The following is a 55,311-nucleotide window of genomic DNA, read 5'->3' on the forward strand; positions in this document are numbered from 1 at the left end:
GGCCTGAGTGGTGCCACGCCGCTCGCCGAGGAGCTGACCCGGCGCACGATCGGCATCGAGTACTTCGGGACGGCATTCACGTTGCTCGCCGTCGCCGAATGCGTCATCGGCGTGCTCTTCCTGATTCCGGGAACGGTCCGCATCGCACTCGGGATGATGCTCGGCCATCTGGCGATCGTCTGTTCGCCTCTGCTGCTCGTACCGGACGCCGCCTGGATCGCGCCTCTCGTGCCCAACCTCGAGGGCCAGTACATCATCAAGAACGTGCTGCTCCTGGCGCTCGCGCTCGGGATCGGCAACGCCATCTGGCCCGCGCGTCGGTCAGCGGGCGGCTGATCCACCCGCCGCCGCGAGGTCGGAAGGGTGTGCGGCGAGCGGGGTGATGCTGATGGTCATGTGCGGGAACAGCGGGAGGCCCCAGAGGATCTCGTGGAGCTGCTGGTTGCCGTCGACGGCGAAGACGCTGAGGTTGGCGTACTGGCCTGCGCAGCGCCAGATGTGGCGCCAGTGCCCGGAGCGCTGCCACCGCTGGGAGTAGGCCTTCTCGCGGGCGAGGAGGTCGGCGCGCTCCACCGGGTCCATGTCCGGCGGGAGCGCGACGTCCATCCGCACCGCGTAGAGGTCGGTCACGCCGGGTCCAGCCGGAAGTCGTAGGTGACCTCGACGCCGTTGCCGGACGCGGCCGGGGTGGGTCGCAGGATCAGCTCGGGCTTGACCGCCTGTGCCACGTCGTCGGCGATGTGCTCGCCGCCGTCGAAGTACAGCTGGGTGGTGACGGGGAGGGTGCCGGAGGCGGTGACCTTGAGGTGCAGGTGGGCGGGCCGCCAGGCGTGCCAGCCGGCCGCGGTGATGAGCGCGCCGGTGGCTCCGTCGGTGGGGATCTGGTACGGCGCCGGGGCGATGGTGTGGAAGGTGTAGCGGCCGTCGGCGCCGGTGCGGATGGTGCCGCGCAGGTTCCACTCGGGGATGCCCGGGGCGAACCGGGAGTAGTAGCCGTCGGCGTCGGCCTGCCACAGGTCGACGACCGCGCCGTCGACCGGGGTACCGTCGAGGTCGGTCACGGTGCCCTGGAACGTCAGCGGCGTGCCCGGCTCGCCATCCCGCATCGGGAGGGTCGCCTCGCCGGCGAACTCCGGGGAGCCGGGGACGTAGTAGGGGCCCTCGATCGTGCCGACCGCGCCGCGGCGGTCGGCGTGGACGACCTCCTCGACGACGTGCTCGACGAACACGTCGAGGAACAGCGGCCATTCGCCGTCATCGCCGACGCGGATCAGCCACGCCTTGAGCGCGTCGTACTCGGCGTAGGTGAGCTGGTGCTCGCGGATGACCTCGTGCAGGGCGGCGAGCGCGGCCCGGGCGACCGTGCTGACCCGGGCGCTGTCGACGGGTGCCGCGTCGCGCTCCTTCTGCGCGAACGTCGCAGTGGCGGACCGGCCGGAGTCGGCAGCGGTGGGGTTCAGGTCGGACGTGGTGGTCGGGGTGGTCATGTGGGGGTCTCCCTTACGCGTCGGTGCGGTAGTGGGCGAGCTTGTCCGGGTCGATCTCGATGCCGAGGCCGGGACCGGGGCGCACGGCGAGCTCGCCGCCGACGATCTCCAGCGGTTCGGTGAGCAGGTCGTCGGCCATGCCGAGGAAGTTGGACAGCTCACCGGCCCGGTGCGAGCTGTGCCGGTGCGCGGCGCCGAACGCGACCGCGCAGGCGGTGCCGATCTGGCCGTCGACCTGGTTGCCCATGACGACCTCGACGCCGAGCCCCTCGGCCTGGTGCAGGATGCGCTGCGACGTGCCGAAACCGGTCCGGGCGGTCTTAATGCTGATCATGGTCGCGGAGCCGCCGAGCAGCTCCCGGGTGACCTCGCCGGGCGTGGTGGCGCTCTCGTCGGCGACGGTCGGCACGGTGGTCTGCGTGACGAGCCAGCGGCGGCCGAGCACGTCGTCGGCGGGGCAGAGCTCCTCGGCGAGGGTCAGGTCGAGGTCGGCCATGGCGTGCAGGGCGCGGGCGGCTTCCGAGGGCGTCCAGCCGCGGTTGCCGTCGACGTAGAGCTCGACGTCGGGCCCGAGGGCCGTGCGCAGGGCGTGGCAGGCGGCGACGTCGAGGGCCACCGGTCGGCGCCCGACCTTGACCTTGAACGTGGTGACGCCGTGCTCGTCGCGGACGCGCTCGGCCTCGGCCACCATCTCGTCGTCGGGCGCGAACCCGACCATGTGCGCGACCCGCATGCGGTCGGTGAAGCCGCCGAGCAGCTGCGTCACCGGCAGCGCGAGGGTGTGGCCCAGCGCGTCCCACACCGCCATGTCCAGCGCCGCCTTCGCCGCCGGGTTGCCGACGGTGCGGTCCAGTCGGGCACGGGCGATCTCGCGGTCGAGCAGGGTCAGGCCGAGCAGTTGCGGGGCGAACAGCTGCTCGATCACGGCGACGATCGAGGCCTGCGTCTCGCCGTAGGTGTACGGGCGGGGCGGTGCCTCGGCGACCCCGACCACGCCGTCGTCGGTGTGCACGCGGACGAGCACGTGGTCGGCGGTGTGCACCTCGCCGCTGGCGAACCGCATGGGCGTGCGGTACGGGATCGCGAACGGGATCGCCTCGATCCTGACGATCTTCATGCCGAGGCACCGATGCGGTCGTACACCTTCCGGCCGGCGAACCAGGTCTGCTCCGTCACGGTCCCGCCGAGCTGGTCCACCGGAACCGCGAGCGGGTCGCGGTCGAGCACGACGAAGTCGGCGGACTTGCCCACCTCCAGCGACCCCGTGACGTCGTCGGTGCCCATCGCCCGCGCCCCACCGAGCGTGTAGGCGTGGAGCGCCTCGGCGACCGTGATGCTCTGCTCCGGCCAGAGCCGGCCGGGGAACGTGCCGGTGGGGTCGGCCCGGCTCACCAGCCCCTGGATGCCGTACCAGGGGTTGGGTGACGGCATGACCGGCCAGTCGGAGCCTCCGGCCAGCAGGGCACCCGCGTCCAGCAGGTCGCGGTTGGGGTGCAGCCGCTCGGCCCGCTCGCGCGGTACGCACGCGCAGATCGCCTCGGGGATGACGCCGGGGAACCACAGGGGTGGCGAGAGGTCGGCGACCACGTCGAGCTCGGCGAGGCGCGGCACGTCCGCCGGGTCGACGTACTGGCCGTGCGCGATGTGGAAGCGCGTGCCGGTGTGGCCGGAGGCGCGGACGTGCGCGACGGCGTCGAGCGTCATCCGCACCGAGCTGTCGCCGGTGCAGTGGACCTTGGCGCCGAGGCCCTGCTCGGCGACCCGCAGCAGCCACCCGGTCAGCTCGTCGCCGCTCATCGTCGGCTCGCCGCGCCACTCGCTGCCGTGCACGTCGTCGGGCAGGTAGGGCTGCAGGAACGCGGCGGTCTTCGAGGTCGGGACGCCGTCGAGGAAGATCTTGACGAAGTCCGGGCGGTGGTGGGTGCTGCGGTAGGACTCCCGCTGGTCGAGCAGCTCCTGCCCGATCGGGTGCGTGCCGAAGATCTTGTCGTTGATCTGCATCGAGGTGACGACCCACGCGTCGAGGCGCCCGCTGTCGTCGAGGTGCTTGAGCGCGGCGAGCATGGGCAGCGAGGCCGCGGCGTCCTGGAACGTGGTGATGCCGAACGAGTGCAGGATCTCGATGCCCCGCCGACTCGCCGCTGCGTCCCGCTCCACCGAAGCACCGGTGGACGCCGCGTAGGCCCGCTCCACGGGGATCAGGGCGGACTCGATGAGCAGCCCAGGGTTGCGGACGGCGGTGCCGTCGGGCGGGGCGGGGATCGCCGCGTCGATCCCGGCGATGGCGAGAGCGGCCGAGCTGACCCAGCGGTTGTGGCAGCTGTCGTCACGGAGCAGGACCGGTCGCCCGCCGGCGGCGCGGTCGAGGGCCGCCAGGGCAGCGGCGTCCGACAGCACGGGGATCAGGTTGCTGCCCCAGCCGCCGCCGACCACCCACGCGTCGGGTGGGAGCCCGGTCGACCAGGCGCGCACGGCGTCGAGCAGGCCGGTGAGGTCGGCCTGGCCGTCGAGGGTGAGCTCGTAGAGGTCCGCGCGTCCGGCGAGCAGGTGGTGGTTGTGGACGTCGGAGAGACCGGGCATGAGGACGGCCCCGTCGTGGTCGACGACCTCGGGGTCTCCGTCGACCTGGTCGAGCAGGGCGGCGTCGCCCACGGCCGCCACCCGGCCGTCGGCGACCAGCAGCACCGACGCCGACGGCCGGGCCGGATCGAAGGTGTGGATGCGGGCGTTGCGGTGGACGCGATCGACCGTGGTCACCGATCTCCTCCTGACAGGACGAGGCCCGCGAGGAACGCCGCGGCGACCACGGCGAGCAGGGTCGCGGCGAGCACGGCCGAGCCGCTGATCAGCGTCGTGAAGTTGGTGAGCACCAGCGCGGTCACGACCGCGATCCCGAGCAGGCCGAGCACCGGCGCGACCCGCGTGTTCCACACGCGGTCGTCCACGCGGTGGCGGGCGAAGAAGACCAGGATCGCCACCGCGGTGAGCATCATCAGGAGCAGCACGCTGACCGTCGCGACGCCGGACATCCAGGTGAAGAGCGTCTTCACCGGGTCCGCGCCGGCGACGGCGAAGAGGGCGAGGAGCACCGCGGCGGACGCGCTCTGGGTCAGCGACCCCACGGAGGGCGAGCCGTGCCGCTCGTGCGTGCGGGAGAGCGCCTCCGGCCCGATGCCCTGGCGGCCGAGCGCGTAGAGGTAGCGGGAGATCGCGTTGTGGAACGCGAGCAGCGCGGCGAAGAGGCTGGTGAGCAGCAGGATCGCCATCACGTCGGCGAAGACCGGCGCCACGTACTGGGCCGCGGCGGCGAAGACCAGCCCGGCGGTGTCGGCCTGCGCGGCGGCCTGGACCTGGTCGGGTCCGTAGGCCACGACGATCGTCCAGCTGGCGATCGCGTAGAACACCCCGATCAGGATCACCGCGATGTAGGTGGCGCGCGGGATCGTGCGCCGGGGCTCGCGCGCCTCCTCACCGTAGATCGCGGTCGCCTCGAACCCGACGAAGCTCGCGACCGCGAACATCACCGCGATGCCGGTCCCGTCCCCCTGGAAGAACGTCGAGAAGGAGAACGAGGTGGCGGCGTAGCCCGCCGGGCCGCCCGTGGCCAGGATGGCGACCGCGAGCACGACGACGACGGCGATCTCGACGACCAGCAGGACCCCGAGCACCTTGGCCCCGAGGTCGATGCTGCGGTAGCCGAGCACCCCGACGACGGCGATCAGCACCGCGGCGAGGACCCACCACGGGATCTCCGGGCCGCCGTACTTGGTGATCAGGCCCTGCAGCGTCGTCGTGGCCAGCCCGTAGATCGCGGCCTGGATGGCGGTGTAGGCGAGCAGCGCGAGCCCGGCCGCGCCGAGCCCGAGCCGCGCACCCAGCCCGCGGGTGACGTAGGCGTAGAAGGCGCCGGCGTCGACGACGTGGTGGCTCATCGCCGCGTAGCCGACGCTGAAGACCAGCAGGACGACGGCGACGACGAGGAACGCCATCGGCACCCCGGGCCCGTTGCCGATGGCCAGCATGACGGGCAGCGCACCGCCGATCGCGGTGAGCGGGGCCGCGCCGGCGACGACGAGGAAGACGATCCCGGCGACGCCGATCGAGCCGCGCAGCGTGTGCGCGCGGTCGGTTGCCTGTTCAGTCATGGTGCGCTCCAGGGGCGGCCGAGCAGTGGGCGCTGCGGGTGCGGGGGACGTCGAGCGCGGGGTTGCGGTCGAAGAAGCCGACCGGTTTGAGCGTGAAGCCCGTCGAGTCGACGGGCATGATCGGCCAGTCCTCGGGCCGCGGGAAGTGGGTGAGGCCGAAGGTGTGCCAGACGACGACGTCCTGGCCGTCGATGTCGCGATCACCGGCGACGTAGGCGGGCAGCCCGGCACCGCCGGCGTGCTGGTTGACGAAGTCGCCGGCCGCGTAGCGCTGCGCGGCGTCGAAGCGGGTGACCCACAGGTGCTTGCTCGCGAAGGTGGCGCGCTGGTGGATCGAGGACGCCTCGTCGGCGAGCAGCTCGGGGTTGCCCTCGGGCATCAGGGCGTAGGCGACCGGGTCGCCGAGCCGGTTGCGCGAGCCGGGGTTGGTGATGTGCCAGACGCGACCCTGGCGGGGGTCGGCCAGGCGCTGGGCCTCGGACTCGCGCCGCAGCGGTGTCCGCCGCTGGGTGAAGGCGTTGCCCCGCTCGTTGCCGCGCCCCATCGGGACGCGCTGGACCTCGACCTCCTCGACGAGGTTGGCCGCGCCGTCGACCGCCATGTCGAGCCGGGCGCTGAACAGGTGCTGGTGGTAGGGGGCGCCGAGGCCGGGCGCCAGCTGGGAGGCGTACGGGTTGCCGCCCGCCGGCTTGCCGTCGTAGTCGGGGCCGGGGTAGGCCGAGGTGAACACGACGCCCGTGGCCTTGACCTCGCACGCGATGGTGCCGTCGAGGTAGAGGTACCAGTAGAAGCCGTAGTCGTAGTTGCCGATCGTGGTGAAGAACGAGATCACCATGCGGCGCTGCCGGCGGGTCTCGGCCGATCCCGCCCACAGGTCGGTGTGCTTCCAGAGGATCCCGGCGTCCTCCTCGTGCAGGCAGATCGCGTTCGGCAGTACCCGCGGGTGGCCGAACTCGTCGGCGAGGACGGCGTCGAGGTAGGTGATGTCGCCGACGCAGTCGCAGCCGAGCTCGAGCGCGTTGGCGTAGCGCCCGATCATGTACTCGCCGGTGTCGAAGTAGTTCTGCCAGCTGCGGATGGGGGAGGGGTCGGCGTAGGGGACCACCATCTCCGAGATCGACGCGCGGTGGACGATCGGCCGCTGCCGCCCGCCGTCGCGGAACGCGATCTGGTGCAGAACCAGCCCTTCCCGGGCGTCGAACCCGATGCGGAGCGACCAGTTCTCCCACTCCAGGAGGTTGTCGCTCATCGTGAACGACGGCCCCTCGGGCTGGCTGATCTCGATCGGCTTCTGCGAGGTGCGCAGCGGCCCGGTCACGGCGACGTCGTCGTAGTTGGCGGGCTCGGCGGGGACCGGCACGGCCCCGATGTCGATCACCTGGGTCGCCGTGCGCGCGACCACGTCGACGTAGCCGACGAGGCCGTCGACGGGGCGTCCCCAGGCGTGGTCGCGCGGGTGCTCCTGGACGAACGCGAGCCCGCGCAGGATCCGCCGTCCCGTCTCCTCGGGGTAGCCGAAGACCCCGGCCGAGAGCGGGGCGACCCGCACCTGCGCGACGTCCAGCCCGCGCGCCGCGAGCGCGGCGAGCCAGCGCTCGTCGCGGGCCAGCACCTCCTCGACCAGCCCGAACTCCTCGTCGAGCACCGGCAGCTGCCCGTCCGCGACGGGATCGAGGAGGCGCTCGTCGAGCACCGAGCCCCCGGTGATGCCGACGCGGACGTCGCGCCCTTCGGCGCTCGCCGTGTCGTGCAGGAGGACGCGGACCACGCGCTCGGCTCCGTCCAGGGCGTCCTTGGCGGGTTCTTCCAGCCCCAGGTAGACCACGCGCGCGGTGTCGGGCAGCAGGCCGGCGTCGACGAGGATCCGTCGGGCCCGGATGATCTCGTCGGCCGTCAGGAGGGCGAGCGGGTGGGTGGTCGGTGCATCGGCGGTCTGCGTCATCGGGGCGACTCCTTGGTGGTGGTGCGGTCGGGACGCAGGAAGAGCAGCGTCGCCAGTGCGGCCAGCGCGAGGACGCCGCCGGTGAGCAGGAAGCCGTGGTCGAGACCGGCGGCCATGGTCGCGACCATGTCGGGGGTGCGGGGCTGCCCGGCGGCCGGCGCCCGGTAGCCCGCCGCGTCCATCAGCACGCCGATCACGAACGGCGAGCAGATCGCGCCGATCGACGCGATCCCACCCAGCACCGCCATGACCAGTCCGCGCTGCTGCGGCGCGACGGCGAAGGCCAGCGCGCTCGGCAGCATCGGGTAGATGAGGCTGCAGCCGGCCGCGACCGTCAGCAGCGCGACGGCGAGCGCCCCGCTCGTCGCCGGGAGCAGCAGGAACGCCGCGGCCGCGACCGCGGCGGCCACGCCGAACGGCACGGCAATGGCCGCGCGCACGCTCCCGCCGCCGAGCATCCGCCGCCGGCCCAGCACCCCGAGCCCGAGCAGCAGGCCGGCGCCGAACAACCACGGCAGCGTGGAGACGACGCCCACCTGGGCGAGCGACAGCCCGACCACGCCGGTGAGGTACTGCGGGGACCACGTCGTGAGGAAGCCCTGGGTCCAGAAGTTGCCGAACCCGCCGATCACGGCCGCGGCGAACGTGCTGCTCAGCAGGAGGGTCCGCACCGGGACGACCGTCGTCTCCGCCGGTCGCTCGGCTGGTCGGTGCCCCGCGAACGGCCCGTCCGACCCGAGGAGCAGCCAGGCGAGCGACCACACGAGCCCGACGATCCCGAGCACGCCGAACGCCCAGCGCCAGCCGAACTCGACGATGACCCACGCGAGCGCCGGCGCGGCGACCACCGGGCCGAGCGCCGACCCGGCGGCGACGACGTTGCTGGGCAGCGCCCGGTCGGCCGGGGCGAACCAGCCGTGCACCGACGTCAACGACATCGCGGTCGCCGGTCCCTCGGCGCCGCCGAGCAGGATCCGGGTGACCAGCAGGATCGCGGCACCGCCGCCGAGCAGCATCGGGAACTGCGCGAGGGCCCAGAACACCCCCATCGCGAGCAGGATCCAGGTCGACCGGACCCGCCGCGACAGGATCCCCACCCCGAACGACACCACGGAGTACAGGAAGAAGAACGCGCTGCCGATGAACCCGAACTGGACCGCCGAGAGGCCCAGCTCGGGCATTGCCAGCCCGGCGACCAGGCCCAGCACCGCCTTGTCGGCGAACGCGATGATCTGGAAGGCCACGAGCAGCGCCGTCACGATCCAGGCCCTGCGGTTCATCCGCCCGTCCTGGACGGCGGCGGTGAGCGTCCCGGGGTCCGGTACGGCATCGGTGGACGAGCTCATCGCACTCCCTCAGTAGAGTTCGATCACGAGGCGGGGGCTGCGGGCGCGCGAGACGCACAGCGCCATCTGGTTGCCGGCGGCCCGGTCGGCCGCGGACAGGCAGCTGTCGCGGTGGTCCGGCACGCCGTCGAGCACGCCCGACACGCACGAGCCGCAGACGCCCTCCTGGCAGGAGGTGAAGACCTCGATCCCGTTCTCCTCGAGGACGGACAGGATCGAGCGGTCGGCGGGGACGTCGAACTCCTCGCCCGTGTCGAGCTCGACGACGAAGGGCTGGTCGGCCGAGGTGTCGACCTGTGCTGCGACGAAGTGCTCGACGTGCACGTTGTCCGCGCCGACGACCGGCGCGAGCGTGGCGACGACCTGGTCCATGAACCCGTCCGGGCCGCAGGTGTACACGCGGCTGGCCGGACCCAGCCCGGCGGCGTGCGTCCGCAGCAGTGCGGGCTGGTCGGCGCGCGGCACCCCGTAGTGCAGGTGGACCCGGTCCCGGAAGTCCGCGCGGTGCTCCAGGAGGTCGGCGAAGGCCGCCTCCGCGCGGGAGCGGGCGAAGTAGTGCAGGGCGAAGTCCGCGCCGCGGCGGTGCAGCTCGTAGGCCATGCTCAGCAGGGGCGTGACCCCGATGCCGCCGGCGACGAGCAGGTGCCGGTCGGCGTCCGCGGCCACGGTGAGCAGGTTGCGCGGCGGCCCGATCCGCAGGGTGTCGCCGACCTGCACCTCGTGCAGCGCGGCCGAACCGCCGCGGGAGCCCGCCTCCTTCTTGACGGCGATCAGCAGCGATGCGGCGTCGTCCGGCGGGCTGCACAGCGAGTACTGGCGCAGCACCCCCGTCGGGCCGACGACGTCGACGTGCGCGCCGGCCTCGTACGGGCCGAGCGGCGACCCGTCGGGGGTGACGAGCCGCAGGCTGCGGATCCCGGCCGCCTCCTCGACGACCTCGCTGACGCGGACCGCGACGGTTGCCGAACTGGTCATCGCATCCTCCTCAGCGCAGGTAGAGGCCGCCGTTGGCGTCCCAGCAGGCGCCGGTGACGGAGGCGGCGTCGGGGGAGGCCAGCAGGGCGACCATCCGCGCGATGAACGCCGGGTCGCCCAGGCGGCCGACCGGGATGCCGGCGCGCAGCTGCTCCATCCGTTCCTCGCCGAGGAGCGTGCGGACGGTCTCGCCCTCCTGCGGTCCGGGCGACACGGCGTTGACGGTGACCCCGCGGGCGGCGAGGTCGCGGGCGAACACCTTCGTCGCGGTGAGGACCGCGCCCTTCGACGCCGCGTAGTGCGCGCCGGTGGCGGTGCCGCCGTTCTGCCCGGCCAGCGAGGCCATGTTGACGATCCGGCCGTAGCCCTGCTCGGCGAGGTGGGCGCCGAAGACCTGGCAGGCCCGGAACGTGCCGCCGAAGTTGACGTCCATGACGGCGTCGAGCTCGTCCGGGCCGATCTCCATCACCGGCGTGGCCTGGGTGCGGGCGGCGTTGTTGACCAGCACGTGCACCGCGCCGAACGCCGCGAGCACGTCGCGCAGCAGCACGGCCGGCGCGGCCCGGTCGGCGATGTCGACGGTGAACGCGCGGGCGCCGTCCAGCTCTTTCGCGAGTGCCGCGGCCGCGGCGCCGTCGAGGTCGGCGATCGCGACCCGGTAGCCGTCGGCGTGCAGCCTGCGGACGATCGCCTCGCCCAGCCCGCGCGCGCCGCCGGTGACCACGGCGACCTGCGGGGCGCTCACAGCAGGAACCCGGCGGCGGGCACCGCCGACTCGCTGTCGACGAGCCGGACGACCTTCTGCACGATCCGGTCCCCGTCGGGAGAGAGGCGGATGCGGTGCACGAGGTCGGCGGCCCACAGGTCGTGGCGCTCGCGCTTGTAGGCGACGAGGATCTGGGCGGACCGGACGACGACCTCGTCACCAGACACCGACTCGGGGACGAACCGCGACACCGTGCGGACGGTGCGGGCGGCGTCGACCGCGGCGATGGCGTGCCCCTCGGTCATGCGGGTCACGCGCATGCGGCGCATCCGGGCGTCGTCGTAGACCATGTTGAGGATGTCGTCGAACCGCTCGGCCGCGGGATCGATCGGGATCACGTAGAACCCGTCGTCGGTGTAGAGCGCGTTCCACGCCGCGTAGGCCTTGCGGTCGAGCAGCTCGGCCTCGCGCCAGATCAGCTCGATCGCGCGGGTGACCAGCGGATCGGTGAGCACCCCGAAGATCGCTTCAGTCATCGCGCATCATCGCCTTCCACTGCGCGTACGCGGCGCGCATGCCGGTCTCGTCGGTGACGTGCGAGGTGGGCCAGCCCTCGGGGCTCGGCTTCTCGCGGGCCAGGCCGCGGTTGACCAGGATCGGCATCGCCGGGGCGGCCGCGGCGCCGCGCTGAACGCGGTCCCAGCCTTCGGCGTCGTCCGGTGTGCCGAAGCCGAACGGGCCCTGGAAGTGCTCGTGGATCCGCAGCCGCGCGCGGTTGACGGCGTCGAGCTCGGGCGGGCCGTCCGGCCCGATGGCCACGTGCTCGATGCGCGTCTCGTTCACCGAGACGGGGCGCAGCACCCGGAAGAACGCCGCGGACATCGACACGTTCGGGAAGAGGTTGAGGTTGAACCCGGTGCCGTGCATGGCGCGCACGACCTTGCGGACCTGCGCCTCGTCGAGGCTGCCCGACAGGTGGTCGACGAGGTCGGCGAAGCGGGCCTGCAGCGGCTCGGAACCGTCGTCGGCGTCCAGGTCGGAGTGCGCGGGGACCATCTGCATGACGCTGTTGCCGTGCCCGAGGTCGTGCGTGGTGCACGTCGGGTCGGTCATGAACGACATCATGTTGGCGGTCTCGGCGTCGACCGACGCCATCCACGAGCGGTGCACGATCGGGAAGTGGTAGCCGTCGGTGGTGTTCTCGAGCTGGATCTTCCAGTTACCGCGGAAGGTGAACCGGTGGCGGCCCAGCACCTTGATCGGGTAGCCGCCGCCCTGCTTCATGAAGCGGTCGATCCACAGGCGGGCGTCGCCGAGGAAGTCCGCCAGCGGCTCGGCGGCCTCGTCCAGGGTCGCGAAGATCATCCCGCCGTACGACTCGGTGCGCAGCTTGCGCAGCGACAGGTCGCCCTTCTCCATGACGCCCTCGTAGCCGTCCGGGTAGGGGATGCCGCGCAACGCACCGTCGAGGCCGTAGGACCAGGCGTGGTAGGGGCAGGTGAAGCCGTTGACCTGCCCGCTGGGCTTCTCGCAGAGGCTCGCACCGCGGTGCCGGCACCGGTTCAGCAGCGTGCGCACGACGCCCTTGCGGTCCTTGGTGACGATCACCGGCTGGCGACCCACGAACGTCGAGAGGAACGAACCGGGCTTCGGCAGCTCGCTCTCGTGCGCGACCCAGATCCAGGCCCGCTCGAAGATGCGCGACATCTCCAGCTCGAACAGCTCGGGATCGGTGTAGAGGCGGGCGGCCACGCGGTCGGTGCGGACCAGGTCGGCGGGCGCGGCGCCCAGCACGTCGTCGATCATCGCTGCGCCCCGCCCTCGGGCAGCGCGACGTCCTCGCGCACGGTCAGGGCGCGGCCGATCCGGGCCTCGATCTTGGCGAACCGCCAGAGCTTCGCGTCGCCGTCGCCGACGGGAGTGGTGCGCAGCAGGTTGCAGGCGGCCTTGACGGTCTCCTGGGTGTCGACGTCGGCGAGGATGTAGCAGGTCCACGGCCAGCCGTCGGACGGGCCGACCATGTGCGCGTCGTCGTCGATGTCGCCGATGAAGTCGACCCCGGGCAGGGCCTTGACGCCGTCCATCATCGCCACGAACGCCTGCCAGACGTGGCCGGTCGTGATGCCGTCGGTGGGGAGGTCGAAGAAGTTCTGGTTGATGCCGATGCAGAACAGCACCCGCAGTGGCGCAAGTGGCGCAGCCATGAGGATCTCCTGTCAGCGGAAGCCGGGGGTGGTGGCGGGCAGGCCCATCAGGACCGCGCCGGCCGCGTCGTAGATGGCCGGGCCGAGGAACGCGTGCTGCTTGGGCACGAGCGCGTCGCCGAGGAGCCGCTGCAGCGGGTGGGTGGTCCCGATCGGGGCGGTGCCCGACACCTCGACCAGCCCCGCCACGACGTCCGACGCGGTCTTCGCGAGGTGGGCCGAGGCGAGCCGCAGCTCGGCGTTCTGCTCGTCGGTGACCTGGTCGCCGGCGAGCACGCTCTCCCACGCCTGGCCCGTCGACTCGTAGAAGAAGGCGCGGGCCGACCGCAGCGCTGCCTCGCCGCGGGCGACCTCGGTGCGGTAGTAGGCGCGGTCGGCGAGCTTCGGCGCGCCGGTGACGCCCGCGTACCCGGCGCCGACCTCGCGGGCGTGGTCCAGCGCGGCGCGGGCCACCCCGGCGCCGACGACGGCCAGCACCTGCGCGGCGTAGGCGATCGTCGGGTAGCGGTAGAGCGGCTCGTCGACGGTCGGTTCACCGCCCCGCAGGAACGTCCACTCGCGGGCGACCTCGACCCCGTCGAGGACCAGGTCGAACGACCCGGTGCCCTGCATGCCGACGACGTCCCACTCCTGGACGATCTGCACCTGCTCGGGGCGCAGCACCGCCGTGCGCGGCTTGCCCTCGGACGCGTCGTCGCCCGGCATGCCGACGCCGAGCACGTCGGCGCCCATGCAGCCGCTGGCGAACTTCCAGCGGCCGGTCAGCCGGTAGCCCCGCTCGGTCTCCTCGCCGCGCTGGGGCGGGAACAGCGCCCCGGCGAAGACGACGTCCGGCCCGTCGGCGTAGATCTGCTCCTGCGTCGCGATCGGCAGGGCCGCCAGGTAGATCAGCGCGGAGCCGAAGCTCGCGACCCAGCCCGTCGAGCCGTCGACCTGCGAGATGCGCTCGATCCGGGAGAGGAACTCCGCGGGCGGCAGCGGGTCGCCGCCGAAGCGGGCCGGGGCGGCGGCGCGGTAGATGCCGGCCTGCTTGAGCCGGGCGACGAAGTCCTTCGGCACGTAGCGGAGCTCGCGGAACTCGTCGCGGCGGCGCGCCAGCTCGGCGAGGACGTCCGTGAGCGGGACGGGGGCGGGAATGGTGCGTTCCGCTGATTCCTGGATGCGCAGCATCGCTCCTCCGTCGTCGTCCGTGATGGCCGATCCCGACAGTAGGAACGGCGCGGACCAGCCGGAATCAGAACCATCCGTGCCCGGCGTAGGGGATTTCTTCAGTCCGCGTCCGTCGGTGGCCGTCCTACGCTGGGCCGATGTCGGTCGACCCCAGCGCGCCGGAGATCCGCATCGAGGACGTGCTGACGCTCATGGACGCCTCGCGGACCTGCGTGCTGGTGCACGACGCCGCGACCAAGAACATCCTGTGGGCGAACCCGGCCGCGTGCGAGCTGCTCGGCTGGAGCGTCGAGGAGCTGCGCCCGCTCAAGGCCAACCACATGAGCAGCACCGCCCCGCAGTACCACCGGGTGCTCGGCCGGGCCTGGTTGCAGGAGGCCGTCGAGCGGGGCAGCAGCCGGATCGAGTGGCACTACCGGAGCCGCAGCGGACGGGTGGTGCCCACCGATGCGCTGGCGGTGCGGGTCGAGCTGTCGCAGGGGCCCGCGGTGATGGTCCAGTTCCGCGACATCGAGCGGGAGCAGGCCACCGAGATGGCCCTGCGCCGCACCACGTCGTCCATCGACGCGCTGGCGCGGCACACGTCGACCATCGCCTTGACGCTGGACTCGTCCGGGACCGTCCGGTTCGCCACCGACACCGCGCTCGCGCTGCTCGGGATGGTGCCTGAGCAGATGGGCCGCCAGCTCGACGAGTTCGGCGCCCTCCGCGCGGGCGGCCGGCCCGCGGTCTGGGCCGACCTGGTCGCGCAGGCCGACCCCACGATCGCGGTGCAGTTGCAGGTGCCCCGTGCTGGAGATGATCCTGGGGGCGACGCGGTGTGGCTCGAGGGGACCCTGGAACGGCTCGCCGAACCGGACGGTGACGGCCTGCTGATGATCCTGCACGACGTGTCCGGGCGGGTGATCCGGGAGGCCCTGCGCGAGCGCGAGCTGCAGCGCGAGAACCACCAGGCCCGCTACACCGCCATGGGGGACATGGCGATGGCGATCGCCCACGAGCTGGGGCAGCCGCTCGCCGCGGCCGGCAACTTCCTGGCCGGCACCACCCGCCACGCCGGCGCCCTCGAGGAGGAGGGGGCGCTCGCGGCAGAGTCGGCCGACCGGCTGCGCTTCGGCATCGACAGCGCCGTGCGCCAGATCGACCGGGCCAGCGCGATCGTCGGGGCGCTGCGCGCGTTCGTCGGGCACCTGGAGCACACCCGCCAGGTCGTGGACCTGCATGAGATCGTCGACGAGTGCCTGTACTTCGTCCGCCTGCGCGCCGCCGACCCGCAGGTGCGGGTCGTCGTGCACCGCCACTGCGGGCCGCTCCCCGCGGTCTGCGAACGGGTCCTGACCGGGCAGGTGCTGCTCAACCTGTGCTTCAACGCCATCGACGAGATGGCCTGCTGCGCGCCGGAGAACCGGGAGCTGGTGATCACCACGCAGCTGCGCGACGGCGAGGCCACCCTGACCGTCGACGACCGCGGCCGCGGCCTGCTGCGGGACCCGTTCGCCGCGTCGTTCACGTCGAAGGAGCAAGGCAGCGGCATCGGCCTGGCGCTCAGCCACCGGATCATCACCCGCCAGCACGGCCGGATCTGGGCGCACGCCCGTTCGGGTGGGGGCTCGACGTTCGGTTTCGCGCTGCCCCTCTCGGTCGACCACCGGGTCGGGTAGGGGAAAGCCTCAGCCGGTGCGGAGGAACTCTCGATATCCGCCGCGCCGCGGCGACCCTACGTTTCCTGGTGCAGATGATGATTCGACAGTCCAGGAGGACCAGTGTCCGAACCGACCCGGGCCCAGTCGGACTTCCGCGCCGCCATGGCCAACCTGTCGGCCGCCGTCAACGTGGTCACCACCGACGGCCCCTGCGGACGAGCGGGCATGACGGTGAGCGCCGCGTGCTCGGTCACGGACGCGCCGCCGACCCTGCTCGTCTGCGTCAACCGCGCCAGCCGCTCGCACGCGGTGCTCGTCGGCAACGGCCGGCTGTGCGTGAACGTGCTGGCCGGTGAGCACGAGGACCTGGCGAGGCACTTCGCGGGCGCTGCGAACCTCCCGCCGGCCGAGCGGTTCACCGATGCCCGGTGGGACCTCACCGGCTACGGCGTGCCGGTGCTGCGCGGTGCCGCCGCGGCCGTGCTGGGCCGGATCCGGGGGCGGAGCGAGCTCGGCTCGCACTCGGTGCTGTTCGTCGACGTCGAGCAGGTCCGCACGCAGGACGGCGGCGGGGCGCTGGTCTACTTCCAGCGCCGCTTCCACAGCCTGGGCACCCAGCCGGCCGCATGACCGTCGGCGACCGCATGACCCTGACCTGCTACACCGACACCCACGGGTTCGGCTGGCGGCACGTCGACCTGTTCGTGCACGACGCCGAGGGGCGCGAGCTGAACTGGGTGCACTGGCAGGTCCACGAGGACGGCCCTGAGGCGGCCGACGCCGTCACAGCACGCGTCGAGCCCGGACTGCGCCGCACCTCCGAGTGGCGCCACGGCATCGGACCCAGCGGCATCCACTTCTGGGTCGCCGACGTGGAGTGGGTGGACGCATGAACGAACCGTGGTCGTTGCGCGAGCTGGTGGACGACCTCGCCGCAGGCCGCACCACGCCCGCCGCTGCCCTGGACCGTGCCCGCGAGCGGGTCGCTGCGACGGAGGCACGGCTGCGGGCCTGGGTCGTCCCGCCCAGGGAAGCGCCGATGGAGCCGGGCCCGCTGCGGGGTGTGCAGCTGGGGGTCAAGGACATCATCGACGTCGCGGGCCTGCCGACCCGGTGCGGCTCCGCGCTGCGCGCGTCCGCCGCTCCGGCCTCGGCGGACGCCGCCATCGTCGCCGCCTGGCGGAGGGCCGGTGCCGTCCCGGTCGGGAAGACCGTGACCACGGAGTTCGCCTACTTCGCGCCGGGGCCCACCGACAACCCGGCCGCTCCCGGCCACACCCCCGGCGGCTCGTCGAGCGGTTCGGCCGCGGCCGTCGCCGCCGGCCACGTGCCGCTCGCGCTCGGTTCCCAGACCGCGGGCTCGGTCACCCGGCCCGCGGCGTTCTGCGGGGTCGCGGCCCTGGTGCTGACCCACGGCCGGTTCCCCGTCGACGGGGTGACGGGGCTCGCCCCGAGCCTGGACAGCCACGGGCTGTTCGCCGCGCACGTCGACGACCTGGCGCTCGCGTTCGCGGCGCTGACCGGCGAGCCCGAGGCCGGCCCCACGGCTCCGCCCCGCCTGCTGTTCTGGGCCCCCGACGCAGTCGACCCGGCGATGCGCGCGGCTCTGGACGCGGCGCGGGAGCGCTGGGTCGCGGCCGGCGCGGTCGTGGACGACCTGCCCGCTCCGGAGCTGGTCGACTCGTTGACCAGCGCCCACGCCGTCGTGATGGCGGCGGAGGCCGCGGTCGAGCGGGCCGCGGAGGCGGCCAGGCCCGCCGAGCTGAGCCGGCCGCTGGCCGACCTGCTGCGCCGCGGAGCCGCCACCGACCCCGCCGATCTCGCGCGGGCCCGTCGGGTGGCGGCGGAGGGACGTGCGAGGTTCGGTGAGCTGCTCACCTCCTACGACGCCGTCGTCGGCCCGGCCGCGCTCGGTCCAGCCCCCGTGGGGCTGGCGGCCACCGGCGACCCGGCGATGAGCAGGCCGTGGCAGCTGTTGGGCTTCCCCGCCGTCACGGTGCCGGGGCTCGCTGCCCCGGACGGCCGGCCGCTCGGGGTGCAGCTGATCGGGGCACCGCGTGCGGAGTCCGCGCTGCTGAGGTCGGGCGCCTGGGTGGAGGCCCACCTCCCGCTCGCGCGCCGGGGAGGGTGTTGATCAAGGGCAAAAGGTCGTCAAACGATCGTGCAGAGCGACGTTTTGCCCTTGATCAACGCAATCTCGCCCGGCCGTGCGTCGCCTCGGTGCCCCACTTTGTCGATCATGGGCAAAACGTCGTCAGTTGATCTTCGTCAACGACGTTTTGCCCATGATCGACGCAACCGCCGCCGCCTCGCCCCACTGCGGGCGAGCCTCAGACCTCGACGCCGTAGGACAGGATGTCGCGCACCAGCACCGCGAGGCTGTCCACGCCGGTCTTCGCCTTGATCCGCGCGCGGTGCACGTCGATGGTCTTCACGCTGGTGCCGAGCTTGCGGGCGACGGCCTGGCTCGCCATCCCCTCGATGACCAGCAGCAGCACCTCGCGCTCGCGTTGGGTGAGCGCGGCGATCCGGTGCTCGACGGCGCGCCGCTCGGCGTCGGCGACGAACCGTTGCCGGGCCTGCGCCTGCTGGTGCTGCACGACTTCGAGGATGCGTTGCGGGTCGTACGGCTTCTCCAGGAAGTCGACCGCCCCGCCGGCCATGGCGCGCACCGACATCGGGATGTCGCCGTGCGCGGAGCAGAAGATCATCGGCGCCGGGTAGCCGCGCCGGTCCAGCTCCTCCTGGAGCTGGAACCCGCTCATCCCGGGCATCCGCACGTCGACGATCACCACGGCCGGCTCGGCGGGGTCGAACTCGGCGAGGAAGGTCGGGGCGTCGGGGTAGTCGAGCGCCTCGATCCCCACGCTGGCCAGCAGGTACCGCAGCGACTGCCGGAGGTCGTCATCGTCGTCGACGATGTGCACCACCGCGTCGCCGACCTCGGCGGGCATGCTCACGGCCGCATGAGGACCGAGCCGGCGGGGAAGGCGCCGGCCCAGCCGTTCGGCAGGTTCGCGACGAACACGTTCTCCGTGCGGGTGCGCGCGATCCGCCACTGCCCGTCGACCTTGCGGAAGGCGTTGTTGAGCCTGCTCGACCGCAGCACCGCGGAGCCGTCGGCGAAGAGCCAGGGCTGCACGTGGATCCATTGCCCGGTCGCGGTGTCGCCGTCGACGTGGATCTGCTCCGACGTGAGGTAGTGGGCGTTGAGCACCAGCGCCGGGTCGCGCTCGGCGGACCAGAACCCCTCGAAGTGGGTGCGCACCGCGGCCGCTCCCTCCGCCCGTCCGAACTGGCCGTCGTAGTACTCTCCCACGCCCTCCCAGACGGCGTCGTCCGTGTACAGCGCCATGATCAGGTCGATGCGCTCGGCGTCGTCGGCCACTCCGAACTCCGGCAACGGGGTGTCGCACAGCCACATGTAGCGCGCCTGCAGGCGGCGGATGTCCGCCTCGGCTTCGAGGACCTCGACCCGACGGGTCAGTGCGGCGATCGCGGCGTCGTCGTGCATGTGCGGGGTCAGAGGACGACGGTGACGGTCTTGGACTCGGTGTTGGCGAGGATGCCCTCGTAGCCGAGCTCGCGGCCGATGCCGCTGGCCTTCACCCCGCCCCACGGCAGCTGCGGCCCGAGCGGCGACCAGCCGTTCACCCCGACCGCGCCGGCCTGCAGCGCGGCCGCGACCGCGTGCGCGCGCCGCACGTCGGCGGTCCACACCGTCGCCGCGAGCCCGTAGGAGCTGTCGTTGGCGATGGCGATCGCCTCCGCGTCGTCGTCGAACGGGATGACCGTGCCGACCGGGCCGAAGATCTCCTCACGGGCGATGGCCATGTCGTTGGTGCCGGCGAACACCGTCGGCGCGACGAAGTGGCCAGGGCCGTCCGGTGCGGTGCCGCCGGTGACCAGCGTGGCGCCCTCGTCGCGGCCGCGGCGCACGTAGCCGAGAACGCGTTCGCGCTGCGCCGCGTTGACGAGCGGCCCCATCGTCGTGCCCGCCTCCATCGGGTCGCCGAGCACCTGGGCCCGGGCCGCCTGCTGCAGCCCGTCGAGGACGGCGTCGACGACCGAGCGGTGCGCGAGGATCCGGGTTCCTGCCGCGCAGACCTGGCCCTGGTTGGTGAACAGGCCCATCGCCGCGCCCTGCACCGCCGACGGCAGGTCGGCGTCGGCGAAGACGATCTGCGGGGACTTGCCGCCGAGTTCGAGCGTCGTGCGGGTGAAGTTCGTGGCGGAGTTGCGCAGGATGCGGCGCCCGACCTCGGTCGACCCGGTGAAGCTGATCTTGTGCACGCCCGGGTGGAGGACCAGTGCCTCGCCGGTGACCTCGCCCGGACCGGGGAGGACCGAGACGGTGCCCGCCGGGAAGCCCGCCTCCTCGATCAGTCGGGCGAGGTGCAGGATCGACAGCGACGCGTCCTCCGCCGGCTTGACGATCACGGTGTTGCCGGTCGCCAGCGCGGGCGCCAGCTTCCAGCCCAGGATCATCAGCGGCGCGTTCCACGGGACGATCGCCGCGATGACCCCGATCGGCTCCCGGCGCGTGTAGGAGTGGGTGGGCGCGCCGAAGTAGCCGTCGGTGGCCAGCAGCTCGCCGTTGATCTTGTCGGCCCAGCCGGCGTAGTAGCGCAGGGACGCGACGAGGTTCGGCACAAACAGGGCCTGGGCGATCCCCAGCGGCACCCCCATCTCCTGTGCCTCCAGCGCGGCCAGGTGCGCGGTGTCCCGCTCGACCAGGTCGGCGAGGGCGTGCAGCAGCGCGCCCTTGGCCGAGGGCGGAGTGGCGGCCCAGTCGCCCCGCAGCGCGCGGGTGGCGGCCTCGACCGCCCGGTCGACGTCGTGGGCGTCCGCGGCAGCGATCTCGGCCAGTGCCTCGCCGGTGGCCGGGTTCAGTGCGGTGAACGTGCCCGCCCCGCCCGCCGTCCAGGCGCCGTCGAGGTAGAGCTTCGTGGTCGGGGACAGCGTGCTCGTCATGGACGTGCTCCTCGGTCGGGTGCACCACGGTCGGTCGTCCCGGCGAGGTGGGGCAATTGGAGGAACTACCTATGGCGCTGAACCGGATGAGCGGCAGATCCTGCACGGTCCGCCTGATCCGGCGCGCCACCGCCCCGCGCCGGCGCGGCCGGAACGCCCGGTTGACACCGGCGTTTCTGCAGGTCACCATGTTCGGTATTCAGTTCGAATGTTCGTTTATCGAACTTCTCTCACCTGGAGCACCATGAGCGCCACGCCGAACCCCGCACCGGGGATCGGCTGCGCGTGCCCGTCCAGGATCCCGGACCGGCCGCTCGTGAGCGTGCTGACCGCGTGGTTCGAGGCCCCCGCCGACCTCGGCGGGGCGAACGGACCCCCCTCCCTGTAGCGAACCCGGCGAGGACCGCCTCGACGCGTGTCCTCCCGAGGGGCCCCATGCCTGGGCCTCGCCGTCCTCCGCGGGCCGCGATGGCCTGATCTTCCGCCGCGGCGTCGCGTGCCTGCCCGCACGCCGCTCTGCGCGCAGCACGGTCGTCGAACCGGGATCGGCCGCATCCGAACCAGTCGTGAGCACCCGAAGGAGACCCGCATGCCCGAACGCGCCGAAGTCGTCGCCGCCGGCGAGGTCGAACAGAACGCGAGGACGAACGTCGACGAAGGGACGACAGCGCAGTCCACGCTCGGTCCCCGCAGGCTGGGCCTGCTCCAGGTCGTCGCGCAGTCGCTGGCCACCAACGCGCCGGTGTTCAACGCGCTGACGTTCCTGCCGCTCATCGCCGGCGGAGCGGGCGGCGCCGGGGCGGGTGGTGCCGTCCCGCTGTCGGTGGCGCTCTCGGCCATGGCGGCGTTCGGCATCGCCTGGACGCTGACCCGGTTCTCCCGCCACGTGGACGCCACCGGCTCCGTGTACGTGTTCATCAGCCGCTCGTTCGGCGACCGCACCGGCACCGCGTTCGGCTCGCTGAACTACCTCTCCATCGTCCTCGGCCCGCTCACCCCGCTCATCTTCGGCGGGTACCTCGAGACCTACCTCGCCGACCGGTTCGGCCTGCACGTGCCGTGGTGGCAGCTCAGCCTCGGGCTCATCGCGGTGACCGCCGCGGTGCTCGCGCTCGGGGTGAGCATCTCCACCCGGGCACAGCTGGTCTGGACGCTGCTGGCGATGCTGACGATCACCGTGTTCGCGGTCGTGGTGATCGTGGGTGGTCTCGACGGCGGAGCCGTGCCCCCGCAGGCCCCGTTCGACGCCGGCTCGGCGACCCACGGCTGGCTGGGCATCGGTTGGGGCATGCTCTACGGGCTGTTCATCTTCGCCGGCGTCGAGTCGGCGCAGAACCTGGCCGAGGAGACGCCGAACCCGCGGCGGTCGATCCCGCGCGCGATGCTGATCGTCGTCGGCCTGCTCGCCGTCTACTACCTGCTCGTCGCCTACGCCACGGTGGTCGGGTTCCGCCTGGACGGCGGCGCGATCGCCGGGGACGCCTCCCCGCTGCTGTCGCTGGCCGCGCCCGGGGCCTTCGGCGCGTCCTGGCTGGTCGACCTCCTCACGGCCATGCTCCTGCTCGACATCGTCTCGCTGACGATCGCCACCTGCGTGTACGGCAGCCGCGGCCTGTTCGCGCTGGCCCGCGACGGCCGGTTGCCCGCCGCGCTCACCAGGGTGAGCCGCAAGCGCAGCATCCCGGCCGTCGCGACGGCGGTGCCCGTGGTGTGGATGGTCGTGCTGGTGGTCTTCACGCACGTCACGGGCCCGCTGTTCGCCGAGGAGGGCGCGCCCGAGTACATGCCGGTCTTCAGCTGGATCGGCGGGACGTCGGGCCTGATCACCGCGATCGTGTACGGCACCGTCTGCCTCGGCGCGTTCGGCTGGCTGCGCCGCAGGGAGCGCCGCCCCGCCTTCCTCGTCACGGCCGCCGGCGTCGGCGTGCTCGCCGCCTGCGCGATCCTCTTCTCGAACCTCTACGACGCCCCGGCGGCGATGTACGTCGCGCTCGCGCTCGTCGTCGCCTACCTCGTCTTCTCCTTCGTGCAGAGCACCGTCCAACGCCGTCGTGGACGGTTCGGCCTCTCCACGGCCCGCCTGGCGAAGTCCGACGACGCCTGAACCGGCGCTCCCCTTCTGCTGATCGCACGACAACCGACTGGAGGACGACATGGCACGCACGCTGCTGAGCCGGGATGCCGGCACCGGACCGGCCACCGCCGCGTACCCGGGCGAGGCCGGCGCGGGAAGCGTCGGGGTGGTGGTGGGCCGGGACGGGTCCGCGCGGGAACAGCTCGAAGGGTTGCTGGCCGCCGCGCGGGACCTCCGCCCCCGCCTCCGCGCGGAGCAGGCCGCGACCGAGGAGCGCGGCTTCTACTCGGAGGAGATGCACGACGCCTTCGTCGCGGCCGGGTTCTTCCGCGTGCTGCTGCCCAAGACCCTCGGCGGTCTGGAGCTCGGTGTGGAGGCCTTCTACCAGGTGATCAGCGAGGTCGCGCGGGGTTGCCCGTCCAGCGCGTGGTGCCTGTGCCTGGCCGCGGGGCGCACGCTCACGCTCGCGTCCTACTGGCCGGAGCAGGCGCAGCGGGAGATCTTCGGCGAGCACGGGCACGTGGTCAGCCCGATGAGCACCAAACCGCAGAAGGACGTGGTGATCAGCCGCGCCGAGCAGGACGGCGTGCGCGGCCTGCGCATCTCGGGCACCTGGAAGTACTGCTCCGGCTCCCCGCACTCCACGCACTTCATGGCCGGCTTCGAACTCCCCTCGGACGACGGGGAGCCGGTGTTCCACTGGGCCGTCGTGCCGCGCTCGTCGTACACCGTGCTCGACGACTGGGGCGGCATCATCGGCATGCGGGGGAGCGGGTCGCACGGCGTCCACGTCCAGGACGCGTTCGTGCCGGAGCACCACGTCGTGGCGGCGACCGGGATGTCCGCGGTGTCGGGCGACACCGCCGGGTCACGGCTGCACGGCAACCCGATCTACGGCGCCCCGTTCATGGCGTTCGCCGAGGGGGAGATCGCCGCGATCGTGGCGGGCCTGGGGCTGGCCGCCGTCGACGAGTACGAGCGGATCATCACCACCAGCACGGTGCCGGGAAGTGGCGAGCAACGCAGCGACCATCCGCTGTGGCAGAGCAAGTTCGGGACCGCGCTCGCGCTGGTGGACTCGGCGGTCGCGCTGTCCGCGCGCGGCGGGCAGCTGTACGAGGAGTTCGCCAGGCGCTCGGTCGCCGGGTCGGAGCCGTTCAGCGAGGAGCGGGCACTGCGCCTGAACAACCTGTACCTCGTCGCGGAGAACCAGGTGTGGGAGGCGATCGAGCTGATGCTGCGCTCGGCCGGCTCCCGGCACACCGCCGACGGTGCCCGGCTGCAGCGCTACTTCCGCGACGCGGTCACCGTGCGGACGGTCGCCGACCAGCTCGACCTCTTCGCGGTGTCCACCACCCAGGTGCACCTGGCCTCCGCCGGCGGGTAGCGGGACGGGGTCCTGCGGGGTACCGGGCTGGGAGCAGCGCGGGATCGACGTCCACGGGCGGAGCTCGGTTCCGTCCGCCGCTGATCAACGCCGTTCGCTGCGGTGAGGTTGCCGGTCTCGGTCCTCGCGGAGGGGCGCGCTGGGGGCGCCGAGGATGGGGATCGCGATGCCGCAGACGACCAGCAGCGTCCCGAGGAAGATCACGATGAGCAGTTGGCTCCCCGGATTCCCCGAGGGAACGGCGGTGCCGGCGGGGCCCTGCACGACACTGAGCCGGAAGGGCCCCGCCGCCTCGGCCACCGTCGGTGCGGCGTCCGCGACGATCGCTGCGAGCGCTCGTTCCGCTCCGTCGGGGGACGTGGTCTCCGCCGACAGTCCGATGACGACGTTCGTCTCCGGCCGGACATCGGCGCTGACCCGCAGGTCGCGTGCGGGCAGACCGATGGCGGCTGCCGCGGCACCGGCCCAACGTCGCTGTCTGAGCACCTCGGCTGCGACCTTGCCGCCGCTGGCACTGTTGTAGATCTTGCGGGAGAAGTCCTTGGCGGACAGTTCGTGGGTGGGCTCGATGATCACCACCGACGATGCGGTGAACCGGGGCTTTCCGAACCCGGCGACGAGTGCGGTCGCCAGCACCACAGCAGTGGCGACGACGAGGCCGAAGATCGCCGTACCGATGATCGACCGCCGGGAAAGCCGCATTCGCCGCATCGCTCCTTCACTCCGCGAACCTGGACGCGCGACGTCGCGAAGCCGCTCACGCCGGACATGTGCAGAGTGCAGGCCGGGCGCAGCGCGGTGAACCGGCCGGAGGTCCGGCCGGCCCCCGCCGGTCGGCGGGCACGCCGGCACTCCGCTTGACGGGCACCTCGACCCGCACCGGACGTGGGACACCGCACCGGATCATCTCTGAGGGGAGATTGACCACTTGACCGCTCGTCAAGAGGTCCGCCGCGCGGAGTCGAGCGCGTCGCATTCCACCGCCAGTCGGAAAAGTTGCGCGGTGGTGTTCCTTCATGCGGAAGAAGGCCGTAGCCTCCTCGCATGACGCTGCAGTCGGTCGATCACGCGCTCACCGTTCTCGAGATCCTGCACGCCGAGGACTCGGTCGGAGTCACTGAGCTCGCCGACCGGCTTGGCGTGGCAGCGTCGACGGCGCATCGACTGCTGGCGACGCTCGCTGAGCGTGATTTCGTGGTGCAGGACCGGGACGATCGCAGGTACCGCCTCGGCGACTCCGCCCAGGGCTTGCGGAGGGAGATCGCCGCCGACGAGTGCGCGTTCCTCGCTCGGGAGACTCTCGTCAAGCTGGCGCGTGCGGTCGAGGAGACCGTCAACCTGGCGATGCTCGACGGGCGTGACGCCCTGTACATCGACTGCGTCCCGGCGCGCCACCGGGACGCGATCCCCAGCCGCACCGGAATGCGGACCGCGGCGCACTGCTCGTCGGCCGGCAAGGCGCTGCTGGCGGATTATCCACAAGCCACCGTGGACCGCCTCTTTCCCGGTGATCTGCTGACGGTGCGGACGGGCGCAACGATCGCGACGAAACCCCAGCTCGCACAGGATCTGGGGTCGGTTCGGCGCCGCGGCTACGCCCGTGACATAGAGGAATGGGAAGCCGGCACGGTCGCCGTCGCCGTCCCTGTGCGGCTGCGCGGGGCGCAGCGACTCGCTCTCACGATCGCCGCACGCCGCAGCAGGCTACGGATGGACAGGACGAGCCCGATCCCGGCGCCGCGTGAGCGTGAGTTGGTGCTGCGACTCCGCGCTGCGTCCGCCGAGCTGCATGCCCGCATCTCGCGCTGACGCGCCTCGACCCGCGATCGCCGTCACCGCTCGTCCCCGTCCAGGGCGATTCCGACGTCGGGCCGGTGACCGCCGTGGTCCATGGTTGAGCTGGGTCGATCTGCTGGGCGCCATGTGAATGCCGTGTCCGCGGAGTCCTCGCCGACGAGCGGAAGCTCGCGGATCGGCGAGAACGAGGTCGGGTACATGATCTTGTTGCGCATGTCCCGGATCATGGGTCGGAGCCGTTGCGAACATCGCTGCCACTCGGGCTCCTCCGCGAGTCGCGCCCGGCGGGCCCGCCTGTCCTCCAGGTCCTGGTAGGCCCAGAGGTGGTTGAGCTCGTTCTGGGCCCCGAACTCGGTGACGAAGTACCCCAGGAACCCGCCCAGCACGGCCTTCTGGATCGGCAGGCCGGTCTCGACGTAGGCGGCGAAGTAGTCGTCGACGGTGTAGGCAGCGTGGAGAACGTACGTGCGCTGCTCGACGAGCATGGCTCAGACCTCCGTGGTGACGCCAAGGCGGGGTTGCCCGAACGCGAGCGGCCGGCCCTCCAGAGAACGTCCGGTCGGCAGCCGCGCCACGGTGATCATGGCCAGGACGATCACGCTCACCCAGTAGGCGGCGACCGCGACGACCCCGCCGAGGTCGACCAGCCAGGCGCACAGGAAAGGCGTGGGAGCGGCGAACACGAGGTTCACCCCGGTCAGGCTCAGGGCGGAGCCGGTGTAGCGCAGATGGGTCGGGAACGTCTCGGCGAACAGCGCGGCCTGTGCGGCGTTGCCGAACTGCGCCCCACAGGACGCGACGACGACCACGACCAGCACCACCGTGAAGTCCCTGGTGGCCACTGCGGGGAAGAAGGATCCCGCCGAGACGAGGGTGACGCCGCTCCCGATCAGCAGCACCTGCCGGCGCCCGACCCGGTCGGCCAGCTTGCCGCCCCAGAACGCGGCTCCCGTCGCGAGGACGTTCGCCACCATCAGCATCGTGAAGGTCGCGCTCGAGGTGAAGCCGTTGGCGATGATGTGGCTGATCCCGAACACGGTGACCAGGTAGAACGTGAGGGTGATCGGTGCGAAGCCCAGCATGAGCCGCAGGATCGAGACTCCGTGGAGACGGATGACCGACAGCGGGCCCGGCAGCACGTCGTCTGCGACGTGCTGCCGGAACAGCGGGGTCTCTTCGACCTTCAGGCGGACGTAGATGCCGACCGCGACCAGCACGACACTGAGCAGGAAGGGGACACGCCATCCCCAGGAGAGGAACGCCGACTCGCTGAGCGTGCCGGCGAGTACCGCGAGGATGGAGTTCGCGGCGATCTGGCTGATCGGCGAACCCATCCCGAGGACCGCCCCGTAGAAGGCCCGCCTGTCGGGCGGCGCGTGCTCCATCGTCACCAGCTGGACGCCGGTGGCCTCCCCGCCGAGGGCGAATCCCTGCAGGAAGCGCATCGCCACGAGCAGGGTGGGCGCCACGAACCCGACCGCCGCGTACCCGGGGATCAGGCCGATCGCGGTCGTCGCGAGGCCCATCAGGAGGAAGGTCGCCAGCAGGACGTTCCGGCGCCCCAGCCGGTCGCCGAGGTAGCCGAACACGATGCCGCCGAGCGGGCGGGCGAGGACGCCGACGCCGAAGCTCGCGAAGGAGGCCAGCAGTGCGGTGGAGGGATCCGAGTGTTCGAAGAACACGGTGGGGAAGACCGTCGCCGCCATCGCCCCGTAGATGGCGAAGTCGAAGTACTCGAGGGTCGCGCCGAACGCTCCGCTCGTCAGGGCCCGGCGGGACTGCCGCGTGGGCGTCAGCGGGATCGAAGGTGTCTGCTGGTGCTCGAGCCCGGAGTCCATCGACGTTCCTCTTCTGCCACGGTGCAGGAGGCGCCTCCGAGCACTGGCTCGGCGCAGCCGCGAGGTGGTGCGCCTCGACGCTAGGCCATGTTCCCGCTGGACGGAACGTGCTGGCGCTGACGTTTCTCTATGAGGAGTCAGTACCGCAGATCGGCCTCGACCGCGGCCGCCGCCTTCCTCAGACGGGCGAGCAGGATCGCCTCCCTCTCCGACAGCTCCTCCCCGCGCCCGACCTCGATGCGCGACGCCGGGCCGGCGATCGTCAACGCGCAGATCGGACGGCCTGCGGGCCGTCGGATCGCGACAGCGAGCGCGTACACGCCGTCCTCCGACTCGCCGACGTTGCGAGCGAAGCCGAGCCGCCCGGCCGCTTCGATCTCGGCCTCGAGGGCTGCGCGGGTCGTAATGGTCCGCCCGGTCAGTGGGGCGAGCTCGGCTGTGGGGAACAGGAGGTCGCGCTCGCGCGACGTGAGCGTCGCCATGAGGATCTTGCCCGCGGCTGCCGCGTGCGCCGGCACGGCGGACCCGAGTCTGGTGGACACCTTCAAGGCCCGGTCGGGCTCGACCCCGGCGATGTACTCGGTGTGTCCTCCACTGAGGACACTGACGTGCGCGGTTTCCTGCGTCGCGGCGCACAGTTCGACGAGGTGCGGCTGCGCCACCTCGGCACAGTGCGCCGCCGACTCCGCCTCGGCCGACGTGCTCATGGCCGGCCCGAGCCGGTAGCTCCGCGCCGGAGTCTGGTCGACGTACCGGTCCGTCTTCAGCGTGGCGAGCAGCCGATACGTGGAGGACTTGCCGATTCCCAGCCGCTCCGCGATCTCCGTCAGGGTGAGGTCGTCGTGGCGGCGCAGGAGCGTGAGGATCCGGAGTGCCTGGTGCACCGACTGGAGGGTCTCGGCCACTGCACCACTCTCTCGTTGTACGGAATTCCCGCCCACGACTATCCCACATGGCGGAGTCGTGGTGCCGACCAGAACGGTGTTCGCGCGCGTGCGGGGCCCACATTCCGCATGGAGGAAGACCTTCGACGGTGCACATGTCCGGTGCGACTCTGAGCGCCATGCCCTCCGGGGCGCACGGCCCAGGCTCCTCTCGAGATCGAGGACGATCCATGGACGCATCCACGGAGATCCACGCCCCACCCGGCCCGCAGCGACTCGGGCCCGGACACGGCCTGGCGGTCCTCGTCGTGGGTCTGGGCCCGATCGGGGCAGGTGTCGGCGCTGCGCTGGCCGAGCGCGGAGAGTGTGTGTTCGGCATCGACCCCGACGCCGAGCGAACTTCCGCATGGGCGTCGCAGACAGGGATGCCCGTCGCCGGCAGGCTCGGCGACGGCCCCGACCGCGAGGACGTCGACGTCGTCATCGTCGCCGTCCGACTGGCGACCCAGCTGTGGGACGTCCTCGATGCCCTGCCGGTCGGCGAGGGTCCGGTGTTCGTGCTGTCCACCTTGGGTCTGACCGACGCACGCGCACTGGGGAGCTCGCCACACGACATCGTCGAGGCGCCCGTCTCCGGTGGCCCGCACGGTGCGCGGGACGGGACGTTGACGATGTTCCTGCACGCTCGTGGATCGCTGCGCCCCGCTGCCCAGCGAGTCGTCGAGGACATCACGAGCGAGGTCTTCACGTTCGACGCCTACGGCCTGCCTGCCGTCGCCAAGCTGACGAACAACACTCTCGCTGCGTACCACGCGCTCGCGGTCGCAGGGATGGCCGAGGTGGCGTCCGAGGCAGGACTGGACCGCGCCACCTTCATGGCGGTCGTGGCGGCCTCCTCGGGTCAGAGCTGGATGGGCGACCACTTCACCGAGTTCGCGCAGGACCTGTTGTTCAAGGACGTCGAACTGCTGCAGCAGGACGTCCACGATCTCCCGGTGATCCACATGACCGGCATCCGCGAGCGCGAGGCCGAGATCGACAGCGCTCGCCGGCGAATGCGGAGTCCAGCCGTCGAGTACCCGCTCGCCGTGACGTAGCCCGGTCCCGGCACCCCGTCGTCCGGTCCCCGGCCCACCCACCACCCAACGTTCTGGAGCAACGATGCATCAGAAGGTCCGCAGGGCCGCGCGATCCCGCCGCGGTCTCGCCGCTCTGCTCGCTCTCACCCTTGCCGTGCTGGCTGGTTGTGCGTCGGCGGGCGGCAGCGGCGCGTCGAGCAGCAGCGATCCCGCGTTCGCGGGCGACCCCAAGTGGCAGGAGACCGTCAGGGCGGCCGAGCAGGAGGGAACGGTCGTCTTCTACACCAGTGCGGTTCAGGGCACGATCGACCGGATCGAGAAGGCGTTCGAGGAGAAGTACCCGAACATCGACCTGCAGGCCACCCGGGTGACCGGGGTCGAGCTGGGGACCGCTCTCGAGAACGAGCGCAACGCCGGGGGGAGCGGCGCGGACATCGCGCTGCACGACATGGTTCCCTTCCACTACCGGAATCTGGGGAACTTCGTCCCGCCGACCGGGCCGAACCCGAGGCGTCCCGAGTACCAGGCTGCCGGCGTCACTCTCCAAGGCGTCTCGCAGATGCACCACGTCGTGCCGTACGGCCTCGCCTACAACACGACGTTGATCCCCAACCGCCCGACCGACTTCACCGCTCTGCTCGATCCCGCGCTCAAGGGCCGGATCGGCCTACTGGACGGCCAGATCCCCGCGGCGTCGGATCTCTACGGGTTCCTCGAGCAGCACTACGGCGGCGAGAACTTCCTGAAGAAGCTCGCCACCCAGCAGCCGCAGTTCTTCCCGTCGGTCGCTCCCACACTGCAGGCGCTCACCTCGGGTGAGATCGCGATGACCGACTACGCCAGCAACATCGCGGTCCAGGACCTGGTCGGTCAGGGGGCACCGGTGGCGTTCGCGCCGACTAAGCCACAGTGGGCGATCCAGTTCTACACCTACATCGTCAAGTGGGCGAAGCACCCGAACGCAGCGCAGGTCCTGTACGACTTCATGGCGAGCCCCGAGGGACAGGCGGCGATCAACAAGAACGCCATCAGCGTGCTGCCGGACATTCCCGGAACGATCGGCCACATCGGCGACGTCCAGACGATGAACGTGGAGAACGTGGTCGACGTGGCCAAGGTGGACGCCTACAACGCCCGGTGGCGACAGATCTTCGGCCGATGAGCGCGAGCTACGGCGAGACGCCCGGCTGGCCGGCACTGCCGGACGGTCTGAGCTTCGCCGGCGACGCCGCCGCGGTGGCGGTCGGGCCCGACGAGCGGATCTACGTCTTCAACCGCGGCCCGCAGCGCATGGTGGTCCTCGAACCGGACGGGACGTACGCCGGGGGCTGGGGGAGCGCGCGGGACTACGTCCGCCCCCACGGCGTCACCGCCTGTGCGGACGGCGACCTCCTCCTGGTCGACGCCGGGTCGCACGTCGTCGACAAGGTCCGTCCCGACGGCGAGCGTGTCCTGCGGCTCGGCACGCACGGCCACCCCTCGCCGGTGTACTCCGGCGAGCCGTTCCACATGCCCACCGACGCTGCCGAGCACCCCGTGAGCCGAGAGATCTTCGTCGCCGACGGGTACGGGAACTCCCGCATCCATCGGTACGACGCCACCGGCGAACACATCGCGTCCTGGGGCGTACCGGGCACCGGGCCGGGGCAGCTGTCGAACCCCCACGGTCTCTGCCTGCTCGACGACGACCACCTCGCGGTCTGCGACCGGGAGAACTACCGGATCCAGATCTTCGCTCTCGACGGTGGCCTGGTCGACAGCTGGCACTGGCACCGCCCCTGCGCGATCCGCCGCAGTGGGGACGTGCTGTTCGTCGCCGAACTGGGTCCACCGGCGTACATGCACGGGGTCATCCCGGACATGGGGTGCTGCGTGACTGTCTCGACCCTCGACGGGACGGTCGTCGACCGCCTCGGGGACCACTACCCCGGAGCGAGCGAAGGACGGTTCCTCAGCCCGCACGGCATCGCCGTCGCGCCCGACGGGGTGCTCTACGTCGCCGAGGTGAACGCCATGTACCTCGGGGTCCTCGGACTGCCGGTACCACCCCAGGAGGAACTGCCCTGTCTTCGCCGCTGGAGCCACGGATGACGATGAACACGCCGGCAGAGAACCACGCGGGCACGGGCGGGACCCACCTGGGAAGAGCCGCAGCGCTGACGCTGCCGGTGCTCCGACCCCGCGACGCACTCGGGAGGGAGATCACCCGCGTGCTCCGCAGCGGGCACGATCTCGGCCACGGCCGTGGCCGGGGACAGGACGCTCTGTGCGAGGCCGTCGCCGCTCGACTCGACGCGCGCTCGGGCGGTGCGCTGACCGGCCATGATGTCGTCGTCACAGGGGGCGCGTCAGCCGCGCCGGCGGCCGTGGCGACCGCGCTGCTGGAAGTGGGCGGGGGTGCACGATGAGGATCGCCGCAGCCATGCCGATGACGGAGATCGGCGCCGACACGGCGGCGACGAAGGAGTGGGCGCTCGGAGTCGAGCGGGAAGGGTACGACGCCGTAGTCGTGTACGACCACGTGGTGGGGGCCGAGCACCGCGACCGCACGCCGCCCGTCACACGGGACTACGACGCGGGGACGCCCTTCCGTGAGCCCCTCGTGTTGCTGGGCTACCTCGCGGCGGCGACTCGGACGGTCGAGCTGATGACGGGCGTGCTGGTCCTCCCTCAGCGGCAGACGGCGTTGGTCGCCAAGCAGGCGGCCGAGGTCTCGCTGCTCAGCGGCGGCAGGCTGACGCTCGGCGTGGGCATCGGCTGGAACGTCGTCGAGTACGACGCGCTCGGCGTCGACTTCGGCAGCCGCGGGCGGCGCCTCGACGAGCAGGTCCGCCTGCTGCGCGCGTTGTGGACCGACGAGCTCGTCAGCCTCGATGGGCACTTCCACCGGATCGAGCGGGTCGCCCTGTGCCCCCGCCCGGAGCAGCGGATCCCCCTCGTGTTCGGCGGCGGATCGCAGGTCGCACTCCGGCGTGCGGTGCAGTTCGGGGACGGGTTCCTGTTCGCCACTCCGGCCCCGGAGTCGCTCCACCTCCACACGTCGCTCGTCGAGCGACTGGTCGCCGCGGGCCGGGAGCCGGGTCGCTTTCGGGTACTGGTCCAGGTGCACGCTCTCCGCGGCGAGGAGGACCTGAAGCGCAGCCTCGACCCGTGGCGCGGGAGGGGCGTCGACGGGGTGGTCGTGTCGACCATGCGCAACCGGATGCTCGGCGCGGTCACCGGGAAGTGCCGCGGCACCGACGAGCACCTCGAGCTCCTCGGCCGCACGCGCGAGCTCGTCCTGGAGGTGCTGGGTGAGTAGCGATGTGGAGCCGGCCTCCCGCGCGAGCGTCGCGTGCCTTCGTCGGGGCGTCCGGCTGCGCCGGGTCCCTGAGCTCGCGCCCGACCTCCCTCGGCGCCGGCGTCCGAGGTCCACCGTCACGCCGAGGAGCGCTGCCCTGTGACGTCTCCGCCATCCCTGAGCGTGGCCCCAGGCCCGCGGCGCGAGGAGCGCGCCCCGAACACGCCGAGCCGCCCGGACCGGAAGCGCTGGTACGGCTCATCCACCACCTTGCTCACCGCGGTCCTGGCGGCCGTGCTCGTCTACCTCGTCCTGTTCCCGATCGTCCGCCTGGTGCTCCTGGCCCTGCAGGACGGTGGGGCGAACCTCGCCCGCGCGGTCGGGACACCTGCGCTCGGCCGGACGCTGCTCACGACACTGCTCCTCGCCGTCGTCAGCGTCGTGATGGCGGCCGTCCTCGGGACAGCGCTCGCGTGGCTGGCGATGCGGCTGCCGGTCCGGCACCGGTGGGCCGCGGTCCTACCCCTGCTGCCGATCGTCCTGCCGCCGATCGCGAGCATCAGCGCGTTCGGATTCCTCCTGGCCCCGCGGTCCGGGCTGGTCAACGACCTGCTCCGCAGCCTCCCGATGTTCTCCGGATACACCGCGGCGACCGGCGGCCCGATCAACGTCTACAGCTTCGGCTGGATCGTCGCGATCACCGGCCTGTACCTGACCTCGTTCATGTTCGTGTTCATCCGAGCCGGTCTCGCCCGGGTCGGCCCGCAGGTGGTCGAGGCGGCCCGGTCGAGCGGTGCCACACCGCGGCGGGCGTTCCTGACGGTGGTGCTCCCCCTGCTGCGCCCCTCACTGACCTACGGCGGCGCGATCTGCCTTCTGCTGGGCCTCAGCCAGTTCACCGCGCCCCTGATCCTCGGCGGCAACAACAACGTCCGCGTGCTGACGACCGAGGTCTACTACTTCGTCAACCTGAACGAGTACGGGCTGGCCTCCGCGTTGTCGATGCCGCTGCTGGTCCTCGGCACCGCCCTGGTCCTCGGCCAGCGTGGGCTGCTCGCCAACAGCAAGCGCTTCGCGAGCGATGCCGGCAAGGGCGTGCAGAGCGGTGGACGTGCCTCGGGCTGGGCGCTGCCCGGGCTGGCCGTGTACGGACTGCTGACGGTGGTCGTCCCGATCCTGACGCTGCTGGTCGTCTCGTTGTCGCCCTTCTGGACCGGGCACGTGGACGTCAGCACCTTCACGCTGCGGAACTTCACCGAGACCCTCGGCATGCCCGCCGCGCGCACCGCCGTCCGGACCAGCCTGCTGGCGTCGGTGGCCGGAGTGCTGCTGGCCCTCCCGATCGGATACCTGGCCGCGGAGGTGATCTACCGGCGCCGTGGGGGCCGCGCCCTCTCGGCACTGGTCGACTTCGTCGTCGGGCTGCCCCTGGGCATCCCCGCAGTCGTGTTCGGACTCGGGTTCCTCTACTTCTACTCCCAGCCCGGGTTACAGCTCTACGGGACGCCCTGGATCATCGTGCTGCTGTACGTCACGTTGATGCTGCCGTACTCGGTCCGTCTGCAGCTCACTGCCCGGCTCTCGCTCGGGGACTCGTTCGAGGCGGCGGCGAGGTCGTCGGGTGCGGGCGTCTTCCGCACGCACCTGCGCATCGTCGTGCCGATGATGCGCAGCTCCGTCGCCGGCGCCGCCGCACTGATGTTCGTTCTGCTCAGCCACGAGTTCACAGCGTCGGTGTTCGTCCGCTCCGTCCGCACCCAGGTGATGGGGACACAGCTCTACGACTTCTGGTCCACCGGGACCGCGTCGAAGGTCGCGGTCATGGGAATCGTGATGTGCCTGATCACCGCTGTCGGCGTCGCTCTGGCGGCCCGGGCGGGCTCGGGCACCCTCGAAAAGCTCTGACGGCGGGAGGAGAACCCCCGATGCTGGCGGTGAAGGGTCTGGAGAAGTCGTTCTCGGCGAAGGGAGACGTGGTCCGCGCGGTCGACGACGTCACCTTCGAGGTCGCCGAGGGCGAGATGCTGGTCCTGCTCGGTCCGAGCGGGTGCGGCAAGACCACCGTCCTGAGGTGCATCGCCGGGCACGAGACGGCGCAGGGCGGCAGCATCCGCCTCGGCGGTGAAGCAGTCTTCGACGCCGCCGGGGGAATGGACCAGCCACCGGAACGCCGGAGGATCGGGATGGTCTTCCAGAACTACGCCCTGTGGCCCCACCTCACCGTGCAACGCAATCTCGAGTTCCCCCTGCGGGCCCGGCGGATGAAGGCCGAGCTGGCTGCCGGTGAGGCGGTCCACCAGGCGGCACGCCTGGTGGACTGCGTCCCGTACCTGCAGCGGTTCCCCGGCGAGCTGTCCGGCGGGCAGCAGCAGCGGGTCGCCCTGGCCCGAGGGCTGGTCGCGAAGCCGAGGTTCATGCTGTTCGACGAGCCGCTCAGCAACCTCGACGCGCTGCTGCGCGCGCAGGTCCGCCACGACCTGCACGAGCTCCACCGGACCGTCGGCTTCAGCGGCATATACGTCACCCACGACCAGAGCGAGGCGTTCGCTCTCGGCGACCGGCTCGCGATCATGCGCGCCGGCCGGATCGAGCAGATCGGGACCCCTCAGGAGATCTACGGCCGCCCGCTCACCGAGTACGCCGCGAACTTCGTGGGGTTGAGCAACCGGCTCGTGTTCGACCCCGCCGGAGCCGGACGGTGGTCGCTGCAGGGCGGGTCCGGCCGGGAGGTACCGGTCGTCACCCGCGAAGCCTCCGACTCGCTGACCCTGCGGTTCCGCCCGCACGACGTGGATCTGCTGCCCGCCACGACGACCGCGTACGACGGGCTGGTCCTGGAGGGACGAGTCGTGGACTCGGTGTACGAGGGACGGCACTACGACCTCAGCGTCACGGCCGGCTCGGCCACGCTGAACGTGCACGCGGCGGCGCCCGAGGGTGCCCGGTTCGGCCCCGGTGATCCGGTGCGGATCGGGTTGCGGTGGCACATCGGATCGTGGTTCGGCGACGGTCGGAGGGTGGAGGTGGCGGCCCGTGCGGAGACGACATCGACCTGAGCTGGTGACCGGCCGGTTCCCGCAGGCGTGCTGATCTCGAGGAGGACTCCGCGTGTCGACGCAGGAGCAGAAGTGGAACCCGGACGGCCTACCTGTCGCGGTGATCGTCGGCGCGACGTCGAAGTGGCAGACGAACGGCCCGAACACGGTCTTCGTCCATGGTCAGAGCCTGCTGAGCACGGAGGTGCCGACCGAGGCCCGCTGGGGTCTCGGAGGCGCCCTCGCGATGAGGTTCGCGCAGGAGGGCCAGTTCGTCGTGCTCACGACGCGGACCGCGGCGAACGCGGCCGCGCTTGCGGACACCATCCGGCATCACGGCGGTCAGTGCGCCGCGGTGGAGCTGGACCTGGGCGACCCGGGGTCGATCAGCCGCGCCTTCGGCGAGATCCGGGAGAGCGCGGGCGAGCCCGACGTGCTGGTCTACAACGCGGGCTACATGGCCGGCCGCGAGCTCCCGCCCGAGCAGGAGCTCATGGAGTTCTTCCCGCCAGAGCTGTTCGAGACCGCGATCGACATCGCGTGCCGCGGTCCCTTCCTGGTCGTGCGCGAGGTGCTGCCCGCGATGCGCGAACGCGGCCGTGGCGCGATCTTCTTCTCGAACAACCAGTACTCGCTCCGCGGGCGCAAGCGGCGCACGGGGGAGTCCCTCTACTACCCCCGGACGATGATGCGCGCGCTCGCGCAGGCCTTGGCCGAGGAGTACTCGCCGCACGGCGTGCACGTCGTCAACGTCGTCGTGGACGGGGTCATCGACTCTCCGGGGACGCGGGCGCTGCCGGGTCTCGCCGCGCCGAACGCGCTGATCAACCCACGGAGCATCGCCGACGCCTTCCTCTACCTGCAGCGTCAGGACCCGAGCTGCTGGACCCATGAGTTGCAGCTGACGGCGTCGGCTCGGCCCCGGCCGTCGGTGGACGGCGATCCGTCGCGCCCACCATCCCCACACCCGCACGCGAGCCAGGAGGTTCGTCATGTCCGTAGCTGATCGCCCTACCAGTCCCTTCGAACTCTCGGTCTCGCACCTGGGAGCGGACTCGTTCGACACGAGCGGGACGAGGAGCTTCTTCGAGTACCGGGACCTCGGGATCCGCGCGGCGACCAAGGGTGAGTTCAACGCAACGCACGTCCGGGCGCTGGCCGGGGAGCACGGGACCACGGGCTGGCACTACCACCCGTTGACGATCCAGATCGTCTACTGCCTGCGCGGCTGGGAAGACATCGCTTTCGAGGACGGCAGGCTCGTCCGCCTCGCCCCCGGCACCTGCGTGAACATCCCTCCGGGCCTGGGCCACAACGAGATCGCCTACTCGGACGACTTCGAGGCGCTCGTGATCTGGGCGCCGGAATCGTTCGAGACCGTGTCCATCCCGGAACCCGTGATCACCGAACCCCGCTGCACGTGAGCGAACAGGGGAACGATGAGTGACGCTGAGCGGATGATGAATGCAGCTGACTCGTCTTCCTTCGAGCCGCTGACTCCGACGTCCTACCTGGATCGTGCCGCGGCGTCCCACGGGGACCGGGTCGGGGTGGTGGACGGTGCTCGGCGTTGGACCTATGCGGAGCTGCGGGAGCGCTGCATGCGCTTGGCCGGCGGGCTGGCGTCCTTGGCGGGCGGACGCCCGGTCGCGGTGCTCGCGCCGAACACCCATGTGCTCCTGGAGGCGCACTTCGGGGTGCCGTGGGCGGGGGTGCCGCTCGTGGCGATCAACACCCGGCTCTCGGTGGGCGAGGTCGCCTACATCCTGGAGCACTCCGGGTCCGCGGTGCTGATCCACGATCCGGGCTTCGACGAGCTGGTGGACGAGGCGGTCGGCCGGCTGGACCGTCCGTTGCACCGGATCCCCGCGGGGCCGCAGTACGAGGACCTGCTCGCCGGGGCCGAGCCGTGGCACGTGACCCCCACCGACGAGCGGTCGCTGCTGTCGATCAACTACACCTCGGGCACAACGGGCCGCCCACGGGGCGTGATGTACCACCACCGGGGAGCGTTCCTGCAGGCCCTGGCGATGGTGGGGCACACGGGGCTGGCGCCGTCGTCGGTCCACCTGTGGACGTTGCCGATGTTCCACTGCAACGGCTGGTGCTTCCCGTGGGCGGTGACCGCCGCGGCGGCGACGCACGTGTGCCTGCCGGGTGTGGACCCGGCGGAGATCTGGCGGCTTGTCCGGCATGAAGGCGTGACCCACCTCAACGGCGCGCCGACAGTGCTGTCGATGATCGCCTACGCGAAGGAAGCCGCCCCGCTGAACCGCACGGTCCGGGTCGCGACGGGTGGAGCGCCGCCCTCGCCTGCGATCCTGCGGCGGATGGCCGAGCTGGGCTTCGACGTCACACACCTCTACGGGTTGACCGAGACCTATGGTCCGGCGATGCTCTGCGACTGGCGTCCGGAGTGGGACTCACTCGACGCCGAGGCGCAGGCGCGGCTGAAGGCGCGTCAGGGTGTCGGGAACATGATCTCGATGGTGCCGAGGGTGATCGCCGCGGACGGCTCCGACGTTCCGGCGGACGGGATGACGACGGGGGAGATCGCCCTGCGGGGCAACAATCTGATGCTCGGCTACCTGAACGATCCCGAGGCGACGGCGGCGGCCGTGCCCGACGGGTGGTTCCGTACCGGCGACATCGGCGTGGTGCACCCGGACGGCTATGTGGAGCTGAGGGACCGGTCCAAGGACGTGATCATCTCGGGCGGGGAGAACATCGCGTCGGTCGAGGTGGAACAGGCCATCATGGACCATCCCGCGGTTCTGGAGGCGGCGGTCATCGCCGTGCCGGACGATCACTGGGGCGAGGTCCCTGCCGCCTACGTGACGCTGCACGAGGGTGTGACGGCGACCGAGGAAGAGATCCGTGAGCACGTGCGCGCGCGACTGGCCCGCTTCAAGGCGCCTCGGACCGTGACCTTCGGCGAGCTGCCCAAGACCTCCACCGGCAAGATCCAGAAGTTCGTGCTGCGCGAGTCGGCCTGGGCTGGGAAGGACCGTCGGATCCAGAGGGGTTGACCTCGCTGCAGGCGCGGTTCGGAATGGCGATCCGGTGGTCGCGACCGCGCGAACTCGCGTCGCACCACGACAGTGCCCGGATCGCGCAGCTGCACGCGGAGCTCGGGGAGGTCTCCAGCCACCGCACAGCGGCAGACGGCCAAATGCCGGAATGCCGTCCGGCAGGTACGTTCACTGATCATCCACCCCCAGCAGCGCAAACGCGCGTTTCGACGCCGAGCCCATGCTGTGCATGCTCACCGCCGGCGGCGGTAGCTGCGCACGTGCACCGTCTTGCCCACACCGGCGTAATGCAAGGCCACGCAGAGCAGCCCGGCGGTGACGAGCACCGTCGGGGTGATGATCGACAGGCTGACGTTCGCGAGCTGGAAGATCAGCGCGAGTCCGAAGAGCACAGCGGCGATGACCGCGGTCATGGGGCCTCCGTCCGGCGGTGGTGTCCGCGGACAGAGTGGAGGCACGAGCCCTTCGCTGCAGGGTCCGTCGCCGAACCGTGACATGACCGGGCACGCCCGGCAGTGCGACGGCGACGGCGGTCCGGGCGGCGGAGTCTGCCGGACGGTGGCGGCGCCGTCGGCGGCCTCGTCGAAGTACGAGGTGCTGGTGCGGGTGGTGCGGGTGCTCTGCACCAGGCAGGCGTATCCGTGGGATGCCCAGGCGATCACCTCGCCCAGGAAGAAGGCGGTGACCTCCGGCGGGAAGGACGCCGGGTCGTAGGGCGTGCGGATGAGTACGGCCGGCACCTTGGCCATGCCACCGGGAGCGCCAGGATCCCGGTGAGCTCGAAGCCGTCATCGTGATGATCAGCTTGCCGCGCTTGCCGAGGCGTTTCTGTTCGTCGTGCCGCTGCGCGCCCGCACCCGACCGCCCGGCGGGGCTGGCGCTCCGTGACGGCCCACATCGCGCCCGAGCGCTTCCGGACGGCTTCGGCGGTGCGTGCGCTGCGGTGCGGGTCGACACCGAGCGGGGTATCAGCACCCCGCTGTCGATTCGAGGTCGAGCGGCTCGGTGTCATGGCGGAGCCGGTCGTCCGAACCGTGACGGCGCTGCGACCAACCCCGCCCAACCAGGGTGTTGAGGTCTGTCTTCACAAACGGATCTTCGACACCCTCCTGCCCCGTCCCGGGCAGCTCGCCGTCAGGACTCCCTCGTCTAGATCGAGTAGGCACCGGAGGCGAGGGCGATGATGCCGACGATGGTCATCAGCAGTGCCGAGCCGGGGTGCATGGCGATCGAGATGCGGATGTCCTGCTTCTTCCAGGCGAGCCACACGCCCGGGTAGAGGAAGACGAGCTTCGACACGATCGTCCACGGGGCCCAGAAGTGGTACACGGAGAAGAAGAAGATGTTGAAGAGCGGGGCCCACTTGCCGAGCTGCGGGAGGCGGGAGAGGAGGAAGCCGCGGAAGTAGTACTCCTCGATCAGGGGCAGGGTGAAACCGGTGAACGGCGCGCAGACGAGCAACGTGGTGAGCACGAGCCTCGGCGAGTAGCCCTGGAGGTAGGCGGTGCCGTCGGGGCCGGCGCCCTCGTAGTCCACCCAGCTGAAGAACCAGTCGTAGACGATGTTGTCCAGCGGGAGCAGCGATAGCGAGACCGCGGTCATCCACACGAGGCACGCGGCCCCGAGCCAGAAGACCTTGCCGCGCGAGAGCGGCTTGTCGCGGTAGCGGACGACGCCCTTCATCGTGAAGCGGCCGGTCTGCTTCTTGCCCAGCCACAGCAGGAACAGCTGGAGCGGGAAGAGCACGACCGCAAGAGCGATGGCCCAGGCCATGAAGATCGGGACGCCCATCACCCGCACCAGGGGCGCGGCGACGAACGCGTACACGGCGACGATGAGCGCGCCGGGCACCAGGTGCAGTGCGATCGAGAACGGGACGGAGTGGCGGTCGGCGAGGAGCTTCGCGATGAAGCCCGTCGGCTGGGGGTTCGGGGTGTGGGCCGGGTTCTGCGTTGCTGCTGTGTCCATGGCGAGAACCGTGGCCCTGCGATCGGTCACGGAGCTGACACCGCTCTGACACGGCTTCGGCTCGCGTGTCGTCGGTGTCAGAGGCGTGACGGACCGGTGTCCGGGGTGGTGGCGAACGTGGTCGTCACCACCCCGGAGAAGCAAGCACAGGAGGCTCGGCATGGCCACGTTCGACACCCCGGACCCGATCACCGCCACCATCACCACCGCCGGCGCCCGCGTGCGGATCGCCGCCGGCGAGCGCACCGACACACTGGTGCGGGTCGAGCCCGTCAACCGCGCCAGCCGCAAGGACGTGCAGGTCGCCGCCAGGACCAAGGTCGATTTCGCGGACGGCGCACTGACGGTGAAGACGACCAGGTCGGGCGAGCGGACCGGCTCGGTCGCCATCACGGTCGAACTGCCGGCCGGTTCCGACCTGGTCCTCAACACGGCGTGGACCGAGGTGCTGGCGACCGGCACGCTCGGTGACTGCGCGCTCGGCATCGGGTCCGGGCAGGTCCAGCTCGACCGCGTCGCCGCGCTGCGCGGCAGCCTCGGCTCCGGTGGGCTCGAGGTCGGGCACGTCGCAGGGTCCACGGCGCTCGAAGGCGGCGCGGCGGGGTTGCGCATCGGCGCGGCCGAGGGCACGGTCCGGTACCGGGGCACGTCCGGCGAGGTCTGGATCGGCCACGCCCACGCCGACGTCGACCTGAGCGGGTCGAGCGGCGGCTTCGACATCGACCGGGCCGATGGCAGCGTGCTCGTGAAGGCGGCCGACAGCCCGATCCGGATCGGCCGGGTCAGCCGCGGCCCGGTGGAGCTGGCGAACGCGTCCGGCGGCATCGAGATCGGCGTCGGCCCGGGCACGGCTGTCGTGGTGGACGCGCGGAGCACCAAGGGGCTCGTGCGCAGCACGCTCCCCGAGGTCGGCGCCGGTGAACACGTCACGGTCCGCGCCCGGACGCGGCTCGACGACATCGTCATCCATCCCGCCGCGTGAGCGGAACCGGATGGCACGATCGACGGCGTGGAGATCAGGATCCTCGGCCCGTTCGAGGTGCGCGCGGACGACGGCGCCGTCGTCGACGTGCCGGGGGCCCGGCTGCGCGGGCTGTTGGTGGCCCTCGCGCTCAACACCGGCCGGGTGGTCTCGAAGGCAACGCTCGTCGACTGGATCTGGGGTGAGAACCCGCCCGCCGACGCGGTGAACGCCCTGCAACGCCTGGTCTCCCGGTTGCGCAAGGCACTCCAGGGCGCGGTCGTCGAGGGGCTGACGGACGGCTACCGCCTGGCCGTGCCGCCCGACGCGGTCGACGCGGTGCAGTTCGAGCGGCTCGCGGCGCAGGCGCGAAGCGACCAGGGGCCGCTGCGGGTGACGTGGCTGCGCGACGCGCTGCAGCTGTGGCGCGGGCCGGCCATGCAGGACGTCGGTCTGAAGGACAGCGCGGCGTTCGAGGCCGCCGCTGCCAGGCTGGAGGGGTTGCGCCTGGCGACGACGGAGGAGCGGTTCGCCGCCGAGCTCGACCTCGGCCGCGGCGCGGACCTGGTCACCGAGCTGACCGACCTCGTGGCAGCGCACCCGCTGCGGGAGAAGCTGGTCGGGTCGCTGATGCGGGCGCTGGCCGCGACGGGCCGCAGCAACGAGGCGCTGCAGGCGTACCAGCGCGTGCGCGAAGCCCTCGCCGACGAGCTGGGGGTCGACCCGTCACCGGAACTGTCGGCATTGCACGTGGCGCTCCTGCGCGGCGAGGTGGGGCCCCGCCCGAACACCCGCCCGGACACCCGCCGGACCAACGTCCGGGCCGAGCTGACGAGCTACATCGGCAAGGAAGGAGATGTGGCCGCGGTCCGCGAGCTGGTCGCCGGTCACCGGCTGACGACCCTGACCGGCCCCGGCGGCTCCGGGAAGACCAGGCTCGCGACCGAGACCGCACGCACGCTGCTCGACGACCTGCCGGACGGGGCGTGGCTGGTGGAGCTCGCGCCCGTCAGCTCGGCCGAGGACGTGCCGCAGGCGACGCTGTCGGCGCTCGGGTTGCGCGACGCCCTCCTCGGCGACGGGTCGAGCACGGAGCCGGTGGACCGGCTCGTCGCCGCGCTCCGCGAGCGGGAGGTCCTGCTCGTCCTCGACAACTGCGAGCACGTGATCTCCGCCGCTGCCGCGCTCGCCCACCGGCTGCTCGGGGAGTGCCCGCGGCTGCGGATCCTCGCGACGAGCCGGGAGGCGCTGGGCATCACGGGCGAGTCGCTGTGGCCCGTCGGACCGCTCGCCCTTTCCGACGCGGCCGCGCTGCTGACCGACCGCGCCGCCGCGGTGCGCAAGGACTTCACGGCCGACGAGCAGACGGTGGCGCGGGTCTGCCGGGCGCTGGACGGGATGCCGCTCGCGATCGAGCTGGCCGCGGCCCGGTTGCGCACGATGTCCATCGACCAGCTCGCCGACCGGTTGGACGACAGGTTCCGGCTGCTGACCGGCGGCAGCCGCACCGCGCTGCCCCGGCACCGGACGTTGCGCGCGATGGTCGACTGGAGCTGGGAGCTGCTGACCGACGCAGAGCGCGTGGTCCTGCGCAGGCTGTCGGTGTTCGCCGGTGGCGCCAGCCTGGAAGCGGCGGAACGGGTCTGCTCGGGCGACCTCGTCGCAGACCGCGACGTCCTCGACCTGCTCACGTCGCTGACCGAGAAGTCCCTGCTGGTCGCCGCCGACGACGGCGCACCCCGCTACCGGATGCTCGGCACGATCAGGGAGTACGGAGCGGAACGGCTCGCCGAGGCCGGGGAGTCCGAACTGGCGCGGCAGGCGCACCTGGCGTGGTTCACCGAGCTGGCCGAGACCGCGGAGCCGCGCCTTCGCCGCGCGGAGCAGCTGGAGTGGCTCGCGACGCTCACCGCGGAGCACGACAACATCACGTCCGCGATGCGCGGCGCGCTCGCGGCCGGTGAGGCGCACGCGGCGATGCGGCTGGCCGCAGCCGCCGGCTGGTACTGGTGGCTCGTCGGCCGCAAGGCCGAGGGCATGGAGCTGATCACGGCGGCCATCGACCTCCAGGGCGAGGTGCCCGACGAGATCCGTGCCGTCGTGTACGCCCTCACGTCGATGTTCCTGACCAGCGGGCCGAGCGACTCGTCGGACACCGCGGAGTGGATCCACAAGGCGTACGCGTTGGGCAGATCTGCTCCGCACTTCCACCCGGGGCTCCGGCTGGTCGTCCCGCTGGAGACGATGCTGCGCGAACCGGAGGCGGTCCTGCCCGCGTGGGAGGCGTTGCTGGACGACGAGGACCCGTGGGTGCGCGCGCTGTCCCGCCTGCACATCGGCAAGATGCGGGTCATGCTCGGCCTCGGTGAGGCGGAGGCGGCCATCGAGGAGTCGCTCGTCGAGTTCCGGGTGCTCGGTGAACGGTTCGGGATCTCGTTCGCGCAGACGGAGCTGGCGGATCGCATCGCCATGCACGGCGAGTTCGCCGAGGCGTGCGAGCACTTCGACCAGGCGATCGCGGTCGTCGCCGAGCTCGGCGCTATCGACGACGTGGTGCAGCTGCGCGCTCGCCAGGCACGGCTGTACTGGCTGATGGGCGACAAGGACGCCGGCGCGGCGGCCGTCGCCGAAGCGGAGCGCCGCGCCGCGGGCCTCACCTGGCCGGGAACGCTCGCCACCCTGGCGCTGGCGAAGGCCGAGCTCGCCCGGTGGAACGGCGACGCCGCGGCGGCGACGGACCAGCTCGGTGTCGCGCTTCGCCTGCTGGGCGACGAGGCGCAGCAACCGCACATCCGGGCACTGGAGCACGACCTGCACGGTTACGTCGCCGCCGACCTCGCCGAGGCCGGCGAGCACCGGGCGGCGGCCTGTCAGGCGGCGGTCGAGAGCGGGCACGCACCCGTGATCGCGAAGGTGATCGTCGGCGTTGCGGACCTGGCCCTGCGGCGCGACCAGATCGAGCGGGCCGCCGCGCTGCTCGCGGCGAGCGCGCGCGTGCTCGGCCTGACGGACCGGTCCAACCCGGACGCGTCGCGGATCGAGCAGGCGACGCGCTCGCACCTCGATGCCGGGGCGCTGGACGCGGCGGCACGGACGAGCGCGGGGACGAGCTGGACCGAGCTGGTCGCCGCGGCCGTGTCAGCGCCGTGACAGTCCCGCGTCTGTCCTCCCGGTGATCGTGGTGGCACCACGCCGCCACGAGGGGAACACCGATGAGCGAGCTTGCGAGCGAATCATGGACACAGCGCCTCGCGCAGCGCCGACCGAGCGCCAGCGAGGGAGTGCGATGAGCGAGCTTGCGAGCGAAATGCGGACACTGCAGGGCCTGCCCATGGACCGCGACGCGGGCCCGTTCGACCCGCCCAGCCTGATCACCGCGCTGCGTGCGACCCGTCCGGTGAGCCCGATGGTCTTCCCGGACGGCCACCAGGGATGGCTGGTCACCGGTCATGACGCGGTGCGCCAGGTCATGTCCGACACCCGGTTCAGCAGTCGCCAGGACATCGGCGTGATCCACGTGCCGTTCGAGGCGCCGGGCATGCCGGCGCCCACCGAACCGTCCCCGCAGATGCCCGGGCTGTTCATCAGCATGGATCCGCCGGACCACACCCGGTTGCGGCGCAAGCTGACCGGCGCGTTCACGGTGAAGCGCATGAAGCAGCTCGAAGAGGGCATCGTCGCGATCACCGAGCAGCAGCTGGACGCGGTGGCCGGCCTGACCCCGCCAGTCGACCTGGTCCGCGAGTTCGCGCTCCCGGTGCCGTCGCGGGTGATCTGCGAGCTGCTCGGCGTCCCGTACGCCGACCGTGAGACGTTCCAGTCGAACTCCTCGAAGTTCATGGAGCGCGACATCGACCTCGACGCCAAGATGGCGGTGATCGGCGCGATGATGGGCTACCTCGGCCAGCTCTGCGCGGCCAAGCGCGCCGAGCCCGGTGAGGACATCCTGTCCGACCTGGCCCGCGACGAGGACCTCACCCTCGACGAGCTGACCGGCATGGCCTTCCTGCTGCTGCTCGCGGGCCACGAGACCACCGCGAACATGCTCGCGCTGGGCACGTTCGCGCTGCTGGAGCACCCCGCGCAGCTGGCGGAGCTGCGCGCCGACCCGTCACTGCTGCCCGACGCGGTCGAGGAGCTCCTGCGCTACCTGTCGGTCGCCGACGTCTTCTACCGCTACGCGACCGAGGACGTCGAGGTCGGCGGCGAGACGATCCCGGCCGGCTCCACCGTCGTCGTCTCGCTGCTGGCCGCCAACCGCGACCCGCGCCGTTTCGAGCACCCGGACACGCTCGACGTGCACCGCAAGGTGCGCGGTCAGGTCGCCTTCGGGCACGGCATCCACCAGTGCCTCGGCCAGCAACTCGCCCGCATCGAGATGCGCGCCGGCTTCGCGGGCCTGCTGCGCCGCTTCCCGACGCTCGCCATGGCCGTGCCGGCCGACGAGGTGAGGCTCCGCACCGACATGAACGTCTACGGCGTCCATGAACTGCCGGTCACCTGGTCCTGAGCGTCACACCGTCTGCGCGACCGGAGGCGCGCAGGGCAGCTCGCCGCTCGCTCCAGTCGAGCCCGCCGCTGACGAGCAGCGCGACACGTCATGTCCAACGTGTTACGAATTGTGGCCAAAACTCGAACTTTGGGATCCAATTGCTACCGTCGCCGGACGAGGCGAGGAGAGCGCATGTCCCGACCCGTCCGCATCAGGCGGGGTTCACCAGCTGCGGGGGTTCTTCCCCGGCATGAGGTCCCGGACCCTGGTGCGCACGGCTGTTCCGATGGTCCGCGCCGGCCGGGGGAACCCGACCGCGTCGTCGGGATCGTGCGCCGGTCCCGGGACGATGTCGGTGCACACGTAGATCCACGCGTCCGGGCAGTAGTCCACGAGGAGCTCGCGGCAGACCCCGCAGGGTGCGATCGGTCGGATCGTCCCGGCCGGGCGGTAGAGGACCGCGAGCACCGTGTCGATCTCCAGATCGCCGTCGGTGAGGGCGGCGCCGAGCGCCATCCCCTCAGCGCAGATCGACGAACGACCGGCCGATCCGGCCATGTGCACGCCCAGGTGCACTGCCCCGGAACGGCTGCGGACGGCGGCCGCGACCTCGTGCCGATCGTGGCGGTAGCGCTGCGCCAGCAGGTCGACGGCGGCCGCCCACAGCTCGGCGTCGGCGTCGGCCAGTCCGGCCGGGGTGGGCTCCATCGATCCAGGATGGACCGTTGATCCCGGCGCCGGAAGTGATGTTGCTGACCGGGGGACGGCTCGTCGACGGCACCGGCGCGGCCCCCGTCGACGACGCCGAGATCCATCTGCGGGACGGCCTCGTGCAGTTCGCCGGGCCGGCTGCGCTGGCCCCGCCCGCGCCGCTCGGTGCGCGCCGGATCGACGTCACCGGGCACACGGTGCTGCCGGGCTTCTTCGACTGCCACACCCATCTCACGATGCGCCCGCAGTCCCGGATCGGTGGCACGATCGCGCAGCTCACCGACCCGATGAGCCTGCGGGTGCTGCGTGCGGTGCCGAACCTCTCGGACACCCTGGACGCGGGTGTCACCACGGTCCGCGACCTCTCGGGGGCCGATCTGGGGATCAAGCTCGCGGTGGAGCAGGGCCTGGTCCGCGGGCCGCGCCTGGTGATCGCGATCCGGATCCTCAGCATCACCGGCGGTCACGGCGACTGGCGGGCGGCCAACGGCGTCGACCTCGCCGGCGGGTCGGGCGGCGGCGGGGTGGCCGACGGCCCGGACGCGTTCGTCCGGGCGACGCGGGAGGTGCTGCAGGCGGGCGCCGACTGCGTCAAGGTCGCGGCGTCGGGCGGGATGACGAGCCCGCGCAGCAGTCCCGAGCACGGCGGCCTCACCGAGGACGAGCTGCGGGCGGTGGTGCGCGAGGCGGCCCGCCACGGCGACGTGCCGGTCGCGGCGCACGCCCAGGACGGACCCGGGATCCCGGACGCGGTCCGCGCCGGGGTGCGCAGCATCGAGCACGGGTACCACGTTCGCCAGGAGACGGTGTCGGAGATGGTCGACAGGGGCACGTTCCTCGTGCCCACGCTCGCGACGCTGACCAGGGAGCGAGACCCGGCGACGACACCCGCCCCGGAGCTGGCCCGCCGGCGCGCGACGGTCGCCGCGGCCAAGGAGCGGCTGGCGGCCGCGATGGCGTCCGGTGTGCGGGTGGCGCTGGGCACCGACGCCGGGCTCATGACACACGGGGCGAACCTGCGCGAGCTCGGGCTGATGGTCGAGCTGGGGCTCTCGCCGATGGCCGCGATCGTCGCCGGCACGTCGGCGGCGGCCGAGCTGTGCGGGCTCGACGCCGAGCTGGGTTCGCTGACGCCGGGCAAGCGGGCGGACGTGGTGGTGTGCGCGGGCGACCCGCTCGCCGACATCACCGTGCTGGCCGACCCGGACAACGTGGTGCTCGTCGTCAAGGACGGTGCCGTGCAGAAGGACCGCGTGGAGAGAGGCGCACAACGATGACCGAGTTCCTGCTGGAGGCCCGTGACCTGCGGATCCGCTACCCCGGCGCGCCGAAGGACGCCGTCGCCGGGGTGAGCGTGGGCCTCCGGCGCGGGGAGACCCTCGGCATGGTGGGGGAGTCGGGATCGGGCAAGTCGAGCCTCGGCCGCGCGTTGGTCGGGCTGGAGCGGTGGACCGCCGGCGAGGTGCTGTTCGACGGGGTGCCGCTGCCCGTCCGCGGCCGGTTACCGGCGGCGACCCGGCTGGACCTGCAGATGGTCTTCCAGGACCCGGCCAGCGCGCTGAACCCGGCTCGCCGGCTCGGTGTGGCAGTGGGGGAGTCCCTCGCCGCCCGCACCGGGCGGCGCAGCAGCCGCGCCGAGGTGGCGGCGCTGTTCGCGAAGGTCGGGCTCGACGAGTCGTTCCTCGACCGCTTCCCGGCGCAGGCGTCGGGCGGGCAGCTGCAGCGGGTGGTGATCGCCCGCGCCCTCGCCGTGCGCCCGACGGTGCTGGTGGCCGACGAGCCGGTGTCGGCGCTCGACGTGTCGGTGCAGGCGCAGGTGCTCAACCTGCTGTGCGACCTGCGCGACGAGCTGGGGCTGTCGATCGTGTTCATCTCCCACGACATCGGTGTGGTGCGGCACATGTCCGACCGGATCGCCGTGCTCTACCGCGGCGAGCTCGTCGAGATCGGCGACACCGAGGACGTGGTGCGCTCCCCGCGCCACGCGTACACCCGCACGTTGCTGGACGCGGTGCCCGATCCCGAGGCGACGGCCGGCGCCGCGTGAGCGTGCCAGCACTGGAGATCGGCGGGAGGCCGCGGCACCTGCATCCCTTCGTGCTCGGCTACGAACCGATCCCCGAGTCGCTGTCGATCCACGGCGGCGACCCCGCCCGCTACCTGCTCGAACCGGTCACCGCCGCCGCTGTCTGCTACCCCGACGCGTGGGTACTGCTCGACACCGGGTTCGACGTGGACGTGGTGCGCGACCCCGTGCGCCGGGCCGCCCGCTTCAACTACGACTCCTACACCGCGATCGTCCCGCCGGGCGATCCGCTGCTCGACCAGGTCGCCGCGGCCGGCCTGGACTGGACGCGGCTCGCGGGATGCGCCCTCTCCCACCTGCACCTCGACCACACCGGCGGGCTGCGTCTGCTGGTCGGCGGGCCGCCGGTGATCGTGCAGCGCGCCGAGTGGGAGTTCGGGCGCCACGCCGGGCCCCGGGAGGTCTGCGCGCCGCAGGACTACCTGCGCCCGGGGCTCGACGTGCGGCTGGTGGACGGGGACGCGGAGCTGGCGCCGGGGCTCGGGGCCATCGACACCCGCGGGCACACCCCCGGGCACCAGTCGTTCCGGATCGACCTCCCGGACCGGACGGTCGTGCTGGCCTGCGACGCCGCCGACCTGCTGGCCGGGATCACCGGGTCCAGGCGCTGCGGCTGGACCGCGGCGCCCGCGCTCGAGGCCGAGGCGCAGACGGCCGTGGAGCGGCTGCACGCGCTCGCCGCACGACCCGGTGTCGAGGTCTGGCCGGGGCACGACCCGGACTGGTGGGCGTGGCAGCGACACGCCGATGTCGGCGTGTATCCCTTCCGTTAATTTCGGATCCGATACGTAGATATTTGGATCCAATCTTCGTACGGTCGGCGCAGCGCGTGATCAGCCCACCCGTGACCAGCCCAGCCGAAGGACGACGGATGAGTGAGAAGCCCCTGCGCGACCAGGACGGCAACGTGGTCCTCCGCGCTTCCATGAGCAGGCGGGGATTCCTGGTCAGGGCCGGTGCGGTCGGTCTGGCCACGATGCCGCTGGGGGCGTTCCTGGCCGCCTGCGGCCAGAGCACGACGACCAGTGGCGGCAACGCCGACCTCGCCGCGCTGCGCAAGGGCGGCACCCTCACCTTCGCGATCGACGGCACCAACGGCCTGCTCGACCCGGCGGTCTACACCACGCTGGGCGACTGGATGGCCGTCGACTGCGTCTGCCGCGGCCTGACCACGATCGACTTCGCGTCCACCGCCCCCCGGATGGACATGGCGGAGTCCTCGAAGGTGTCCGACGACGGGCGCACCCTCACCTTCACCCTGCGTCCCGGCATCACCTTCCACGACGGCACCGTGTTCACCGCGAAGGACGTCGAGCGCTCCTTCAACCGGCAGCTGGCCGACACCGACCCGACGCGTCCGGCCGCGTCCACCCGACCGATCCGCGGCTCCACGAACCGCAACATCACGGCGGTGCGCGCGGTGGACGAGCGCACCTTCGAGCTGACCCTCAAGGCGCCCGACCTGACGTTCCCGTCCCGGATGTCGGACCTGCCGTGCCGGATCATCTCCTCGGCCGCGCTGGAGAAGCACGGCGACAAGATCGGCCAGAACCTGGTCGGGGCCGGCCCGTTCAAGCTCGTGTCCGCGGTGCCCCAGCAGTCGGTCACGCTCGAGGCGTTCGACGGCTACTACGGTGGCCGCCCCGTGATCGACCGGCTGGTCCTGCAGCAGCTCACGGACCCGTCGTCGCTCAGCGCAGGGCTGCAGAGCGGCCAGATCTCCGCGTCGTCGTTCGTCTCGCACTCGTCGGCGAAGGCGCTGGCCGCCAACCGGAAGGTCACCGTCCACCAGCTGCCGAAGATCGTCAGCGTCTTCCTGCTGATGAACGTCACGAACCCGGCGCTGCAGGACCTGGCGGTGCGCCAGGCGATCAACCTCGCCATCGACCGCGAGCAGATCGTGCAGAACGCGTTCTTCGGCTACGCCGAGGTCCCGAAGGGCTTCCTCATCCCCGCCGCCGAGGTGGCGCACGACCCGGGGCTGGCCGACCTCACCACGTTCGACCGGGCCCGGGCGACCCAGCTGATCTCGCAGGCCGGGGCGACGGGCCGGCCCGTCGAGCTGATCGCGCAGAACAACAACTGGTACCCGAAGGTGGCCCAGATCATCGAGGAGAACCTCAAGGCCATCGGGCTCGTGCCGACCGTGCAGCTGTTCGACCCGGGCACGTTCACCGGCAAGGTCTTCGACCTGAAGAGCCACCAGATCGGGCTGTGGGAGCGCAACTCCTACGTGCCCGACCCCGAGGACACGGCCGGGAACATGCTGTCCTCCGCCGGCAGCTACGCCAACCGCGGCACCGGGCACGCCACGCTGGATCCCGCGCTGGTCACCCAGCTCGACGCGCTGCTCACCCAGGGCCTGCAGACCGCGGACCTCCCGGCCCGCACGGCCGCCTACTCCCAGGCGCAGCGGTTGTTCGCCGAGAAGATGATGGCGATCTCCCCGGTGGTGTGCGCGCAGAACATCGTCGTCACCGCCGCCGACCTGAAGAACGTCAACGCCCCGGCGCTGTCGAGCCAGCGCATGCAGCTGGAGAAGGCGGGATTCACCGAATGACCGCTGCGCCGCTCCCGCTGCCGGTCGCCGCGCCGGGGACCGTGGCCCGCCGCTGGTCGACGCGGCGGCTCGCCCGTCGGCCGGTGGCCGTGGTCGCCTGGGTGACGCTGGTCCTGTACGCGGTGGCGGTGCTGCTCGGCCCGCTCCTGCTGCCGGGCGACCCGCTGGCCCAGAGCTCCGACCAGCTGCTGCCCCTCGGCTCGCCGGGGCACCTGCTGGGCACCGACGACCTCGGCCGCGACCAGCTGCTGCGGGTGCTGCACGGCGGCCGGCCGCTGCTGCTCGTCACGGTCGCGGGCACGCTCCTGGCCGCTGTCGTCGGCGTGGCGGCAGGCATGGTCGCCGGGTACTACGGCGGGATCACCGACGGTGTCGTCATGCGGGCGATGGACGTCGTGCTGGCGTTCCCGCTGGTGCTCGTCGCGCTGTTGATGGTCGCGATGCTCGGCGGTGGGGTCGCGAACACCACGTTCGCGATCGCGCTGTCCCAGGCGCCGTACTTCGCCCGGCTCGTGCGCAACCTGACCCTGCGCGAGCGGGCCATGGACTACGTGCGCGCCGCGCGCGCCCTGGGTTTCGGCGGGCCGACGGTGCTCGTGCGGGAGATCCTGCCGAACCTGCGCGGCGCGCTGCTGGTGCAGACCACCTCGACGCTGGCCGTCGCGGCCGGGCTCGCCTCGGCGCTGTCGTACCTGGGGCTCGGGCTGGCCGCGGCGACCCCGGACTGGGGCTACATGGTCAAGGTCGGGCAGGAGTTCGTGTTCGGCAACCCCGAGCTGGTCCTCGTGCCCGGCCTGCTGATCACCGGGTTCGCGGTGGCCTGCAACTTCGCCGGCGACGACCTGCGCGACGCGTACGCGCTGGGGGCGAGCCGATGACGATCGCCCCCGACCGCGAGCTGGCCACCGCGTCTGCTCGCCGGAGCCGGTCGGGTCCGCTGGGCTCGCCGGTGCTGCGCAGGCTCGCGATGGTGCCGGTGGTGTCGTTCGTCGTCGCCACGGTGGTGTTCCTGGTCGTGCGGGCACTGCCGGGCGACCCGGCCGAGCTGCTGTCGGCGTCGATGGTCGGCAGCACCCAGGCCGACGTGGACCGGATCCGCACCGACCTCGGGCTCGACGGATCGCTGCCCGTCCAGTTCGGCCACTACCTCGCCGCGCTGGTGCACCTCGACCTCGGCAGCTCGTTTCACTCGGGGCGCACGGTCGTCGATCTGCTCGCGGGCGCGCTGCCGGTGACGATCGAGCTGGCCGCCGTCGGCGCGCTGCTCGCCGCGGTGCTCGGGGTGGGCACCGGGATCGTCGCCGCCCACCACCGCGGCACCTGGGTCGACTCGACGATCCGCACCGGGGCCACGCTCGGGTTCAGCCTGCCGTGGTTCGCCCTCGCGGTGCTCGCGATCGTGGTGTTCGGGGTCTGGCTCGACTGGCTGCCGATCTTCGGCAGGATCCCGAACAGCCTCGACTACGCGCCCGTGACGGGCTTCGTCCTCGTCGACGCCGTGCTGCAGAACCGCTACGACCTGATCGGCCCGTGGCTGCAGCACCTCGTGCTGCCCGCGTTCACCCTCGCCGCGACCAGTGCCGGGTTCATCACCCGGATCACCCGCGAGGCGTTCCTGGAGACGATGGCGCAGGGCTTCGTGCGGACCGCGCGGATGAAGGGGCTGGGCGAGGCCCGGATCGCCGTCGGGCACGTGCTGCGCAACGCCGCGGTGCCGATCCTGACCGTGTCCGGCCTGCTGTTCGGCTCGCTTCTGGGCGGCGCGGTGATCACCGAGACGGTGTTCGCCTACCCGGGGGTCGGGAACCTCCTGGTGGACGCGGTCAACCGCCGCGACTACCTGCTCGTCCAGGGTGCCGCGCTGGCGATCGGCCTGCTGTTCACGCTGGTCAACGCCGCGGTGGACCTCGCGGTGCTCGCGATCGACCCGAGGACGCGCCGTGCCGGCTGACACCGTTCCCGCCGCACGCTCCGCCGCTGCCGAGGCAGTGCCGGGGGAGCCCGTGCTCCGCGTCGCCGACCTGCGGGTCGGGTTCGCGGGCGCCGGGCGCGAGGTGCTCGCCGTCGACGGGGTGGATCTCGCCCTCGCGCCAGGACGGGTGCACGCGCTGGTCGGGGAGTCCGGTTCCGGCAAGAGCGTGACCGGGTTGACCGTCCTCGGGCTCACCCGCGGCGCCGGGACCCGCATCTCCGGCCGCGTCGAGTACGAGGGCCGTGACCTGCTCACCCTCGACGAGGAGACCCTGCGCGGGTTGCGCGGCGCCGAGCTGGCGATGATCTTCCAGGACCCCATGGCCAGCCTCAACCCGCTGCACCGGGTGGGCCGCCAGATCGCCGAGTCCGTCCGGCTGCACGCCGGGTCGAGTCGTCGCGTCGCCGCGGACCGGGCCGTCGAGCTGCTCGACGAGGTGGGCATCGCCGATCCGCAGCGGGCCGCCCAGGCCTACCCGCACGAGTTCTCCGGCGGCATGCGGCAGCGGGTGATGATCGCGATCGCGCTGGCCTGCTCGCCCAAGGTGCTCATCGCCGACGAGCCGACCACCGCCCTCGACGTCACGGTGCAGGCCCAGATCCTGCGGCTGCTGCGCGACCTGTGCCGCCGTCGCGGCACGGCCGTCCTGCTCGTCACCCACGACCTCGGGGTGGTGGCGCAGTACGCCGACGAGGTGAGCGTCATGTACGTCGGGGAGATCGTGGAGCGCGGCACCGCGCGCGAGGTGCTCCGCGCACCCGCGCACCCCTACACCCGCGGTCTGCTCGCGGCGGTGCCCCGGATGCACGGACCGCGCCCGGCCCGGCTGCCCACCGTGCCGGGCAGCGTCCCGGTGCTCGACGCCCGCCCCACCGGCTGCCGGTTCGTCGACCGCTGCGCGCACGCCCACGAGCAGTGCTCGACCCGCCCACCCGTCCGCCAGCACCGCGCGGGCCACACCGCACGGTGCTGGCTCGACGCGCCATCCACGAGAGAGGCCGGCAACGCGTGATCATCGATGCCTACAACACGGCGCAGAACGAGCGTGGCCGCTCGGACTACCTCACCGGGGCGCGCCCCGGTGAGGCCCCGCCGCCGCACGTGCCGTTCGACCCGAACGCGCTGCTGGAGCGGATGGACGCCGCGGACGTCGACATGGCGATGGTCTGCTCGCTGGCCCAGCGGATGGAGAACGACTTCATCATCGAGCTCGTCGGCAAGCACCCCGACCGGTTCTTCGGCTTCGGCCAGGTCCGCCCCTCCGACGACGACGCGCTCGCCGAGATCGCCCGGATCGCCGGGGCCGGGATGCGGGGGCTGAAGCTGCACCCCACGCTGCACGGCTACCAGTTCTCCGACCACGGGCTGCTCGACCCGGTGTTCGAGGCCTGCGCGGAGCACGGGCTCCTCGTGCTGGTCAACGCCCTCGACGACGCGTTCTGCTCGCCGCTGGCCATCGAGGAGATCGCGAAGGGCCACCCGGGGGTGCCGACGATCATCGCGCACATGGGCGCGGTGTGGAACGTGCTCGACGCGATCCTGGTCGCGGAACGCACCTCGAAC

Annotated in this window: 52 protein-coding genes and 1 pseudogene (2 of these 53 running past the window's edge); 29 read left to right on the forward strand and 24 right to left on the reverse strand. The window is 72.0% G+C overall.

All coding sequences use genetic code 11. The annotated features are described in order from the left end of the window. Positions 1 to 336, forward strand: the 3' portion of a protein-coding gene (locus tag ACQEVB_RS13485; protein ID WP_432969872.1) for a hypothetical protein. 153 nt of this gene lie to the left of the window's left edge; the window shows 336 of its 489 coding nt (coding positions 154–489); the start codon falls outside the window, past its left edge; its stop codon occupies positions 334 to 336. On the opposite strand, the gene ACQEVB_RS13490 is transcribed toward ACQEVB_RS13485, so the two are convergent. Genes ACQEVB_RS13490 through ACQEVB_RS13550 form a run of 13 tightly spaced genes read right to left on the reverse strand, consistent with a single transcriptional unit; the run spans position 322 to position 13,975 of the window. Continuing rightward, the gene (locus ACQEVB_RS13490) at positions 322 to 630 is read right to left on the reverse strand and encodes a muconolactone Delta-isomerase family protein (protein WP_432969875.1); all 309 of its coding nucleotides are present in this window, start codon (positions 628 to 630) and stop codon (positions 322 to 324) included. The two genes, ACQEVB_RS13485 and ACQEVB_RS13490, sit on opposite strands and share 15 nt — an antisense overlap. Further along, a complete protein-coding gene (gene catA, locus ACQEVB_RS13495) occupies positions 627 to 1,487 on the reverse strand; it encodes a catechol 1,2-dioxygenase (protein ID WP_432969878.1) in 861 nt (286 codons plus the stop codon). The genes ACQEVB_RS13490 and catA overlap by 4 nt, the downstream gene beginning before the upstream one ends. A gap of 13 nt (positions 1,488 to 1,500) precedes the next feature. Further along, the gene (locus tag ACQEVB_RS13500) at positions 1,501 to 2,604 is read right to left on the reverse strand and encodes a mandelate racemase/muconate lactonizing enzyme family protein (protein WP_432969881.1); all 1,104 of its coding nucleotides are present in this window, start codon (positions 2,602 to 2,604) and stop codon (positions 1,501 to 1,503) included. Further along, positions 2,601 to 4,244 (reverse strand): amidohydrolase, encoded by a 1,644-nt coding sequence (locus ACQEVB_RS13505; RefSeq protein ID WP_432969884.1) that lies wholly within the window; start codon positions 4,242 to 4,244, stop codon positions 2,601 to 2,603. Before ACQEVB_RS13505 ends, ACQEVB_RS13500 begins: the two co-directional genes overlap by 4 nt. Then, positions 4,241 to 5,632, reverse strand: a complete 1,392-nt coding sequence (locus ACQEVB_RS13510) for an APC family permease (RefSeq protein WP_432969887.1) — start codon at positions 5,630 to 5,632, stop codon at positions 4,241 to 4,243. Before ACQEVB_RS13510 ends, ACQEVB_RS13505 begins: the two co-directional genes overlap by 4 nt. Then, positions 5,625 to 7,574, reverse strand: a complete 1,950-nt coding sequence (locus ACQEVB_RS13515) for a primary-amine oxidase (protein ID WP_432969890.1) — start codon at positions 7,572 to 7,574, stop codon at positions 5,625 to 5,627. Before ACQEVB_RS13515 ends, ACQEVB_RS13510 begins: the two co-directional genes overlap by 8 nt. Further along, positions 7,571 to 8,920 (reverse strand): MFS transporter, encoded by a 1,350-nt coding sequence (locus ACQEVB_RS13520; protein WP_432969893.1) that lies wholly within the window; start codon positions 8,918 to 8,920, stop codon positions 7,571 to 7,573. The genes ACQEVB_RS13515 and ACQEVB_RS13520 overlap by 4 nt, the downstream gene beginning before the upstream one ends. A gap of 9 nt (positions 8,921 to 8,929) precedes the next feature. Continuing rightward, positions 8,930 to 9,895 (reverse strand): PDR/VanB family oxidoreductase, encoded by a 966-nt coding sequence (locus ACQEVB_RS13525; RefSeq protein WP_432969896.1) that lies wholly within the window; start codon positions 9,893 to 9,895, stop codon positions 8,930 to 8,932. Between the two features lie 10 nt (positions 9,896 to 9,905). Further along, positions 9,906 to 10,640 (reverse strand): SDR family NAD(P)-dependent oxidoreductase, encoded by a 735-nt coding sequence (locus tag ACQEVB_RS13530; protein WP_432969899.1) that lies wholly within the window; start codon positions 10,638 to 10,640, stop codon positions 9,906 to 9,908. Further along, entirely contained in the window at positions 10,637 to 11,137 is a 501-nt protein-coding gene (locus ACQEVB_RS13535) for an aromatic-ring-hydroxylating dioxygenase subunit beta (protein ID WP_432969902.1), read from the reverse strand. The genes ACQEVB_RS13530 and ACQEVB_RS13535 overlap by 4 nt, the downstream gene beginning before the upstream one ends. Beyond that, complete coding sequence (locus tag ACQEVB_RS13540) at positions 11,130 to 12,407, reverse strand: aromatic ring-hydroxylating oxygenase subunit alpha (RefSeq protein WP_432969905.1); 1,278 nt, start codon at positions 12,405 to 12,407, stop codon at positions 11,130 to 11,132. Before ACQEVB_RS13540 ends, ACQEVB_RS13535 begins: the two co-directional genes overlap by 8 nt. Further along, entirely contained in the window at positions 12,404 to 12,805 is a 402-nt protein-coding gene (locus ACQEVB_RS13545) for a hypothetical protein (protein ID WP_432969908.1), read from the reverse strand. Before ACQEVB_RS13545 ends, ACQEVB_RS13540 begins: the two co-directional genes overlap by 4 nt. A gap of 12 nt (positions 12,806 to 12,817) precedes the next feature. Continuing rightward, a complete protein-coding gene (locus ACQEVB_RS13550) occupies positions 12,818 to 13,975 on the reverse strand; it encodes an acyl-CoA dehydrogenase family protein (RefSeq protein ID WP_432969911.1) in 1,158 nt (385 codons plus the stop codon). A 137-nt stretch (positions 13,976 to 14,112) separates the two neighbouring features. Here ACQEVB_RS13550 and ACQEVB_RS13555 point away from each other — a divergent pair, with 137 nt between their 5' ends. From ACQEVB_RS13555 to ACQEVB_RS13570, 4 genes are all read left to right on the forward strand, one after another. Then, positions 14,113 to 15,636 (forward strand): PAS domain-containing sensor histidine kinase, encoded by a 1,524-nt coding sequence (locus ACQEVB_RS13555; RefSeq protein ID WP_432969914.1) that lies wholly within the window; start codon positions 14,113 to 14,115, stop codon positions 15,634 to 15,636. Between the two features lie 102 nt (positions 15,637 to 15,738). Next, positions 15,739 to 16,248, forward strand: coding sequence for a flavin reductase (locus ACQEVB_RS13560; protein ID WP_432969917.1), 510 nt, complete (start codon positions 15,739 to 15,741; stop codon positions 16,246 to 16,248). After that, positions 16,245 to 16,511 (forward strand): hypothetical protein, encoded by a 267-nt coding sequence (locus tag ACQEVB_RS13565; RefSeq protein ID WP_432969920.1) that lies wholly within the window; start codon positions 16,245 to 16,247, stop codon positions 16,509 to 16,511. Before ACQEVB_RS13560 ends, ACQEVB_RS13565 begins: the two co-directional genes overlap by 4 nt. Beyond that, positions 16,508 to 17,752, forward strand: a complete 1,245-nt coding sequence (locus tag ACQEVB_RS13570) for an amidase (protein WP_432969923.1) — start codon at positions 16,508 to 16,510, stop codon at positions 17,750 to 17,752. The genes ACQEVB_RS13565 and ACQEVB_RS13570 overlap by 4 nt, the downstream gene beginning before the upstream one ends. Positions 17,753 to 17,948: 196 nt before the next feature. Here the strand turns inward: ACQEVB_RS13570 and ACQEVB_RS13575 are convergent, their stop codons facing one another. The 3 genes from ACQEVB_RS13575 to ACQEVB_RS13585 are packed head-to-tail and all read right to left on the reverse strand — an operon-like array spanning position 17,949 to position 20,592. Continuing rightward, positions 17,949 to 18,572, reverse strand: a complete 624-nt coding sequence (locus ACQEVB_RS13575; RefSeq protein WP_432980340.1) for a response regulator transcription factor — start codon at positions 18,570 to 18,572, stop codon at positions 17,949 to 17,951. Positions 18,573 to 18,574: 2 nt separating this feature from the next. Then, positions 18,575 to 19,132, reverse strand: a complete 558-nt coding sequence (locus tag ACQEVB_RS13580; RefSeq protein WP_432969926.1) for a nuclear transport factor 2 family protein — start codon at positions 19,130 to 19,132, stop codon at positions 18,575 to 18,577. An 8-nt stretch (positions 19,133 to 19,140) separates the two neighbouring features. Continuing rightward, positions 19,141 to 20,592, reverse strand: coding sequence for an aldehyde dehydrogenase family protein (locus tag ACQEVB_RS13585; protein ID WP_432969929.1), 1,452 nt, complete (start codon positions 20,590 to 20,592; stop codon positions 19,141 to 19,143). Between the two features lie 589 nt (positions 20,593 to 21,181). Between ACQEVB_RS13585 and ACQEVB_RS13590 the strand changes: the two genes are divergently transcribed. Then, a complete protein-coding gene (locus ACQEVB_RS13590; protein ID WP_432969932.1) occupies positions 21,182 to 22,696 on the forward strand; it encodes an APC family permease in 1,515 nt (504 codons plus the stop codon). Positions 22,697 to 22,745: 49 nt separating this feature from the next. Then, positions 22,746 to 24,053, forward strand: coding sequence for an acyl-CoA dehydrogenase family protein (locus tag ACQEVB_RS13595; RefSeq protein WP_432969935.1), 1,308 nt, complete (start codon positions 22,746 to 22,748; stop codon positions 24,051 to 24,053). Positions 24,054 to 24,137: 84 nt separating this feature from the next. Here the strand turns inward: ACQEVB_RS13595 and ACQEVB_RS13600 are convergent, their stop codons facing one another. Further along, the gene (locus tag ACQEVB_RS13600; RefSeq protein WP_432969938.1) at positions 24,138 to 24,755 is read right to left on the reverse strand and encodes a hypothetical protein; all 618 of its coding nucleotides are present in this window, start codon (positions 24,753 to 24,755) and stop codon (positions 24,138 to 24,140) included. Between the two features lie 342 nt (positions 24,756 to 25,097). Between ACQEVB_RS13600 and ACQEVB_RS13605 the strand changes: the two genes are divergently transcribed. Beyond that, positions 25,098 to 25,862 carry an IclR family transcriptional regulator gene (locus ACQEVB_RS13605; protein WP_432969941.1) on the forward strand — a complete coding sequence of 255 codons (765 nt, stop codon included), beginning with the start codon at positions 25,098 to 25,100 and terminating at the stop codon, positions 25,860 to 25,862. Between the two features lie 23 nt (positions 25,863 to 25,885). Here ACQEVB_RS13605 and ACQEVB_RS13610 read toward each other — a convergent pair whose 3' ends face one another. The 3 genes from ACQEVB_RS13610 to ACQEVB_RS13620 all read right to left on the reverse strand — a co-directional run bounded on the left by ACQEVB_RS13610 (position 25,886) and on the right by ACQEVB_RS13620 (position 28,593). Continuing rightward, entirely contained in the window at positions 25,886 to 26,335 is a 450-nt protein-coding gene (locus tag ACQEVB_RS13610) for an NIPSNAP family protein (protein ID WP_432969944.1), read from the reverse strand. A 3-nt stretch (positions 26,336 to 26,338) separates the two neighbouring features. Beyond that, the gene (locus tag ACQEVB_RS13615) at positions 26,339 to 27,688 is read right to left on the reverse strand and encodes an MFS transporter (RefSeq protein WP_432969947.1); all 1,350 of its coding nucleotides are present in this window, start codon (positions 27,686 to 27,688) and stop codon (positions 26,339 to 26,341) included. 137 nt (positions 27,689 to 27,825) lie between these two features. Next, entirely contained in the window at positions 27,826 to 28,593 is a 768-nt protein-coding gene (locus ACQEVB_RS13620) for an IclR family transcriptional regulator (RefSeq protein ID WP_432969950.1), read from the reverse strand. A 209-nt stretch (positions 28,594 to 28,802) separates the two neighbouring features. Between ACQEVB_RS13620 and ACQEVB_RS13625 the strand changes: the two genes are divergently transcribed. From ACQEVB_RS13625 to ACQEVB_RS13670, 10 genes are all read left to right on the forward strand, one after another. Beyond that, a complete protein-coding gene (locus ACQEVB_RS13625; RefSeq protein WP_432969953.1) occupies positions 28,803 to 29,669 on the forward strand; it encodes an NAD(P)-binding domain-containing protein in 867 nt (288 codons plus the stop codon). A gap of 64 nt (positions 29,670 to 29,733) precedes the next feature. Continuing rightward, a complete protein-coding gene (locus ACQEVB_RS13630; RefSeq protein WP_432969956.1) occupies positions 29,734 to 30,813 on the forward strand; it encodes an extracellular solute-binding protein in 1,080 nt (359 codons plus the stop codon). Continuing rightward, positions 30,810 to 31,742, forward strand: coding sequence for a hypothetical protein (locus ACQEVB_RS13635; protein WP_432969959.1), 933 nt, complete (start codon positions 30,810 to 30,812; stop codon positions 31,740 to 31,742). The genes ACQEVB_RS13630 and ACQEVB_RS13635 overlap by 4 nt, the downstream gene beginning before the upstream one ends. Then, positions 31,739 to 32,059, forward strand: a complete 321-nt coding sequence (locus ACQEVB_RS13640) for a hypothetical protein (protein WP_432969962.1) — start codon at positions 31,739 to 31,741, stop codon at positions 32,057 to 32,059. The genes ACQEVB_RS13635 and ACQEVB_RS13640 overlap by 4 nt, the downstream gene beginning before the upstream one ends. After that, on the forward strand, positions 32,056 to 32,952 hold the full coding sequence (locus tag ACQEVB_RS13645; RefSeq protein WP_432969965.1) for an LLM class F420-dependent oxidoreductase: 897 nt from the start codon (positions 32,056 to 32,058) through the stop codon (positions 32,950 to 32,952). The genes ACQEVB_RS13640 and ACQEVB_RS13645 overlap by 4 nt, the downstream gene beginning before the upstream one ends. 162 nt (positions 32,953 to 33,114) lie before the next feature. Then, a complete protein-coding gene (locus tag ACQEVB_RS13650) occupies positions 33,115 to 34,836 on the forward strand; it encodes an ABC transporter permease (protein ID WP_432969968.1) in 1,722 nt (573 codons plus the stop codon). Between the two features lie 20 nt (positions 34,837 to 34,856). Further along, on the forward strand, positions 34,857 to 35,987 hold the full coding sequence (locus ACQEVB_RS13655; RefSeq protein ID WP_432969971.1) for an ABC transporter ATP-binding protein: 1,131 nt from the start codon (positions 34,857 to 34,859) through the stop codon (positions 35,985 to 35,987). A gap of 52 nt (positions 35,988 to 36,039) precedes the next feature. Continuing rightward, positions 36,040 to 36,972, forward strand: coding sequence for an SDR family NAD(P)-dependent oxidoreductase (locus tag ACQEVB_RS13660; RefSeq protein WP_432969974.1), 933 nt, complete (start codon positions 36,040 to 36,042; stop codon positions 36,970 to 36,972). Further along, positions 36,959 to 37,390: a cupin domain-containing protein gene (locus ACQEVB_RS13665; RefSeq protein WP_432969977.1), complete on the forward strand. Its 432-nt coding sequence runs from the start codon at positions 36,959 to 36,961 to the stop codon at positions 37,388 to 37,390. Before ACQEVB_RS13660 ends, ACQEVB_RS13665 begins: the two co-directional genes overlap by 14 nt. A 36-nt stretch (positions 37,391 to 37,426) precedes the next feature. Beyond that, on the forward strand, positions 37,427 to 38,995 hold the full coding sequence (locus ACQEVB_RS13670; protein WP_432980343.1) for an acyl--CoA ligase family protein: 1,569 nt from the start codon (positions 37,427 to 37,429) through the stop codon (positions 38,993 to 38,995). 236 nt (positions 38,996 to 39,231) lie between these two features. On the opposite strand, the gene ACQEVB_RS13675 is transcribed toward ACQEVB_RS13670, so the two are convergent. The 3 genes and pseudogenes from ACQEVB_RS13675 to ACQEVB_RS13685 all read right to left on the reverse strand — a co-directional run bounded on the left by ACQEVB_RS13675 (position 39,232) and on the right by ACQEVB_RS13685 (position 40,966). Next, positions 39,232 to 39,411 carry a hypothetical protein gene (locus tag ACQEVB_RS13675; RefSeq protein WP_432980346.1) on the reverse strand — a complete coding sequence of 60 codons (180 nt, stop codon included), beginning with the start codon at positions 39,409 to 39,411 and terminating at the stop codon, positions 39,232 to 39,234. A gap of 204 nt (positions 39,412 to 39,615) precedes the next feature. Continuing rightward, a pseudogene (locus ACQEVB_RS13680) lies at positions 39,616 to 39,747 on the reverse strand (hypothetical protein); the annotation flags it as partial. A 400-nt stretch (positions 39,748 to 40,147) separates the two neighbouring features. Then, positions 40,148 to 40,966 carry a CPBP family glutamic-type intramembrane protease gene (locus ACQEVB_RS13685; RefSeq protein WP_432969980.1) on the reverse strand — a complete coding sequence of 273 codons (819 nt, stop codon included), beginning with the start codon at positions 40,964 to 40,966 and terminating at the stop codon, positions 40,148 to 40,150. A 160-nt stretch (positions 40,967 to 41,126) separates the two neighbouring features. Here ACQEVB_RS13685 and ACQEVB_RS13690 point away from each other — a divergent pair, with 160 nt between their 5' ends. From ACQEVB_RS13690 to ACQEVB_RS13700, 3 genes are all read left to right on the forward strand, one after another. Continuing rightward, positions 41,127 to 41,948 carry a hypothetical protein gene (locus tag ACQEVB_RS13690; protein ID WP_432969983.1) on the forward strand — a complete coding sequence of 274 codons (822 nt, stop codon included), beginning with the start codon at positions 41,127 to 41,129 and terminating at the stop codon, positions 41,946 to 41,948. Positions 41,949 to 41,975: 27 nt separating this feature from the next. After that, positions 41,976 to 45,077: a BTAD domain-containing putative transcriptional regulator gene (locus ACQEVB_RS13695; protein WP_432969986.1), complete on the forward strand. Its 3,102-nt coding sequence runs from the start codon at positions 41,976 to 41,978 to the stop codon at positions 45,075 to 45,077. 136 nt (positions 45,078 to 45,213) lie between these two features. Continuing rightward, on the forward strand, positions 45,214 to 46,437 hold the full coding sequence (locus ACQEVB_RS13700) for a cytochrome P450 (protein ID WP_432969989.1): 1,224 nt from the start codon (positions 45,214 to 45,216) through the stop codon (positions 46,435 to 46,437). A gap of 204 nt (positions 46,438 to 46,641) precedes the next feature. Here the strand turns inward: ACQEVB_RS13700 and ACQEVB_RS13705 are convergent, their stop codons facing one another. Then, positions 46,642 to 47,127, reverse strand: coding sequence for a hypothetical protein (locus ACQEVB_RS13705; RefSeq protein WP_432969993.1), 486 nt, complete (start codon positions 47,125 to 47,127; stop codon positions 46,642 to 46,644). Positions 47,128 to 47,144: 17 nt separating this feature from the next. Between ACQEVB_RS13705 and ACQEVB_RS13710 the strand changes: the two genes are divergently transcribed. The 8 genes from ACQEVB_RS13710 to ACQEVB_RS13745 form a co-directional block, all read left to right on the forward strand. Next, positions 47,145 to 48,407, forward strand: a complete 1,263-nt coding sequence (locus ACQEVB_RS13710) for an amidohydrolase family protein (RefSeq protein ID WP_432969996.1) — start codon at positions 47,145 to 47,147, stop codon at positions 48,405 to 48,407. Further along, positions 48,404 to 49,177, forward strand: coding sequence for an ATP-binding cassette domain-containing protein (locus ACQEVB_RS13715; RefSeq protein ID WP_432969999.1), 774 nt, complete (start codon positions 48,404 to 48,406; stop codon positions 49,175 to 49,177). The genes ACQEVB_RS13710 and ACQEVB_RS13715 overlap by 4 nt, the downstream gene beginning before the upstream one ends. Further along, complete coding sequence (locus ACQEVB_RS13720) at positions 49,174 to 49,989, forward strand: N-acyl homoserine lactonase family protein (RefSeq protein WP_432970002.1); 816 nt, start codon at positions 49,174 to 49,176, stop codon at positions 49,987 to 49,989. The genes ACQEVB_RS13715 and ACQEVB_RS13720 overlap by 4 nt, the downstream gene beginning before the upstream one ends. A 98-nt stretch (positions 49,990 to 50,087) precedes the next feature. After that, entirely contained in the window at positions 50,088 to 51,776 is a 1,689-nt protein-coding gene (locus tag ACQEVB_RS13725) for an ABC transporter substrate-binding protein (RefSeq protein ID WP_432970005.1), read from the forward strand. Then, entirely contained in the window at positions 51,773 to 52,654 is an 882-nt protein-coding gene (locus ACQEVB_RS13730) for an ABC transporter permease (protein ID WP_432970008.1), read from the forward strand. The genes ACQEVB_RS13725 and ACQEVB_RS13730 overlap by 4 nt, the downstream gene beginning before the upstream one ends. After that, positions 52,651 to 53,727: an ABC transporter permease gene (locus tag ACQEVB_RS13735; RefSeq protein ID WP_432970011.1), complete on the forward strand. Its 1,077-nt coding sequence runs from the start codon at positions 52,651 to 52,653 to the stop codon at positions 53,725 to 53,727. The genes ACQEVB_RS13730 and ACQEVB_RS13735 overlap by 4 nt, the downstream gene beginning before the upstream one ends. Further along, positions 53,717 to 54,760 carry an ABC transporter ATP-binding protein gene (locus ACQEVB_RS13740; protein WP_432970014.1) on the forward strand — a complete coding sequence of 348 codons (1,044 nt, stop codon included), beginning with the start codon at positions 53,717 to 53,719 and terminating at the stop codon, positions 54,758 to 54,760. The genes ACQEVB_RS13735 and ACQEVB_RS13740 overlap by 11 nt, the downstream gene beginning before the upstream one ends. Beyond that, a protein-coding gene (locus ACQEVB_RS13745) for an amidohydrolase family protein (protein ID WP_432970017.1) crosses the window boundary here: on the forward strand, positions 54,757 to 55,311 show its 5' portion. It continues 213 nt past the right edge of the window; 555 of the gene's 768 nt are visible here — the first part of the coding sequence; it begins with the start codon at positions 54,757 to 54,759; its stop codon lies off the right edge, out of view. The genes ACQEVB_RS13740 and ACQEVB_RS13745 overlap by 4 nt, the downstream gene beginning before the upstream one ends.

This window comes from Pseudonocardia sp. CA-107938 (genome assembly GCF_050936315.1).
GTDB lineage: Bacteria > Actinomycetota > Actinomycetes > Mycobacteriales > Pseudonocardiaceae > Pseudonocardia.

Excerpts from the sequence above, each read along its gene's own strand:
- ACQEVB_RS13595 (WP_432969935.1), top strand. The coding sequence starts at position 22,746 with ATGGCACGCACGCTGCTGAGCCGGGATGCCGGCACCGGACCGGCCACC.
- catA (WP_432969878.1), bottom strand. The coding sequence starts at position 1,487 with ATGACCACCCCGACCACCACGTCCGACCTGAACCCCACCGCTGCCGAC.
- ACQEVB_RS13640 (WP_432969962.1), top strand. The coding sequence starts at position 31,739 with ATGACGATGAACACGCCGGCAGAGAACCACGCGGGCACGGGCGGGACC.
- ACQEVB_RS13685 (WP_432969980.1), bottom strand. The coding sequence starts at position 40,966 with ATGGACACAGCAGCAACGCAGAACCCGGCCCACACCCCGAACCCCCAG.
- ACQEVB_RS13670 (WP_432980343.1), top strand. The coding sequence starts at position 37,427 with ATGAATGCAGCTGACTCGTCTTCCTTCGAGCCGCTGACTCCGACGTCC.
- ACQEVB_RS13725 (WP_432970005.1), top strand. The coding sequence starts at position 50,088 with ATGAGTGAGAAGCCCCTGCGCGACCAGGACGGCAACGTGGTCCTCCGC.
- ACQEVB_RS13605 (WP_432969941.1), top strand. The coding sequence starts at position 25,098 with ATGACGCTGCAGTCGGTCGATCACGCGCTCACCGTTCTCGAGATCCTG.
- ACQEVB_RS13575 (WP_432980340.1), bottom strand. The coding sequence starts at position 18,572 with ATGCCCGCCGAGGTCGGCGACGCGGTGGTGCACATCGTCGACGACGAT.
- ACQEVB_RS13615 (WP_432969947.1), bottom strand. The coding sequence starts at position 27,688 with ATGGACTCCGGGCTCGAGCACCAGCAGACACCTTCGATCCCGCTGACG.
- ACQEVB_RS13665 (WP_432969977.1), top strand. The coding sequence starts at position 36,959 with ATGTCCGTAGCTGATCGCCCTACCAGTCCCTTCGAACTCTCGGTCTCG.
- ACQEVB_RS13600 (WP_432969938.1), bottom strand. The coding sequence starts at position 24,755 with ATGCGGCTTTCCCGGCGGTCGATCATCGGTACGGCGATCTTCGGCCTC.
- ACQEVB_RS13625 (WP_432969953.1), top strand. The coding sequence starts at position 28,803 with ATGGACGCATCCACGGAGATCCACGCCCCACCCGGCCCGCAGCGACTC.
- ACQEVB_RS13540 (WP_432969905.1), bottom strand. The coding sequence starts at position 12,407 with ATGATCGACGACGTGCTGGGCGCCGCGCCCGCCGACCTGGTCCGCACC.
- ACQEVB_RS13570 (WP_432969923.1), top strand. The coding sequence starts at position 16,508 with ATGAACGAACCGTGGTCGTTGCGCGAGCTGGTGGACGACCTCGCCGCA.
- ACQEVB_RS13515 (WP_432969890.1), bottom strand. The coding sequence starts at position 7,574 with ATGACGCAGACCGCCGATGCACCGACCACCCACCCGCTCGCCCTCCTG.
- ACQEVB_RS13545 (WP_432969908.1), bottom strand. The coding sequence starts at position 12,805 with ATGGCTGCGCCACTTGCGCCACTGCGGGTGCTGTTCTGCATCGGCATC.
- ACQEVB_RS13525 (WP_432969896.1), bottom strand. The coding sequence starts at position 9,895 with ATGACCAGTTCGGCAACCGTCGCGGTCCGCGTCAGCGAGGTCGTCGAG.
- ACQEVB_RS13630 (WP_432969956.1), top strand. The coding sequence starts at position 29,734 with ATGCATCAGAAGGTCCGCAGGGCCGCGCGATCCCGCCGCGGTCTCGCC.
- ACQEVB_RS13520 (WP_432969893.1), bottom strand. The coding sequence starts at position 8,920 with ATGAGCTCGTCCACCGATGCCGTACCGGACCCCGGGACGCTCACCGCC.
- ACQEVB_RS13510 (WP_432969887.1), bottom strand. The coding sequence starts at position 5,632 with ATGACTGAACAGGCAACCGACCGCGCGCACACGCTGCGCGGCTCGATC.
- ACQEVB_RS13675 (WP_432980346.1), bottom strand. The coding sequence starts at position 39,411 with ATGACCGCGGTCATCGCCGCTGTGCTCTTCGGACTCGCGCTGATCTTC.
- ACQEVB_RS13610 (WP_432969944.1), bottom strand. The coding sequence starts at position 26,335 with ATGCTCGTCGAGCAGCGCACGTACGTTCTCCACGCTGCCTACACCGTC.
- ACQEVB_RS13705 (WP_432969993.1), bottom strand. The coding sequence starts at position 47,127 with ATGGAGCCCACCCCGGCCGGACTGGCCGACGCCGACGCCGAGCTGTGG.
- ACQEVB_RS13700 (WP_432969989.1), top strand. The coding sequence starts at position 45,214 with ATGAGCGAGCTTGCGAGCGAAATGCGGACACTGCAGGGCCTGCCCATG.
- ACQEVB_RS13715 (WP_432969999.1), top strand. The coding sequence starts at position 48,404 with ATGACCGAGTTCCTGCTGGAGGCCCGTGACCTGCGGATCCGCTACCCC.
- ACQEVB_RS13635 (WP_432969959.1), top strand. The coding sequence starts at position 30,810 with ATGAGCGCGAGCTACGGCGAGACGCCCGGCTGGCCGGCACTGCCGGAC.
- ACQEVB_RS13580 (WP_432969926.1), bottom strand. The coding sequence starts at position 19,132 with ATGCACGACGACGCCGCGATCGCCGCACTGACCCGTCGGGTCGAGGTC.
- ACQEVB_RS13550 (WP_432969911.1), bottom strand. The coding sequence starts at position 13,975 with ATGCTGCGCATCCAGGAATCAGCGGAACGCACCATTCCCGCCCCCGTC.
- ACQEVB_RS13730 (WP_432970008.1), top strand. The coding sequence starts at position 51,773 with ATGACCGCTGCGCCGCTCCCGCTGCCGGTCGCCGCGCCGGGGACCGTG.
- ACQEVB_RS13690 (WP_432969983.1), top strand. The coding sequence starts at position 41,127 with ATGGCCACGTTCGACACCCCGGACCCGATCACCGCCACCATCACCACC.
- ACQEVB_RS13655 (WP_432969971.1), top strand. The coding sequence starts at position 34,857 with ATGCTGGCGGTGAAGGGTCTGGAGAAGTCGTTCTCGGCGAAGGGAGAC.
- ACQEVB_RS13500 (WP_432969881.1), bottom strand. The coding sequence starts at position 2,604 with ATGAAGATCGTCAGGATCGAGGCGATCCCGTTCGCGATCCCGTACCGC.
- ACQEVB_RS13555 (WP_432969914.1), top strand. The coding sequence starts at position 14,113 with ATGTCGGTCGACCCCAGCGCGCCGGAGATCCGCATCGAGGACGTGCTG.
- ACQEVB_RS13585 (WP_432969929.1), bottom strand. The coding sequence starts at position 20,592 with ATGACGAGCACGCTGTCCCCGACCACGAAGCTCTACCTCGACGGCGCC.
- ACQEVB_RS13735 (WP_432970011.1), top strand. The coding sequence starts at position 52,651 with ATGACGATCGCCCCCGACCGCGAGCTGGCCACCGCGTCTGCTCGCCGG.
- ACQEVB_RS13535 (WP_432969902.1), bottom strand. The coding sequence starts at position 11,137 with ATGACTGAAGCGATCTTCGGGGTGCTCACCGATCCGCTGGTCACCCGC.
- ACQEVB_RS13645 (WP_432969965.1), top strand. The coding sequence starts at position 32,056 with ATGAGGATCGCCGCAGCCATGCCGATGACGGAGATCGGCGCCGACACG.
- ACQEVB_RS13565 (WP_432969920.1), top strand. The coding sequence starts at position 16,245 with ATGACCGTCGGCGACCGCATGACCCTGACCTGCTACACCGACACCCAC.
- ACQEVB_RS13590 (WP_432969932.1), top strand. The coding sequence starts at position 21,182 with ATGCCCGAACGCGCCGAAGTCGTCGCCGCCGGCGAGGTCGAACAGAAC.